The organism is Adlercreutzia caecimuris B7, assembly GCF_000403355.2.
Classification (GTDB): domain Bacteria; phylum Actinomycetota; class Coriobacteriia; order Coriobacteriales; family Eggerthellaceae; genus Adlercreutzia; species Adlercreutzia caecimuris.
The window spans coordinates 1,061,911-1,118,911 of the sequence record NZ_KE159646.1; the positions used below are offsets into that span (position 1 = coordinate 1,061,911).

Annotated in this window: 54 protein-coding genes, 1 tRNA gene and 1 other RNA gene (2 of these 56 running past the window's edge); 7 read left to right on the forward strand and 49 right to left on the reverse strand. The window is 66.7% G+C overall.

From position 1 onward, the window contains the following. The 26 genes from C811_RS08105 to pyrE all read right to left on the reverse strand — a co-directional run. On the reverse strand, positions 1–106 hold the beginning of the coding sequence (locus C811_RS08105; RefSeq protein WP_016309070.1) for a class I tRNA ligase family protein. It extends 1,916 nt beyond the left edge of the window; 106 of the gene's 2,022 nt are visible here — the first part of the coding sequence; it begins with the start codon at positions 104–106; the stop codon falls past the left edge of the window. Further along, on the reverse strand, positions 90–1,205 hold the full coding sequence (gene sppA / locus C811_RS08110; protein ID WP_016309071.1) for a signal peptide peptidase SppA: 1,116 nt from the start codon (positions 1,203–1,205) through the stop codon (positions 90–92). Before sppA ends, C811_RS08105 begins: the two co-directional genes overlap by 17 nt. Before the next feature lie 18 nt (positions 1,206–1,223). Continuing rightward, complete coding sequence (rho, locus tag C811_RS08115; protein WP_016309072.1) at positions 1,224–3,161, reverse strand: transcription termination factor Rho; 1,938 nt, start codon at positions 3,159–3,161, stop codon at positions 1,224–1,226. Continuing rightward, entirely contained in the window at positions 3,158–3,844 is a 687-nt protein-coding gene (locus tag C811_RS08120; protein WP_016309073.1) for a transaldolase family protein, read from the reverse strand. Before C811_RS08120 ends, rho begins: the two co-directional genes overlap by 4 nt. A gap of 290 nt (positions 3,845–4,134) precedes the next feature. Beyond that, a complete protein-coding gene (hisI, locus tag C811_RS08125) occupies positions 4,135–4,458 on the reverse strand; it encodes a phosphoribosyl-AMP cyclohydrolase (protein ID WP_016309074.1) in 324 nt (107 codons plus the stop codon). A 9-nt stretch (positions 4,459–4,467) separates the two neighbouring features. Next, entirely contained in the window at positions 4,468–5,232 is a 765-nt protein-coding gene (gene hisF / locus C811_RS08130) for an imidazole glycerol phosphate synthase subunit HisF (RefSeq protein ID WP_016309075.1), read from the reverse strand. A gap of 217 nt (positions 5,233–5,449) precedes the next feature. Next, positions 5,450–6,241: a 1-(5-phosphoribosyl)-5-[(5-phosphoribosylamino)methylideneamino]imidazole-4-carboxamide isomerase gene (gene hisA / locus C811_RS08135; RefSeq protein ID WP_016309076.1), complete on the reverse strand. Its 792-nt coding sequence runs from the start codon at positions 6,239–6,241 to the stop codon at positions 5,450–5,452. A gap of 2 nt (positions 6,242–6,243) precedes the next feature. Next, the gene (hisH, locus tag C811_RS08140) at positions 6,244–6,945 is read right to left on the reverse strand and encodes an imidazole glycerol phosphate synthase subunit HisH (RefSeq protein ID WP_022926456.1); all 702 of its coding nucleotides are present in this window, start codon (positions 6,943–6,945) and stop codon (positions 6,244–6,246) included. 61 nt (positions 6,946–7,006) lie between these two features. Further along, a complete protein-coding gene (gene hisB, locus C811_RS08145) occupies positions 7,007–7,597 on the reverse strand; it encodes an imidazoleglycerol-phosphate dehydratase HisB (protein ID WP_016309078.1) in 591 nt (196 codons plus the stop codon). A gap of 12 nt (positions 7,598–7,609) precedes the next feature. Further along, a complete protein-coding gene (hisC, locus tag C811_RS08150; protein WP_016309079.1) occupies positions 7,610–8,707 on the reverse strand; it encodes a histidinol-phosphate transaminase in 1,098 nt (365 codons plus the stop codon). After that, a complete protein-coding gene (gene hisD, locus C811_RS08155) occupies positions 8,700–10,082 on the reverse strand; it encodes a histidinol dehydrogenase (protein ID WP_016309080.1) in 1,383 nt (460 codons plus the stop codon). Before hisD ends, hisC begins: the two co-directional genes overlap by 8 nt. A gap of 63 nt (positions 10,083–10,145) precedes the next feature. Further along, positions 10,146–11,864: an ATP phosphoribosyltransferase gene (gene hisG, locus C811_RS08160; RefSeq protein WP_016309081.1), complete on the reverse strand. Its 1,719-nt coding sequence runs from the start codon at positions 11,862–11,864 to the stop codon at positions 10,146–10,148. A 324-nt stretch (positions 11,865–12,188) separates the two neighbouring features. Beyond that, positions 12,189–13,088 (reverse strand): nickel pincer cofactor biosynthesis protein LarC, encoded by a 900-nt coding sequence (gene larC, locus C811_RS08165; protein WP_016309082.1) that lies wholly within the window; start codon positions 13,086–13,088, stop codon positions 12,189–12,191. 1 nt (position 13,089) lies between these two features. Beyond that, positions 13,090–13,854 carry a nickel pincer cofactor biosynthesis protein LarB gene (gene larB, locus C811_RS08170; RefSeq protein ID WP_016309083.1) on the reverse strand — a complete coding sequence of 255 codons (765 nt, stop codon included), beginning with the start codon at positions 13,852–13,854 and terminating at the stop codon, positions 13,090–13,092. A gap of 197 nt (positions 13,855–14,051) precedes the next feature. Then, positions 14,052–14,435, reverse strand: coding sequence for a MerR family transcriptional regulator (locus C811_RS08175; RefSeq protein ID WP_016309084.1), 384 nt, complete (start codon positions 14,433–14,435; stop codon positions 14,052–14,054). Positions 14,436–14,621: 186 nt separating this feature from the next. Then, on the reverse strand, positions 14,622–15,239 hold the full coding sequence (gene rdgB, locus C811_RS08180; protein WP_016309085.1) for an RdgB/HAM1 family non-canonical purine NTP pyrophosphatase: 618 nt from the start codon (positions 15,237–15,239) through the stop codon (positions 14,622–14,624). 11 nt (positions 15,240–15,250) lie between these two features. After that, the gene (gene murI, locus C811_RS08185; protein ID WP_022926458.1) at positions 15,251–16,144 is read right to left on the reverse strand and encodes a glutamate racemase; all 894 of its coding nucleotides are present in this window, start codon (positions 16,142–16,144) and stop codon (positions 15,251–15,253) included. Positions 16,145–16,163: 19 nt separating this feature from the next. Further along, the gene (locus tag C811_RS08190; RefSeq protein ID WP_016309087.1) at positions 16,164–17,684 is read right to left on the reverse strand and encodes a L,D-transpeptidase family protein; all 1,521 of its coding nucleotides are present in this window, start codon (positions 17,682–17,684) and stop codon (positions 16,164–16,166) included. 517 nt (positions 17,685–18,201) lie between these two features. Further along, positions 18,202–18,581: a transfer-messenger RNA gene (ssrA, locus tag C811_RS16200) on the reverse strand. Between the two features lie 122 nt (positions 18,582–18,703). Further along, complete coding sequence (gene bsh, locus C811_RS08195) at positions 18,704–19,657, reverse strand: choloylglycine hydrolase (protein WP_016309089.1); 954 nt, start codon at positions 19,655–19,657, stop codon at positions 18,704–18,706. 133 nt (positions 19,658–19,790) lie between these two features. Further along, complete coding sequence (locus C811_RS08200; protein WP_016309090.1) at positions 19,791–20,414, reverse strand: hypothetical protein; 624 nt, start codon at positions 20,412–20,414, stop codon at positions 19,791–19,793. Positions 20,415–20,526: 112 nt separating this feature from the next. Then, positions 20,527–20,994, reverse strand: a complete 468-nt coding sequence (gene smpB / locus C811_RS08205; RefSeq protein ID WP_016309091.1) for an SsrA-binding protein SmpB — start codon at positions 20,992–20,994, stop codon at positions 20,527–20,529. Between the two features lie 5 nt (positions 20,995–20,999). Then, positions 21,000–22,142: a M42 family metallopeptidase gene (locus tag C811_RS08210; RefSeq protein ID WP_016309092.1), complete on the reverse strand. Its 1,143-nt coding sequence runs from the start codon at positions 22,140–22,142 to the stop codon at positions 21,000–21,002. A gap of 1 nt (position 22,143) precedes the next feature. Beyond that, positions 22,144–22,440 carry a hypothetical protein gene (locus C811_RS08215; RefSeq protein WP_016309093.1) on the reverse strand — a complete coding sequence of 99 codons (297 nt, stop codon included), beginning with the start codon at positions 22,438–22,440 and terminating at the stop codon, positions 22,144–22,146. A gap of 125 nt (positions 22,441–22,565) precedes the next feature. Then, positions 22,566–22,640, reverse strand: a tRNA-Thr gene (locus C811_RS08220). 208 nt (positions 22,641–22,848) lie between these two features. Continuing rightward, positions 22,849–23,532, reverse strand: a complete 684-nt coding sequence (gene pyrE / locus C811_RS08225) for an orotate phosphoribosyltransferase (protein WP_016309094.1) — start codon at positions 23,530–23,532, stop codon at positions 22,849–22,851. A gap of 199 nt (positions 23,533–23,731) precedes the next feature. Between pyrE and C811_RS08230 the strand changes: the two genes are divergently transcribed. Continuing rightward, a complete protein-coding gene (locus tag C811_RS08230) occupies positions 23,732–25,288 on the forward strand; it encodes a putative DNA modification/repair radical SAM protein (RefSeq protein ID WP_016309095.1) in 1,557 nt (518 codons plus the stop codon). Between the two features lie 9 nt (positions 25,289–25,297). Beyond that, positions 25,298–26,242 (forward strand): TIGR03915 family putative DNA repair protein, encoded by a 945-nt coding sequence (locus C811_RS08235; protein WP_016309096.1) that lies wholly within the window; start codon positions 25,298–25,300, stop codon positions 26,240–26,242. On the opposite strand, the gene C811_RS08240 is transcribed toward C811_RS08235, so the two are convergent. Both C811_RS08240 and C811_RS08245 read right to left on the reverse strand, forming a co-directional pair. After that, positions 26,232–27,134: a DegV family protein gene (locus C811_RS08240; RefSeq protein WP_016309097.1), complete on the reverse strand. Its 903-nt coding sequence runs from the start codon at positions 27,132–27,134 to the stop codon at positions 26,232–26,234. The genes C811_RS08235 and C811_RS08240 overlap by 11 nt on opposite strands. Before the next feature lie 319 nt (positions 27,135–27,453). After that, positions 27,454–29,139 (reverse strand): FAD-dependent oxidoreductase, encoded by a 1,686-nt coding sequence (locus C811_RS08245; RefSeq protein WP_016309098.1) that lies wholly within the window; start codon positions 29,137–29,139, stop codon positions 27,454–27,456. Positions 29,140–29,463: 324 nt separating this feature from the next. On the opposite strand from C811_RS08245, the gene C811_RS08250 reads away from it, so the two are divergent. After that, positions 29,464–30,912 carry a helix-turn-helix transcriptional regulator gene (locus C811_RS08250; protein ID WP_016309099.1) on the forward strand — a complete coding sequence of 483 codons (1,449 nt, stop codon included), beginning with the start codon at positions 29,464–29,466 and terminating at the stop codon, positions 30,910–30,912. Between the two features lie 104 nt (positions 30,913–31,016). Here C811_RS08250 and C811_RS08255 read toward each other — a convergent pair whose 3' ends face one another. The 8 genes from C811_RS08255 to C811_RS08285 all read right to left on the reverse strand — a co-directional run bounded on the left by C811_RS08255 (position 31,017) and on the right by C811_RS08285 (position 40,508). Beyond that, positions 31,017–31,985 (reverse strand): radical SAM protein, encoded by a 969-nt coding sequence (locus tag C811_RS08255; RefSeq protein ID WP_016309100.1) that lies wholly within the window; start codon positions 31,983–31,985, stop codon positions 31,017–31,019. Positions 31,986–32,236: 251 nt separating this feature from the next. Further along, positions 32,237–33,202: an NAD(P)-binding domain-containing protein gene (locus C811_RS08260; protein ID WP_016309101.1), complete on the reverse strand. Its 966-nt coding sequence runs from the start codon at positions 33,200–33,202 to the stop codon at positions 32,237–32,239. Then, positions 33,202–34,128, reverse strand: a complete 927-nt coding sequence (locus C811_RS08265) for a DegV family protein (RefSeq protein WP_016309102.1) — start codon at positions 34,126–34,128, stop codon at positions 33,202–33,204. The genes C811_RS08260 and C811_RS08265 overlap by 1 nt, the downstream gene beginning before the upstream one ends. Before the next feature lie 79 nt (positions 34,129–34,207). Further along, positions 34,208–35,662, reverse strand: coding sequence for a nicotinate phosphoribosyltransferase (locus C811_RS08270; RefSeq protein WP_016309103.1), 1,455 nt, complete (start codon positions 35,660–35,662; stop codon positions 34,208–34,210). Next, on the reverse strand, positions 35,663–37,204 hold the full coding sequence (locus C811_RS08275; RefSeq protein ID WP_016309104.1) for a PSP1 domain-containing protein: 1,542 nt from the start codon (positions 37,202–37,204) through the stop codon (positions 35,663–35,665). Further along, the gene (locus tag C811_RS08280) at positions 37,182–38,339 is read right to left on the reverse strand and encodes a DNA polymerase III subunit (RefSeq protein ID WP_016309105.1); all 1,158 of its coding nucleotides are present in this window, start codon (positions 38,337–38,339) and stop codon (positions 37,182–37,184) included. The genes C811_RS08275 and C811_RS08280 overlap by 23 nt, the downstream gene beginning before the upstream one ends. Continuing rightward, positions 38,332–39,333, reverse strand: a complete 1,002-nt coding sequence (gene tmk / locus C811_RS0103190) for a dTMP kinase (protein ID WP_016309106.1) — start codon at positions 39,331–39,333, stop codon at positions 38,332–38,334. Before tmk ends, C811_RS08280 begins: the two co-directional genes overlap by 8 nt. Positions 39,334–39,338: 5 nt before the next feature. Continuing rightward, positions 39,339–40,508, reverse strand: a complete 1,170-nt coding sequence (locus tag C811_RS08285) for an NAD(P)-dependent malic enzyme (protein ID WP_016309107.1) — start codon at positions 40,506–40,508, stop codon at positions 39,339–39,341. A gap of 171 nt (positions 40,509–40,679) precedes the next feature. Between C811_RS08285 and C811_RS08290 the strand changes: the two genes are divergently transcribed. Both C811_RS08290 and C811_RS08295 read left to right on the forward strand, forming a co-directional pair. Beyond that, positions 40,680–41,585 carry a fumarate hydratase gene (locus tag C811_RS08290; protein WP_016309108.1) on the forward strand — a complete coding sequence of 302 codons (906 nt, stop codon included), beginning with the start codon at positions 40,680–40,682 and terminating at the stop codon, positions 41,583–41,585. A gap of 9 nt (positions 41,586–41,594) precedes the next feature. Further along, a complete protein-coding gene (locus C811_RS08295; RefSeq protein ID WP_016309109.1) occupies positions 41,595–42,146 on the forward strand; it encodes a FumA C-terminus/TtdB family hydratase beta subunit in 552 nt (183 codons plus the stop codon). A 384-nt stretch (positions 42,147–42,530) separates the two neighbouring features. Here C811_RS08295 and C811_RS08300 read toward each other — a convergent pair whose 3' ends face one another. After that, positions 42,531–45,038 carry a DNA topoisomerase I gene (locus C811_RS08300; protein WP_016309110.1) on the reverse strand — a complete coding sequence of 836 codons (2,508 nt, stop codon included), beginning with the start codon at positions 45,036–45,038 and terminating at the stop codon, positions 42,531–42,533. A 419-nt stretch (positions 45,039–45,457) separates the two neighbouring features. Here C811_RS08300 and C811_RS08305 point away from each other — a divergent pair, with 419 nt between their 5' ends. Further along, complete coding sequence (locus tag C811_RS08305; RefSeq protein WP_016309111.1) at positions 45,458–45,958, forward strand: hypothetical protein; 501 nt, start codon at positions 45,458–45,460, stop codon at positions 45,956–45,958. Between the two features lie 118 nt (positions 45,959–46,076). On the opposite strand, the gene C811_RS08310 is transcribed toward C811_RS08305, so the two are convergent. The 6 genes from C811_RS08310 to thyX all read right to left on the reverse strand — a co-directional run bounded on the left by C811_RS08310 (position 46,077) and on the right by thyX (position 51,359). Beyond that, complete coding sequence (locus tag C811_RS08310; RefSeq protein ID WP_016309112.1) at positions 46,077–46,733, reverse strand: amino acid ABC transporter permease; 657 nt, start codon at positions 46,731–46,733, stop codon at positions 46,077–46,079. After that, positions 46,730–47,743, reverse strand: a complete 1,014-nt coding sequence (locus tag C811_RS16205) for an amino acid ABC transporter permease (protein WP_016309113.1) — start codon at positions 47,741–47,743, stop codon at positions 46,730–46,732. The genes C811_RS08310 and C811_RS16205 overlap by 4 nt, the downstream gene beginning before the upstream one ends. Then, positions 47,743–48,630 (reverse strand): transporter substrate-binding domain-containing protein, encoded by an 888-nt coding sequence (locus C811_RS08320; RefSeq protein WP_016309114.1) that lies wholly within the window; start codon positions 48,628–48,630, stop codon positions 47,743–47,745. Before C811_RS08320 ends, C811_RS16205 begins: the two co-directional genes overlap by 1 nt. A 12-nt stretch (positions 48,631–48,642) precedes the next feature. Further along, positions 48,643–49,374, reverse strand: a complete 732-nt coding sequence (locus C811_RS08325) for an amino acid ABC transporter ATP-binding protein (protein WP_022926460.1) — start codon at positions 49,372–49,374, stop codon at positions 48,643–48,645. Positions 49,375–49,493: 119 nt separating this feature from the next. After that, positions 49,494–50,591, reverse strand: coding sequence for a DUF1385 domain-containing protein (locus tag C811_RS08330; protein ID WP_016309116.1), 1,098 nt, complete (start codon positions 50,589–50,591; stop codon positions 49,494–49,496). Between the two features lie 75 nt (positions 50,592–50,666). Then, positions 50,667–51,359: an FAD-dependent thymidylate synthase gene (thyX, locus tag C811_RS08335; RefSeq protein ID WP_016309117.1), complete on the reverse strand. Its 693-nt coding sequence runs from the start codon at positions 51,357–51,359 to the stop codon at positions 50,667–50,669. A 249-nt stretch (positions 51,360–51,608) separates the two neighbouring features. On the opposite strand from thyX, the gene C811_RS08340 reads away from it, so the two are divergent. After that, positions 51,609–52,502, forward strand: a complete 894-nt coding sequence (locus tag C811_RS08340; RefSeq protein WP_016309118.1) for a class I SAM-dependent methyltransferase — start codon at positions 51,609–51,611, stop codon at positions 52,500–52,502. Positions 52,503–52,574: 72 nt separating this feature from the next. Here the strand turns inward: C811_RS08340 and C811_RS16520 are convergent, their stop codons facing one another. The 6 genes from C811_RS16520 to ruvC all read right to left on the reverse strand — a co-directional run. Then, positions 52,575–53,903, reverse strand: coding sequence for a hypothetical protein (locus C811_RS16520; RefSeq protein WP_016309119.1), 1,329 nt, complete (start codon positions 53,901–53,903; stop codon positions 52,575–52,577). 255 nt (positions 53,904–54,158) lie between these two features. Beyond that, the gene (locus tag C811_RS08345; protein WP_016309120.1) at positions 54,159–54,362 is read right to left on the reverse strand and encodes a cold-shock protein; all 204 of its coding nucleotides are present in this window, start codon (positions 54,360–54,362) and stop codon (positions 54,159–54,161) included. A gap of 131 nt (positions 54,363–54,493) precedes the next feature. Next, complete coding sequence (locus C811_RS08350) at positions 54,494–54,901, reverse strand: hypothetical protein (RefSeq protein WP_016309121.1); 408 nt, start codon at positions 54,899–54,901, stop codon at positions 54,494–54,496. A gap of 166 nt (positions 54,902–55,067) precedes the next feature. Next, positions 55,068–56,150, reverse strand: a complete 1,083-nt coding sequence (ruvB, locus tag C811_RS08355) for a Holliday junction branch migration DNA helicase RuvB (protein ID WP_016309122.1) — start codon at positions 56,148–56,150, stop codon at positions 55,068–55,070. A 12-nt stretch (positions 56,151–56,162) separates the two neighbouring features. Further along, a complete protein-coding gene (ruvA, locus tag C811_RS08360; protein ID WP_016309123.1) occupies positions 56,163–56,765 on the reverse strand; it encodes a Holliday junction branch migration protein RuvA in 603 nt (200 codons plus the stop codon). Beyond that, positions 56,762–57,001 carry the final stretch of a crossover junction endodeoxyribonuclease RuvC gene (ruvC, locus tag C811_RS08365; protein WP_016309124.1) on the reverse strand. It continues 258 nt past the right edge of the window, so the window shows 240 of its 498 coding nt (coding positions 259–498); the start codon falls outside the window, past its right edge; the stop codon is at positions 56,762–56,764. Before ruvC ends, ruvA begins: the two co-directional genes overlap by 4 nt.

Below are 57,001 nucleotides of genomic sequence, written 5' to 3' on the forward strand. Positions count from 1 at the left end.
CGCCAATATGCCCGAAGTGCAGGGGCTTGTTCCCGTAGGGCATACCCGCCGTCACCACGGCCCGGGCGGGCCATTCGACCCGTTTTCTGCTATTCAAGTCCGACACGGTCTTCCAACTCCTTCAAGGCTCGGGTCGTCGTATCCTCGTTCTGCTCGCCCATGATGTCCAGCAAACGAGACAGATCGCTCGTGGAGGACTGCAGGTACACGGTGTCGGCGTCGGGAATACCGGCCAGCTCGCAGGCCTTGGCCACAGCCTGCTCCAAGGTGCCGATCTCATCGGCCAAACCGTTTTCCACCGCATCGATGCCCGTGTAGGTCAGCCCGTTGGCCAACGCGAGCACCGCGTCCTCGCCCATATTGCGGCCCTCGGCCACGGTCTCGATGAACACGTCGTTGATCTGGTCCACCTGAGCCTGGTACCAGGCACGCTCCTCCTCGGTGAGGGGCCGGTTGCCGCCGCCGGCGTCCTTGGCGTCGGCCGAAGTGATGTTGTCTACCGAAATGCCCAGCTTCTCGTAGAGGCCGGACAGGTCGGTCACCGACATGATGACGCCGATGGAGCCCACCGCCGAGGTCTCGGCCGTGTAGATGTAGTCGGCCTGAGACGAGATCATGTAGGCGGCGCTGGCGTCCAGCGAGGCGCAGGACACCACCACGGGCTTGGAGAAGTCGCGCACGTAGCGGCTCATCTCCTCGCCGGCCGTGGCCACCCCTCCCCCGGAGTTCACCCGCAGCACCACAGCCTTGATATGCGGGTTCTGCTCAGCGGCGTCCAACTGCGCCTTCAAGCCCTCGGGGCTCGAGGTGGTACCGTCGTACTGGATGGTGCCGTCGATGTTGATGATGCCCACCGTGTCGCCCGTCACCGTATCGGCCCAGGACGGCGACTCGTAGGAAAACGCCCCCACCGAGCTTGTCATCACCGCGGTGCACGAGGCGATGGAGGCCGCGCCCAAGATAAAGAACGCGAGCACAGCGGCCAGCCCCACGATCCAGCCGCGCCGCTTGGGGGCCGGAGCCGGGGCGACGGGCGCCGCATAAGCCGGCTGTGGAGCCGCGTAGGTCGGCTGAGCCTGGGGCTGGGACTGAGCTTGCTGCCCTTGGAGCGGGGACGCTGCCGGAGACGCGCCCGGTACCGCGGGAGCGCCCTGGGGCTGGCCGGTGCCCCAGGCCTGGTTCTGCCATTGGTTCTGATCGGTCATGGAGTGATCCCGTGCCTTCTACAGCTCGAAGTTGTCGTCGGAACGCCCTTGCTGGGTCTGGGCCTTCTTCGCCGTGCGGATGAGGAACTCCTGGTTGGAGTTCGTCTGCTTGAGCGACTTGATGAGCATGTCCATGGCGCGCTCGGTGGAGTTCGTGTTCGACAGAATGCGGCGCACGGCCCAAATGAGCGGCGCCTCCTGGGGCTCCAACAGCAGCTCTTCCTTGCGGGTGCCCGAGGAAATGGGGTCGATGGCCGGGAAGATGCGGCGATCCGCCAGGTTGCGATCCAGCTTCAACTCCATGTTGCCGGTGCCCTTGAACTCCTCGAAGATTACCTCGTCCATCTTCGACCCCGTCTCGATGAGCGCCGAGGCCAAAATGGTGAGACTGCCGCCGTTCTCGATATTGCGGGCGGCGCCGAGGAAGCGCTTGGGCGGATAGAGGGCCGTGGAGTCCACGCCGCCCGAGAGGATGCGGCCGCTCGCGGGCTGGGCCAGGTTGTAGGCGCGGGCCAGGCGGGTGATGGAGTCCAGCAGAATGACCACGTCCTTGCCCTGCTCCACGAGGCGCTTCGCCCGCTCGATGACGAGCTCGGCCACCTGGATGTGGTTCTCGGAGGGCATGTCGAAGGTGGAGGACACCACCTCGCCGCGAATGGAGCGCTCCATGTCGGTAGCCTCTTCGGGACGCTCGTCGATGCCCAGGTACATGAGGTGCACCTCGGGATTGTTGGCCGTGATGGCCGCGGCGATGTCCTTGAGCACCGTGGTCTTGCCGGCCTTGGGCGGCGACACGATGAGGCCGCGCTGGCCCTTGCCGATAGGCGCCGTCAGGTCGATGACGCGGGCCGTGGTGGTGGTCCTGCCGTGCTCCATCCACAGGCGCTCGTCGGGGAAGATGGGCGTGAGCTCCGAGAACTTCGGCCGCAGGGCCATCAGCTCCGGCGCATGGCCGTTCACGGCGGTCACCTTCTGCAGGGCGGCGAACTTGTCGTTGGGGCGTGCCGGGCGGGTGACGCCGGACACCATGTCGCCCTTGCGCAGGCCGCTCTTGCGGATGGTGGCGAGGCCCACGTAGATGTCGTTCTCGCCGGGCAGGTAGCCGGAGGTGCGCAGGAAGCCGTAGCCGTCGCCCATGATGTCGAGCACGCCGGTGACCTCGGTGAAGCCCTCGGCCTTGCAAATGGCCTCGTAGACGGCGTCCACCAGCTCGGCCTTCTTCAGGCCGGCACCTTCGACGCCCAGCTCGGCCGCCTTCGCGCGCAGGTCGGCCACCTTGAGCTCGGCCAGCTCCTCCTTGGTCACAGAGGGCTGCGGCTCGCGATTGCGGTTCTCGTGACGCTGGCGGCGGTTGTTGCGGTCGTGGTTGTTCTTCTTGCCGCCCTGGTTGCTCTTGCCCTGGCCGTTCTGGCCGTTCTGGCCGCCGTTGCCGCCCTGGTTGTTCTGGCGGCGCTCGGCACGGTCGCCCTCGCCACGCTCGCCGCGGGTGTGCTTGCGCACCACCGCAGTGCGGGCCGGCTTCTTGGCGGCGTCGGCTTCGGCGCTCTCGTCGGAGACCGCCCCGGCCGGCTTCTCGGCCGCGCCCTCGTCGGCGTCTTCCGCCTTCTTGCGCGGACGGCCGCGGCGGGGCTTCTCGACCGCAGCCTCGACGGCCGGTGCCCCCTCGGCAGCTTCGGCCGGCGCCGCACCGTCGGACTCGGCCTTCTTGCGGGTGCGGCGGGGCTTGGGAGCCTCCTCGGCCGCAGCCTTCCCGGCCGCAGCCTCGCCAGCCTCCTCGGCTGCCTTCGTCGCGCGGCGGCGCACCGGCTTCTTCGCCGGGGCTTCGGCTCCAACGCCTGCGCCCTCGGCGGCCGCATCCTCGGCGGCTTTCTTGCGCGGACGGCCGCGCTTGGGCTTCTCGGGGGCCGTCTCCGGGGCGTCGGCGATGGTCATCTGCTTCTCGTCGGCCTCACTCATGCGTTCTGAACCTTCTCCCAGTCCTTAAGGAACGATTCCAGGCCGCGGTCGGTCAGCGGATGGGACACGCACTTCTTCAGGATGCCGAAGGGCACGGTGGCGATGTCGGCGCCCATGAGAGCGGCCTGGGTCACATGGTTGGCGCTGCGGATGGAGGCGGCGATGATCTCGATCTTCTCGCCGTTCACCGTATCGGCGGAAAAATCGTAATTGCCGATGGCGGTCACCACGTCCTCCAGCTGGGCCAGGCCGTCCTCGGAGATGTCGTCGAAACGGCCCACGAACGGCGAGATGTAGCGGGCGCCGGCGCGAGCGGCCAGAATGGCCTGGGGCACGGTGAAACACAGGGTCATGTTCACCGGGATGCCCTCGTCGGCCAGCTGACGGGTGGCGGCAAGACCCTCCACCATGGTGGGGATCTTCACCACGACGTTGGGGGCGATCTTGGCCAGCTCGCGGCCGTCGCGCACGATCTCGTCGCGGGTCATGGCCACCGACTCGGCCGACACCGGACAGGCGGGCCCCACGATGTCGCAGATGCGCTTGATGTGGTTGTGGAAGTCGTCCAGCTTGCCGCCGATGCGCGAGTACAGCGTCGGGTTAGTGGTCACGCCGGCGAGCGCACCCCAGCTGGCAGCCTCCTCGATCTCGGCGAGATCGGCCGTATCCAGGAAAAACTTCACGTTCATCCTCCTTCTTGAGGTTTACAGGCACGTTGGGATCGGCATCCGAACCGAAGGCGGTACGCACCGAAAAGCCCAGTCCGCGAGAACGTTGAGATGGGGAATACGGAAAAGGGAGAATGGAAACGAGGTGCACGCCTCTGATACAAGTTCAGAGCTTGAATCATAGTAGCGCAACTTCTTTCGCCGCACAAGAAAAACCAGCGAGCGTGCGCAATTCGGGCTCTCCGCGCGAGCCTCGACGGAGCGGACGGCCCGCTAACCGCTCTCTTCTCTTTGAGCGCCTCTCGCTACTCCTCCGTCATCGAGCGGTAGAAGCAAGTGCGCGCACCGGTGTGGCACGCCGGGCCGGCGGGGTTCACCAAGGCCAGCAGCGTGTCGCCGTCGCAGTCGTAGCGCAGATCCACCAGCTTCTGGGTATTGCCGCTCGTGGCGCCCTTATGCCACAGCTCCTGACGGCTGCGACTGAAGAACACCGTCTCGCCGCGCTCTAGCGTGAGCGCCAGCGATTCCGCGCTCATCCACGCCATCATGAGCACCGCGCCCGTATCGGCGTCCTGCACGATGCAGGGGATGAGCCCCGCCTCGTTGTACTTCAGCTCGGGAATATTCATCACGGCCCCCTACAGGCGCACGGAAATGCCGGCGGCGCGCATGGATTCCTTCACCTGGCGCACGGTCAGCTCGCCGAAATGGAAGACGCTCGCGGCCAGCACCGCATCGGCCTCGCCGTCGACGATGCCCTCGGCGAAGTGCTCCAGCTTGCCCACGCCGCCGCTCGCGATGACGGGGATGTCCACGGCCCGGGCCACGGTGCGCGTAAGATGGCAGTCGAAGCCGTCGCGGCTGCCGTCGCGGTCCATGCTCGTGAGCAGGATCTCCCCCGCTCCGCGCCGGGCCGCCTCGCGCGCCCATTCCACGACGTCGATGCCGGTGTTCTTGCGGCCGCCGGCCACATAGACCTCCCACTTGTTGGGGTTGCCGGGCACCGCCTTCGCGTCGATGGCCACCACGACGGCCTGGGTGCCGAAGGCCCGAGCCGCTTGCGCGATGAGGTCGGGGTTCGCCACGGCCGCCGAGTTCACCGATACCTTGTCGGCCCCGGCGGCGATCATCGTCCGAATGTCGGCCACGCTGCGGAAGCCGCCGCCCACGCAATAGGGCAGGTGCAGCTCGGCCGAGGCATGGCTGGCCAACTCCACCGTGGTGGCCCTATCATCGCTCGTGGCCGTGATGTCGAGGAAGATCACCTCGTCGGCCCTCTGCTCGTCATAGGCCCGGGCCAGCTCGATGGGGTCGCCCGCATCCCGCAGGCCCACGAAGTTGACGCCCTTCACGACGCGGCCGTCCTTCACGTCCAGGCAGGGTATTACTCTCTTTGTCAGCATAGTGGTCTCAATCCGTCCGCCGAGCGGGTTCGGCATACCTCGATTCGCTCAGGCAGTCCTCGCTTTGGAGAACAGGACGTTTAGTCCTGTTCTCGTCGCTGCGGAACTCGCTCGGTCGAGGCACGCCGAACCCACTCGGCTCTTTTTCCTTCACTGCTCTACTCTGCAAAACTCGCTCGGTCGCAACACCGGCCGTCTCGCCGACTACGTTTTCTTGCTAGCCTTCCAAATCCTCGATGGTCAGCGGGCGCTCCTCCGCTTCCAAAGCATCGCTCACCTGGTAGGTGCCCGCGCAGGCGGCCACGCCGTCGGCCACCGAGAGCGTTCCCTCGTAAATGGCGCGGCCGGCGATGACGCCCTCCACCGCGTCGGCGATGGGGGCCAGGGCGCGGATGTCGGCCGCGGTGGCTATGCCGCCGGACACGATGACCGGGTTGCGGAAGGCCTCGGCAACGTCCGCATAGGCGTGCGGATCCACGCCGGTCTGCATGCCGTCGCGGGCGATGTCGGTATACACGATGTGCTCGTAGCCCAAGTCGGCCATGCGCGCGGCCAAATCCAGCGCCGACATTCCGGATCCTTCGATCCAGCCGGCCACAGCGGCCTCCCCCGCCTTCGCGTCGATGCCGGCCACGAGCGCGTCGGGACCGAACTTCTCCATGGCGGCCTGGGCGAAATCGGGGTCGCGCACAAGGGCGGTGCCCAAGATGACCCGGGTGGCCCCGGCGTCCAGCAAACGGTCGGCCACCTCCAGCGAGCGCACGCCGCCGCCCACTTCCACCTTCAGCTTCGTGCAGGCCAGAATGCGGCGCACTACCTCGATGTTGTCGGGGTTGCCGGATTTCGCGCCGTCCAGGTCCACCACGTGCAGCCAGGTGGCGCCGTCCTCCTCGAAGAGCTGGGCCTGGGTGGCCGGGTCGTCGTGGTACACGGTGACGGCATCGTAGTCGCCGCGGGCCAGGCGCACGGCGCGGCCGTCCAGGATATCGATGGCGGGCAACAGATACATGGCTACTCCTTTGACAAGACGGTATCTTCCGCCATGGTAGCGGCCGCGCCGCGGCGACCGGCCGCAGCACCGGCAACGGTTACGAAGTTGGCGAGCAGGCGCGCGCCGGCATCCGAGCTCTTCTCGGGGTGGAACTGCACGCCCCACACGGGACGCCCGGGCACCCGCACGGCGCAGGGGAACGTGACCGAGTGGGTGGTGCGCCCGATGGTCGCGGCGCTCTCGGGGGCGGCGAAGGAGTGGGTGAAGTAGAAGTACTCCCCGCTTTCCAGGCCGTCGAACAATGGGTCGGTCTCGTCCCACTCCACGGAGTTCCAGCCCACATGGGGAATCTTATAGGCCGCGCCCGCCTCGTCGGTCTTGGGCATGAGGCCCACCGTGCCGGGGACGAGGCCCAGGCCCGCGGGCAGGGGCCCGGCCCCGGGCGCGTGCTCGGTACCGGCCTCGAACATGAGGTGCATGCCCAGGCAAATGCCGAGAAAGGGCGCCCCGGCCGCCACGGCGTCGGTCACAGCCGCGCCCAGGCCGAGCTCTTCCAAAGACGCGGCGGCATCGGCGAAGGCGCCCACGCCCGGCAGCACCACGGCATCGGCCGCGCGCACCTGAGCCGGATCGTCGGAGACGACGACCTCGGCCCCCGCGCCGCGCAGCCCCCGCTCCACCGAGAGCAGGTTTCCCTTATGGTAATCAACGACAACGATCAACTTCGCAACTCCCCTCACCGCTACGGTCAACAACGCCGGGCCGTCCATGGCGCGCGGCCGGCTACAGCACGCCCTTTGTGGAGGGCACCTCGCCGGCGAGCGCCGGATCGATGGCCACGGCCTGGCGCAGGGCGCGGCCGCAGGCCTTGAAGGCGGCCTCGAAGATATGGTGCACGTTGTCGCCGGCCAGCTGGCGCACGTGCAGGGTGATGCCGGCATTGGCGGCCAGGGCGATGAAGAACTCCCGGGCCAGCTGGGTGTCGAAATCGCCCACCATGCCGAAGGGCACCTCTACGGCCCAGTGCAGCTGCCCGCGCCCGGATATGTCGAGAGCCGCCAGCACCAGGGCCTCGTCCATGGGCACAAAGGCGCTGCCGAAGCGCGCGATGCCCGCCTTGTCGCCCAGGGCGGCACCTAAGGCCTGGCCCAGCACGATGCCGGCATCCTCCACGGAATGGTGGCCGTCCACCTCCAGGTCGCCCTCCACAGACACCGCGAGATCCATGCGGCTGTGGCGCGCGAAGGCGCTCAGCATGTGGTCGAAGAACCCGATGCCCGTGGACAGATCGGCCCGTCCCGCGCCGTCCAGATTCACCGTGACCGCGATAGCGGTCTCGGCCGTGGTGCGGGTGATGGTCGCCTCTCTCGCCATGATGCTCCTCCTTTAGTCCCGCGCCGCTTGGGCGCGGCGGCTCCCCCGCTCGGCCACGAAGGCCCGCAGCAGGCTGATGAACCGGTCGTTCTGCTCCGGCGTGCCCATGGTCACGCGCAGGCAGCCCTCCAAAAGCGGCGTTGCCGAGAAGTCGCGCACGAGCACCCCGTGCTCGTAGAGGTACTCCCAGGCCTCGCCGGCGTCTTCCATGCGCAGCAGAATCCAGTTGGAGTCCGATGGGAACGGCACGATGCCGGGAGTTGCCCGCAGCGCCTCTGCGACCCGGCCGCGCTCCTCGATGATCTCGCGGATGCCCGGCTCGAAGCGGGCCCGGTGCTCGAAGACCACCTCGCCCACAGCCTGGGACACCGCATCCACCGAATAGGGCTGGCGCACCTTGACGAACTCGCGGATGACCGCCGGGTTCGCCAGAATATAGCCGAGCCGCACCCCCGCAAGCGAGAACGCCTTGGAGAACGTGCGCAGGATGACGAGGTTCTCGTGGGTCGCGAGCAAAGGGCGCGCGGTCTGGCGCGAGAACTCGAAGTAGGCCTCGTCCACCATAACCAGGGCGTCGGTGGCGTCCAGCAGGCGCTCGATGAAGGCCTGGGGGCAGCGCAGGCCCGTGGGGTTGTTCGGGCTCGCCACGATAACGTAGTCGATGTCGCCGACGGCCAAACGCTCGAAGGCGGCCTCCTCGTCGATGGAGAAGTCCTCGGTGCGCGCGATGTCCACCACCGCGGTGTTCGTGAGCCGGGCATTGGCCGCGTACACCGAGAAGGTGGGCGGGAAGTTCAGACAGGTGCGCCCCGGGCCGCCCCAGGCCAGCGCCAGGTTGAACAGCAGCTCATCACCGCCGTTGCCGATGAGCACATGATCGCGGTCGAGGCCGTTGGCCTCGGCGATCATGTCGCGCAGACCGCCCGCGAGCGGATCGGGGTAGCGGTTGAGGGGCACCTTCGCGATGCGGCGGCCGATGAGCTCGCGCAGCTCGCCGTCCACGTCCCGCGGGTTCTCGTTGGCCGACAGGAACGCCTCGGCCGGCAGGTATTTCGGATCGTAGGGCACAAGGCCCGCCAGCTGCGGGGCCGCCGCGCGCACCCTATTCATCGGCCGAGCCCGTCGCAGCCGCGCCCGCGCCGGCATCCACCCCGGCCGTCGCCCCGGCCCCGGCCACGCCCGCCTGCTCGGCGGAAAGCAGGCTCTGCAGGCGCAGGGCCACGGACTGGGCATGGGCCCACAGCCCCTCGTGGGTGGCGATCTGCACCACGGAGCGGGCGTCGTTTCTCAGGGCGGCAGCCGTGTACTGGATGACGGAGGACTTCTTCACGAAATCGTCCACCGAAAGGGGCGAGGAGTAGCGGGCCGTGCCGCCTGTGGGCAGGGTGTGGTTGGGGCCGGCCACGTAGTCGCCCACGGCCTCGGGGGTCCACTCCCCCAGGAAGATGGCGCCGGCGTTGTGGATGGCGCCGAGGTGCTCCATGGCGTTCGCCACGTGCATCTCCAAGTGCTCCGGCGCGATGACGTTCACCGCTTCCAGGGCCTGCTCCATAGTGGGGCACACCACGATGAGGCCGTGGTCGTCCAGGGAAGCGCGGGTGATGTCGGCGCGAGTGGAGCGCTCCATGTGGTCGGCGATGGCCGCCTCCACGGCATTGGCGTAGGCATCCGAGAAGGTAACCAGGTAGCAGGCGGCCAGAGGGTCGTGCTCGGCCTGGGCCATGAGGTCGATGGCCACCATGGACGGATCGGCGGTCTCGTCGGCCACGACGCACACCTCCGAAGGGCCGGCGATCATATCGATGCCCACATCCCCTGAGACGAGCTTCTTCGCCGCGGCCACAAAGGCGTTGCCCGGGCCGGTGATCTTGGCCACGGGGCGGATGGTCTCGGTGCCGTAGGCGAGCGCCGCCACGGCCTGGGCGCCGCCCACGGTGTAGATCTCGGTAACACCGGCGATCTTGCAGGCGGCCAGCACCGTGGCGTCGAGCGTGCCGTCCTTGGTCGGCGGCGTCACGCACACGATGCGCTCCACGCCGGCCACCTGGGCCGGCAGGGCGTTCATGAGCACCGTGGAGGGGTACAGGGCCCGCCCTCCCGGCACGTAGATGCCCACGGAATCGAGCGGTGTCACCTTCGACCCCACGATGGCCCCGTCCTGACGCGCGAAGAACCAGCTCTGCTGGCGCTGGCGCTCGTGGAAGTCGCGGATCTGGGCCGCGGCCTGGTTCAGGGCGTCGATAGTGTCGGGGTCAACTGCGGCCAGGGCCTCCTCGATGGCGCTCTCGGGCACACGGAAGTCGTCGATGGCCACGCCGTCGAACTTCTCGGTGTAGGCCCGCAGGGCCGCGTCGCCCTTCGCGCGCACCTCCTCGATGATGGCCGTGGCCGCCTCCAGGGCGCCGGGGTTGAAGGCCCCCGCCCGATCGATGAAGTCGGCGGTGAAGGGCTCGGTGGGTTGCAGGTCTACGCGTCGCATGGTCATGGGTCTCTCCTTAGGGGTCGTCGGAAACGGATACGCGCCGCCGAGGCGCGGGGGACAAGCGGTCTAGCCGGCCGGATTCGATGCGCCGGCGATGGGCGCGTAGCTATGATGGGGGGCGTGGGCCGCCAGCGTGCGGGCCAGGCCCACGATGCGCTCGTCGGTGCGCAGGGCGCAGCCGTTGGCGAAGAAGCGGGCCGTGGAGGCCAGCACCTCTTCCACGATTTCCAAGTTGTTCTCGGCCAGGGTGGTGCCTGTGGCCGTGATGTCCACGATGCGCTCGGCGAGCCCCACCATGGGGGCCAGCTCCACGTTGCCGTGCAGGTACACGATCTCCACCTGGGTGCCGGTCCGTGCGAAGTGCGCCCGGGTGATAGCGGGGTACTTCGTGGCGATGCGCATGGAGCCGAGCTTGCGGTAGCGCTCCTCGATGGCCGCGGTGGTACCGGCGGCCTCGGCCACCACGAAGCGGCAGCCGCCGAAGCGCAGATCCACGAGCTCCACCACATCGGCCCCCACCTCTTGCAGGGAATCCTTGCCGCAGATGCCGCAGTCGGCCGCTCCCAGGGCCACGAACACCGGCGCATCGGAGGGGCGCACGATGATGTAGTCGACCCCCGGGTTGGAGATGACGAGCGAGCGGCCCGGGCTCGCGAGACCGGTCACATCGAGCCCCGCCTCTTCCAGACAGGCGATGGCCTCGGCGTTGAGCGAGCCTTTGGGCACGGCGATGCGCAACGGACGGGCGGCTCGGCCGCCCGTTGCTGCCGCCTCGGCCGATGCGGCGGCCATGGTCTGCTCCAAATGGAAGGCGAAACCCGCCGCGGGCCGGTCGATGCCGTAGGCGCCGATCATGCGATCGTAGCGGCCACCAGATCCCAAAGGCGCCCCCAGGTGGGGCGAGGCCGCCTCGAACACGATGCCCGTATAGTAGTTGAAGGAGCTGACCACCGAGAAATCCACCAGCAGCCGCTCGGCAAGCCCCGCCGCGGCCAGGCGGTCGCACGTATCTTGGAAGTCGTCCAGATCGGCCACGCATCCCAGCGGTGCCACCAGGGCCCGCACCTCCTCGATGGCCTCGCGGCCGCCGCGGATGCGGGCGAGACGGCCAATGGCGTCGGCGTAGGCCGGGGCGGCCGCACCCGGATCGGGCAGCTCGGCCCCGTCCTCGGGACGCCGGCCGGCCACGGCGCCGCATAGACGGTCCAAGGCCACGAAGTCGGAGTCGTGGTAGGCATCGAGCACCGCGAGCTTCCACAGCTCGGCGGCGCCGGAGCGCTCGAGAAGGGCCCGCAGCACCCCCACCGTGGCAATGCCCAGCACGAAATCGGTCGCGCCGGCCAAACGCAGGGCCTCGGCGAACAGGGCCACGATCTCGGCATCCACCGCCGGCCCGCGCTCGCCGATGCACTCCACACCGCATTGGGTGAGCTCACGGGCCACGACCTGGTTGTCGGTCTCGGCCTCGCGGAACACCCGCTGGGTATAGCGGAAGCGCAGCGGGCCCTCCTCGGCCGCCATGCGCGTGGCGCAGGCCCGGGCGATCTGCAGGGTGACGTCCGGACGCATGGCCAGCAGATCGTCGTGGGAGTCGAAGAACTTGAAGGGGGATGCGGGCATACGGCCGCCGGCCCGCATGACGTCCATGACTTCCAGAGTGGGAGTCTCGATGGGCACATAGCCGCGAGCGGCGAACAAGTCGGCCACCGCCCGGGTGATGGCCTCGCGGGCGAGCGCCTCTTCGGCGAGCACGTCGCGGAAACCCGATGGCGTTACTGCGTTCACGAACCGGTCCCTCCTCGCGCCGATATGGAATCGGCCGCGCTGCGTTCCTTACGAAATCCCTCACATTATCCGCTTTCGCGGCGCGCCTGCGCACCGCAGCGGGTGAAAGGCGAATTATCGACAGAGACACGCCGGAAAGAGTCCCGAAGACGCGACGAGCGAGATGCGCGGTGCCCGGCGCACGGCCCTTCGGGGCCGCGCCGATGGACCCGGCCTCCGAGGAGACGCGCGGGCTGCGCCCTACGCGCGACAACGCGCGACCCGTCGGCATAGCTCTACCGATGCCAATACTTTATCACAGTAGAGTACTAAAGCAATGGTTGTTTACGCGAGCGGCTCGATGATCATGGCGCGCAGGATGCCGGGGGTGTCGTAGGCCCGCTTGCCCGCGCCCATGCCGATACGGCGGATGGCGAAGCGCTCGGGCAGCGCGTCGGCGGTGCGCAGCGCACCGGCCACGGCGGCGCCGGTAGGCGTGACGAGCTCGCCCTCCACCGCCACCGGAGTCAAGGGCAGTCCGCAGATCTCGGCGATGAGCGCCGTGGCGGGCGCCGGCACGGGAATGAGGCCGTGCTGGCAGCGCACCGTGCCGGTGCCGCAGGGCAGGTCGGCCACGACGACGCCGTCGGGCGCCAGATCGTCCACCGCCGCCGCGATGGCCACGATATCGGCGATGGAGTCCACAGCGCCCACCTCGTGGAAATGTACCTGATCTACAGGCACGCCGTGGGCCCGGGCCTCGGCGTCGGCCACGAGCGCGAAGATGCGCCGGGCGATGGCCTTGGCGCCCTCGGTCATGGCCGCGCCCTCGATGATCGCCTCGATCTCCCGGGGACCCCGATGGCGATGCCCCCCGTCGGGCACAGGGCCGTGTCCGTGCCCGTGCTCGTGGCCGTGCGCGTGGTCGTGGCCGTGCTCGTGCGCGTGGTCGTGCCCGTGCGCGTGGTCGTGGTCGCAATCGCCGCCTCCTCCCTGCCCGTGGCCGTGGAGATAGGCCATGTCGTGGTCATGGTTCTCATGGGCCGCATCGAGCACCACGTTGAAGTCGCACACGTCCAGGCCCGACTTCACCACTCGTGCGATGTCAACGGAAAACCCCTCCACATCCAAGCTTTCGAGCGCCGCGCGCACCACCTCTTCCCGCGCGCCGACGTCCAGCAGAGCTGCCGCGCACATGTCGCCGCTGATGCCCGAAGTGCATTCCAGATACAGAAGCCTGGTCATGTCAGCTCCTTCGCAAGTTCAAATGGTTGATGGCGCTTGCCTGGAAGGCGGCGCCGAAGCCGTTGTCGATATTTACCACCGAGACGCCGCTCGCACACGAGTTCAGCATGGCCAGAAGCGCGGCGATGCCCCCGAAGGAGGCTCCGTAGCCCACCGAGGTGGGCACCGCGATAACGGGGCACGACACCAGGCCGCCCACCACGCTGGCAAGCGCCCCCTCCATGCCGGCCACCGTTACCACCACGCGCGCGGCGGCGAGTACGTCGGCGCAGTCGAGCAGGCGATGAATGCCGGCCACGCCCACGTCGTAGAGACGATCCACCTCGTTGCCGAGGAACTCGGCCGTAAGCGCAGCCTCCTCGGCCACGGGCATGTCGCTCGTGCCGGCGGCAGCCACCACCACGCGCCCGTCGCCGTCGGGTGCGGGCATGCCGCCGAAGACGAGCAGGCGCGCCGTCTCGTAGTACGCAAGCGGCACCGGCCGAGCCGCCAGTGCCGCCGCCAGCGAGGACGAGCCTTGGGGCGCAACTCGCCGTTGCGCCTCGTGCCTTTCCCAAGCCGTCGCCACCACTTGGGCCTTCTCAGCACTCACCCGCGTGGCCAGCACCCGCTCCTGGCCGCCCTCGATGAGCGCCGCGGCAATGGCGGCAATCTGCTCAGCCGTCTTCCCCTCGCCGAAAATCACCTCGCCTGCGCCCTGGCGGGCCGCCCGATCGAGATCGGGTCGGGCGAAGTCGAGGGCAGGGCCGTTGCAATCGGTATCCACAAAGCGCGCCTTTCTTCCCGGCAAATCACATCGGCCGCCCCGGGCCGAATCTTCAACGTCTATGATAAATGTTTGAGCTGACTCCATGTCTAGAGAAGAACAGGCAATCGGAGATGCGAATCGAAAGAACAGGGAAGAAAAACGCCCCGGGAAGCCGGGGCGAGCAAATGCGCGTCGTGCGTCTCGGGAAGAACGCCCTATTCCTCGGGGCGCAGGGCGCGCTCGCTGTCGGCCATGATGTCATCGTAGTGATCGATCTTGTACTGCAAGCGCTCTAAGGCGCGCTCCAGATCGGCTATGCGCTCGCGAATGGCGATGCTCTGGCGGGCGAGCAGCTCCTTGCGGGCCTCCCGCGTGCTGTCGCCTTGGTCAATGAGCTCCATGTACTCCACGAGCGACTCGATGGACATGCCGGCATCCCGCATGCACTTGACGAACTCCACCGCGTTGCAGCTGGCCTCATCGTAGTCGCGGATGCCGCTGCCGTTACGGGGCACATGGCGCAACAGGCCGATGCGCTCGTAATAGCGCAGCGTATCGGTGGAGACACCGTAGCGCTTGCTGACTTCCGCGATCTTCATTCGGTCCCTTTCAACGCAGGAGCTGCATTCAGCCACTCTCGCAGACTGCATGTCAATTAGACCATATGGAGTAGGCTACAAGTCAAGACCGCATCGCCAGATTCCTCCGAATGACTCCCCGCCTGCGCCTCTCGCGCACAGGCGGAGCGCATCCGCGCAAGACCGAGCCCCGCGCCGTTGGTGCCCCTACGCCGAAGGGGTCGCCAACCTGTCGCGCAAGACGCGCAGAGCGCATCCCCGGTGCGAGATGGCGTTCTTCTCCTCCTGGCTCACCTCGGCCAAAGTGCGCTCGCCGCCGAAGGCATCGGGGAAGAACAGCGGGTCGTAGCCGAAACCCTCCTCGCCGCGCGGTTCGTGGCCGATGGCCCCCTCCACGGTACCGCGAGCCACCGTCTCGGTTCCATCTTCGTCGATGAACACGAGAGTGCACGCGAAGCGCGCCGCGCGCTCGCCATCGGGAACCCCCGCTAGCTCCGCGAGCAACTTCGCATTGTTAGCCGCATCATCGCCGTCGGCGCCCGCATAGCGCGACGAGTACACCCCGGGTGCTCCGTCAAGCGCGTCCACCTCGAGCCCCGAGTCATCGGCAAGCACCGCGCAGGCAAGACCCGCCGCCTGAGCCGCCGCCCGGGCCGCCTCGGCCTTGATGCGCCCGTTGCCCTCGAAACTGTCGGCGTCTTCCACGGGGTCGGAGGCAAGCCCCGCCTCGGCAAGCGTGCGAAACTCCCAGCCCTCGAAGTCGAGCGCCGAGCGGATCTCGGACACCTTGTGAGCGTTGTTGGTGGCGATGACGACGGTCTTCATGGAAGGTCCTCCTAGTTCACGGAAACGGTGGGCAGTTCCACATGCCCCGCCACGTCCATGGGACGGGCGAGCACGCGGCTGCCGAAACGGCGGAACTCCTCGACATCGGGGCCCGTCGTGAAAAACGCGTGCGCCGGCACGTTGCCCGGGCACGCGAGGCTGTGTCGCCGCCGCAGAATATGGTCCACGTCGCGCGCAGTCTCGTCAGCCGACGAGACCAAGGTAACGGGGCGCCCCACAACCCCGCCGATGAGCGCCTTCAGGAGCGGGTAGTGGGTGCAGCCCAGCACGAGAGTGTCTATCTCGCAACGGCGCAAAGGCTCCAGGTACTCGCGGGCGATCTCCTCGAACTCGGGACGGATGTAGACTTTCGAGGCGTCGGAGAGGTAGTCCTCGATGGGGCCTTCCGCCATTTTCAGCCCCAGCTCGGCAATCTCCACGAAACGCGGCGTGGCCGTCGAGAACACGGTGATGCCCGCGTCGATATGGCGGATGGCATCGGAGTAGGCGTTGGATTCCACCGTGCCCTTGGTGGCGATGACGCCCACGCGCCGGTTCAGAGTAGCGTGGGCCGCAGCCCGCGCGCCCGGCTCCACCACGCCCACCACCGGCACCGGGAAGACGCGCTGGGCATGGGCGAGGCCGGCGGCGGTAGCCGTGTTGCAGGCGATGACGATCATCTTCACATCGTGGCCCAGAAGCCATGTGCAGATCTGCTGGACGAAACGGTCTACCTCGGCCTGGTCGCGCGGGCCGTAGGGGCAGCGAGCGGAGTCGCCGAAGTACACGAGGCTCTCCTCGGGCAGGCGCTTCTGGAGCGCCCGGGCCACCGTGAGGCCGCCGTAGCCCGAATCGAAGACCCCGATGGGCCGGTTGTCGTAGCCGTCGAGGCCGTCGGCGCGCATCTGCTCCACGACAACTGCCCTACTTGTGAACGACGACCACGTCGCCGACTTCCAGCACCTCGTGGAGTTCCTTGGCCTTATCGGGCGGTAGGTTCACGCACCCGTGGCTGCCGTGCTCCTTGTACCACTTGCCGCCGAACTTTGCCTGCCAGCCGGCATCGTGGAAGCCGATGGAATTGTCCTTAAAGGGCATCCAGTACTCCACCTCGGTCTCGTAGTCCTTCGTGCCGTCGGGCTTGTAGCCGCGCAGCACCGACTTGCCGTCGTTGGTCTTGATGTAGTAGGTGCCCTCGGGGGTGTCGCGGCCGTCCTTGGGAAGACCGCTCACGATATCGCTCTCCCACAGCACCTTGCCGTCCTCGTCGAAGAGCGTGGCGTGCTGCTTTTTCAGATCCACATCGATGTAGCGGCTGCCGAAGTCGCGCCCGTGCTCGTCGGGAGCGGTCGCGGCATTCTGCTTCATCACGATCTCGATGGTGCCGCCCTCGCCCGCTTCCAGGGCCTCCTTCACCTTCTCGGCCGTGGCCTGGCTGTCGGTGATCCAGCCGTAGTCGCCGCCCTTTACGGTGAATTTCTTGCCGTCGGGACGCGTATAGGTGCGCGTGGCGCCCACCGTGTCCATGGCGTTCACCTTCTCCTGAACCATGGACACCAAAGGCGTCGCATCGAAGGACACCGTCAGGTCGTCGGCCACCTTCACCTGCTCGGCGATGGCCTCCTTGTCGATGGCCAGCACCTCCTTGCCCGCCATGGTCAGCGTAAGCGCGCCGTCCATGTAGGTGTTGGCCTGCTCGCGGGCCGCGGCCAAGGCCGGATCGTCCTCGGTGACGGACGGCTTGGCGAGCACGGCATCGGTAAGTTTCACCTTCGGGGCGAAGTTCACCGTGCCCTTGGTCACCTGATCGAGCACTACGTCGGCCAAAAGGGTGTTACCCTCCTCCTCGGGCTCGATCTTGAAGGCCTGGGCGGCATCGTCGAAAGCCAAGCTTGCGTTCTTCGGCGCCTGGCCCTTGCTGTTGACGGCGTCTACCGCCGCCTGAATGGTGTCGGCCAACGCCGTCTCCTCGAAGGTGGAGACCAGATCCTGGGTATCGTCGTGGTTCTGGAACACCTCGTAGGGCCATGCCCACGGATCCATCTGCGAGAGCAGGTTGTCGGCAATGGCCTGGGAATCCAAGGTCATGCCCATGTCCTTGGCGGCCAAGGTCAGATCGAGCCCGTGGCCCTCCACTTTGAAGGTGTAGTCTCCCAGCACCCCGTCGAGCATCTCATGCACCTCGTCGGGCGTCATGCCCGAGATGTCCATGTCGAGGATGGAGGTATGGGGGAAGAAGCGCCCCATGAAGACGAAGACCCCCGCGAAGTAGATGATGGCGACGACGCCGACGAGGGACGCGACGGCAATGCCGAAGATCTTGAGGCCCCGGCGCTTGCCGGAGCCGGGGGGATTGGGGTTCACCTGATAGCCGGGCACATAGCCGCCCTCGCCCGCGGGCGCCAGATGCGGGGCCTGGTACGGAGCAGGCGGCGCAGGCGGCACGGGGGTTCCTCCCGCCGCACGCTTTGGCGCGGTGGGCTGCGCGGGCATCGCCGCGGTCGGCTGCACCGCAGGCGCGCCAGAGGGGCGACCGCGCGGCACCTCTATCTTCCCGCTGCGCCCCGCAGGACGCGCAGGCGCGGGCGCCTGGGCCCCGGAGGGCTGCTGCTCATTCGATTTTCCGTGTCTTCCCTGGTTATGCTTGGCCATATCGTGCTTTCGTGGAATCGCTCGTCAGGACGGGGCCGCAACGCCCCTCTCTTTGGGAAAGAATTATACGACACTCCCCCGCATGCGAGAACGGGCATCCTCGGCCTCGGCGTTACTTTCACACACGCGCGGCCGCCCGCGCCCCGGCGCGGGCCATTTACCACGGCCTGTCCACGAAACTTACGCGAGTTTCAGAAGTATTCCCAGAACATGACTGGTTTTCTTAAGATTTGGAAGGCGTCTGCGACGGCTGGGAAAAGAGAAGCCCCTCTGACCAGGCAGGTTTCCAGTCAGAGGGGCCGAACGGTTCTGGTGGAGGCGCGGAGAATCGAACTCCGGTCCATACTAAATCGTCCACGAGGCTCTACAAGCTTAGTTGGCGATCGGGCTTCGGAGCGGATCGGTTCGCCAACCAACGTGGCCGCTCCTAGTCGGTTCAATCTTTCCCGCGGCCATACCGACTACGTGCCGCGGGGCATTCCCCTCAAATGACGCCTTGCCCGGTTCGGGGAAACACCGGGGTCGGCGATCACCAAAAACTGCGGTTAGGCAGCCATGGCGGCCGGCATGTAGTAGCCGGTCTTAGAAGTGTTTTTGCCAATTAACTTGACGTTACCCCTGTTTAACGTGGCGAGGAGACCACGACCTGCTCCTCGTTTCGGACTTACCATGTCGAAACCAGTCGCCCCCAAAGGGTTGCCGTCCCATTCTAGCGGCCGCGCCTTTCCTGTCAAGGGCAGCACAGCCGCCTGCGGTGCGGGTGCGGGCGAGCGCGCGGCCGCCCGCATCCGCGCCAGGCAGCTGGTGGCCGTCTACTGGGCCACGGTCACCAGCTCGGTGCCGTCCAGATCGTAGTCGTCCAGGCACAGGCTGTGGCGCGCCGGCTCGTCGTAGGTGCACCAGTAGTAGGTGCGGCTCGCCGCGGAGTAGCAGTCGCTGAACATGGTGTACTCGTAGCGGCCGTCGCCCATCTTGCCGGCGCCCTTGCACATCGAGCAGCCCTCCAAGGTGCGGAACAGGCGCGTCACGTTCGCGGCCTCGCCCTCCTCGGTCGGGTAGTTCGCGTTCAGGTAGGCGGCGCGCACGAAGCGGCTGGCCGGGTCATAGCCGCCCGGGAAGCCCACCATGCCCGCGCCGGTGCCGAAGGCCTTCAGGGTATCGCGGGTCCAGGTGACCGGCTCCGGGTGCTCGTTGCTCACGTGCAGGTAGTTGCGCACGTTCTCGGCATGCCACGGGAAGGGCGGCTGGTTGGTCAGCACGTCAAGATCGTCGTCGTACACGTGCATGCCGTCGGCCTGGCACTCGATGACGATGGACTCCTTCGCGTCACCCACGATCCAGTGCAGCTGGGCCACGGCGTAGCCCTCGTTGGGGGCCTTGGCCACGAGCGTGACCTTCTTAAGCGCGGAGCGCACCTCGGCCACGGTGGAGAACTGCGAGGCGATCCACAGCGGGAACTCATAGACGGCCAGGTTCACGCCGCCCTCGGCCGGGCCCTCGGCGAACTGGGCATAGCCGGGGAAGTTCAGGCCGCCCACGGCGAGTCCCGCCTCGTTGCCGCAGTCGAAGTAGCACGGAGCGCCGTTCACCACGATGGCAGTGCCCACGCAGGCGTACTTCGGCTCGATGGCGCCGAGGAAGGGCGACGGGATGCGCGCGCCGCGGGGCGTGACCACGACCCTCTCGCCGTAGGACTCGCACCAATCCAGATTGCGACCGAAGTACATATTGCCCTTGCTGTCAGAGAAGCGGACACCTGTGCACATGATGATCTCCTAAGTCTCGGAAACGAAAACGGGAGCGATCGGCCCGATCGCTCCCGCCCATGGTAGGCCCGCACCTCATGCGACCGCCGTGGCGGCCCGGCTCGGTTGCCGTTTTGACAGCGACGCGTCGCCGTTACTTTTTCTTCTTCAAGAAGCTGAGCGAATCGGCGATCTCATCGAAAGTGCCCTTCAGCTCTGCGGCCACGGCGGCACCGTCCTTGTAGATGGCGTTCACATCCTTAGTGGCCGCCGCCACGCCCTCGCGGCTGATGCCCAGATCGAACTCGTCGCCGTCGGAGGTGCGCTCCACGCGCACGCCATCGTCGTCATTGTCCTCGTCGACGTAGTAGTACTCCACCTCGTTGCCGTCCTCGTCCAGCAGGATAAAGCCGATCTCGTTGTCGAACTCGTCCACGATGACCGCGTGCACGTCGCCGTCCTCGATCTCCATCTCGATGATCTCGCTCTCCTCTTCGGGCTCCTCTTCGATATGATAGCCCTCAAAGTTCAGAACGTCGGCCTCCTCATCGGCGGCCACGGCCTCTTCCACCTCTTCGGCGTCCCAGCCGTCGTAGTCGGCCTCGTTATCGGCCATGAAGCTGTCGTAGGCATGCTCCACGTCGCTTTCCGCGGCGTCCTCGCCGAAGATCTCGTCCTCGTCGTCCTCCGCGTCCTGAAGCTCGGTCTCCTGGTCGGTCCACTCGGCCTCGGTCTCGCCGGTCTCCTCCATGCTCTCAAGCTCTTCGTCCAGGCCCATGGCGTCGCTCCTTTTGTCGTGTCCGTCCTTCAGCGGCAGCGCGCAGACGCGCCCGCGATTTCATGATGCCACCCGTCGGCGTTGGGCGCGCGCGGGCGGCGCTTTCGTTTCCCTACCGTGAACGCTCTTTCATGGCGCGGTCGATCTCGCGCTTCATGTCGCGCTCCCTCATGGAGGCGCGCTTGTCGAAGAGCTTCTTGCCGCGGGCCAGCGCCAGCTCCACCTTCACGCGGCCGTCGGTGTTGAAGTACATCTTCAAGGGCACGATGGCCAGGCCCTTCTCGGCCACCTTCGCCTCCAGGTAGCGGATCTGCTTCTTGTGCAGCAGAAGCCGGCGCTTGCGGTCGGGGTCGGGATTGAAGATGGACCCGTTGGCGTAGGGCGGGATGTGCACGTTGTTCAGCCACACCTCGCCGCCGCGGATGAGCGCGAAGCAGTCGGTGAGCTGGCAGTGGTTGTCGCGCAGCGAGCGCACCTCGGTGCCCGTCAGCTCGATGCCGGCCTCGTAGGTCTCGAGCACCTCGTAGTCGTGCAGGGCCCGGCGGTTCTTCGCGATGACCGTCTCGTCGCGCTTCGCCACGGCCCCTACGCCTCCTCGGACGGGCAGGCGGCCTCGGCGTCGTCGCCAGCTTCGGCCGCCCCCGCGCTCGCCGCGCCGCCCATGCCGGGCACGAAGCTCGCATCGGCGGACAGGTCGCGGGCGAAGCGCACGATGAGGCGCACCGTGGCCTGAAGGTCGGCCAGGCACACCACCTCAGTGGGCGTGTGCATGTAGCGCAGCGGCACCGAGATGAGGCCCGTGGGAATGCCGTCGCGGGCCACCTGGATGGCGCGGGCGTCGGTGCCGGTCACGGAAGGCTCGGCCTCCAGCTGGTACGGAATGCCCTCGGCCTTCGCCGCCGCCACCAAGCGCTCGAAGACGACGGGGTTGATATTCGGGCCGCGGGCGATGACCGGGCCCTCGCCGCAGACGATCTTGCCGTACTTGGTCTTGTCGATACCGGGGTAGTCGGTGGCATGGGTCACGTCGAAGGCGAGCGCCACGTCCGGGTTCACAGCATGGGCGCTCGTCATGGCACCGCGGGTGCCGATCTCCTCCTGGGTGGTGGCCGCGACGATGAAGTCGCCCGGGGCGCCGCCGGCCTTCGCCAGCTCCTCCATCACACGGCAGGCGATCCACACGCCGCACTTGTCGTCGAAGCACTTGGATACGGCCATGCCGTCTCCGAAGCGCTCGAAGCCCACGCCGAAGGTGATGGGGTCGCCCACCGACACGAGCTTCTTCACGCGCTTGGGCTTCAGGCCCAGATCGATCACGAGGCCCGAGAGGGGCGTGACATTCTTGCGCTCGTCGGGCTCGATGAGGTGGATGGGCTTGCGGCCCACCACACCGCGCAGCACGCCGCTTGCCGTATGCACGTCCACGCGCATGCCGGGCAGAATGGCCGCGTCGACCCCGCCGAGCGAGGCCACCGACAAGAAGCCCTCGTCGGAAATGTAGGTGACCATGAGGCCGATCTCGTCCATATGCGCCGCCAGCATGAGCGTGGGCGCGCCTTCCTCGGTGCCCGCGAGCAGCGCCCGCACCGAGCCCATGGTGTCGGTGGTAATCTCGTCGGCCACATCGGCCAGGCGCTCGCGCACGAGCGCGGCGGCCGGCTCCTCGAACCCGGTCGGCGAGGGCGTCTCCAAAAGCTGCTTCAGAAACTTCACGTGCTTCTTCTTCATATCACCAGTATCCTTTCGAATGCTTCCGCTTGCGCTCGGGCTTGGGCGGACGGAAATCGAGCGCCAGCTGGCCGTCGGTGGTCTTCTCCTGCTTCTCGGCAGGGGCCGCGCCCTTGCGCTCCACCTTCTCGATGGTCCACGACACCGCGCCCGCGCCGAACAGCTCCAGCATCTTCAGGCGCGCGTCGTGGGCGTTGGCCTTGGTGTTGGCGCGCGCGTCGCTCTCGAACTCGAACAGGCCGCGCTCGCGGTCGTGGGAGCCTTTGGGCGACTGGTAGTGGGCGATGTAGGTTGCCATAGACGCTCGGATTCCTTCCTTTCAATAGCTCGCCCGCCATTCTAGCACGAGGGATGCGCGCCCGTGCCGCCGCGGGGCCGACAACGCAAAAGCGGACCGGAATGATTCCGATCCGCTTGGAATGCTGGAGCCGGTGACAGGAATCGAACCCGCAACCCACTGATTACAAATCAGTTGCTCTACCGTTGAGCCACACCGGCGAGGTGTTCCGCGGCCGCGCGGCCGCGTCTGCGAGCAGAGCTTTCGTCCGCACCCGCGAGCGCTCATTGTACGACAACAAACTCGTTTAGGGAAGGTCGCGCACCGCATGCCCACAGGCCGACGGTCCATCCCCGGCAGCCTCCCGCCCCGCGTGCGCCGCGGCCCTGCGGCACGAGTGCGCCCCGGAGGACATCCGCGTCCGAGACGCTACTCCTTGGCGCCCCACTGCTCGTAGTAGGCGTCGATGGCCGCCGCGATATCGTCGTCGATGACCACGCGGCCGGCCACCTCGTGGTTGTGCAGGCACTCCTTCACCTCGGCCATGGACACGATGGAGGCCACCGGGAAGCCGTACTTCGCCTCGATCTCCTTCTGGGCCGTGGTCACGCCGCCCTTCCCCACCTCCATGCGGTTCAAGGACACGATGAGCCCGCGCACCTCCACGTCGGCGGCGCCCTTCAGGATGGGATAGGTCTCGTCGATGGACTTGCCCGAGGTGGTCACGTCCTCCACCATGATGACCCTGTCGCCATCGGCGAGCTCGGCACCCAAGAGGTTGCCTGCATCGGCCCCGTGGTCCTTCGCTTCCTTGCGGTTGCAGCAGTACTTCACTTCCTTGCCGTAGAGCTCCTGCAACGCCATGGCGGTGACCACGGCCAGGGGGATGCCCTTGTAGGCCGGCCCGAACACCACGTCGAAGTCGAGCCCGAAGTTGTCGTTGATGGCCTGGGCGTAGTACAGGCCCAGACGGTGCAGCTGCTCGCCGGTCACGTAGGCGCCCGCGTTCATGAAGAACGGCGACTTGCGCCCGCTCTTCAACGTGAAGTCGCCGAACTTCAGCACGTCGCTTTGAACCATGAACTCGATGAACTCGCGCTTATAAGCCTCCATGGCCGTCCTTTCGCTCCAGGGACCCTCTCATTTTCCATGGGGAACATGATACCCGATTCGACAGGGGGTGCGACCGCGCGGCGACAGTTTCGCGGTTAGTTGACACCCGAACATATATTCGGTTATTATAGCGTACATCCATTCGGGCGAACAGGTGTGCATGTTTAGGAGCGATCAATCACAGGGAAGGAGGCCGGCCGTGAATGTTATCGAGAAGCTGGAAGTGCTGGCCGATGCGGCGAAGTACGATGTGGCCTGCACCTCCTCCGGCGTACAGCGTTCGGGGAAGAAAGGGCAGCTGGGCGCGGCGCACCAGGCGGGCTGCTGCCATTCCTTCACGCCCGACGGGCGCTGCGTCACGCTGCTGAAGGTGCTCATGACCAACGCCTGCGTCTACGACTGCGCCTACTGCGTGAACCGCGCCAGCAACGCCGCGGTCCCGCGCACGGCCTTCACCCCGCGGGAGCTGGCCGACCTTACCATCGGGTTCTACCGTCGCAACTACATCGAGGGGCTCTTCCTCTCCTCGGGGGTGGCCGGCTGCCCCGACCGCACCACCGAGCTCATGGTGCAGGCCCTGCGCATCCTGCGGGAGGAGTACGGCTTTCGCGGCTACATCCACACCAAGACCATCCCCGGCACGTCCCTGGAACTCATCGACGAGCTGGGCCGCCTGTCCGATCGCCTCTCGGTGAACCTGGAATTGCCGAGCAAGCAGAGCCTGGGGCTTCTGGCCCCCAACAAGTCGCGCCACTCCATCCTAACCCCCATGCGCCACATCTTCGAGTCGGTGGCCGAAGACAAGGAGTCCCGCGCCCTCGCCCAGCGCCGCACCACGGTGTACCGGGAAAAGAGAATGGCCCGCAAGACGCGGGCCTTCGCCCCGGCGGGCCAGTCCACCCAGATGATCATCGGCGCCACCCCGGAAAGCGATTACCAGATCCTGAACCTGTCGGCGGCGCTCTACACCCAGCTGTCCTTGAAGCGCGTGTTCTTCAGCGCCTATCTGCCCGTGGTGGCCGACCCGCTCCTGCCCGCCACCGATGCCGTGCAGCTGAACCGCGAGCACCGCCTGTACCAGGCCGATTGGCTTCTGCGCTACTACGGTTTCAACGTGAGCGAGATCATCGACGAGAAGAACCCCTTCCTCGCCCCCGATGTGGATCCGAAGGCCAACTGGGCCTTAAACCACCTGGATTTCTTCCCCGTAGAGGTAAACACCGCACCCCTCGAGGCACTGCTGCGCGTGCCCGGCATCGGCGTGCGCGGGGCGCGGCTCATCCTGCGGGCCCGGCGCCAGTCCACCCTGGGCGAGGCGGAGCTGCGCCGCCTCGGCATCGCCTACAAGCGCGCCCGCTACTTCATCACCATGAACGGTGCCTACGGGGGCTCCGGCATCGACTTCTCCCGCGATGCGCTGCACGCGCGCCTTTCCGCCCCCATCGAGGGCGGCCGCCACGGACGGCGGGCCGACCGGGCCGTGCAGGGCCAGATGAGCCTCTTCGAGGCGGTGGACGCGCCGCCGGTGCTCCCCGAGGCGAGCCCAGCCAATCGCGCCGCCCTCGATGTCGCCTTCGAGGCCCAGCGCCGCGCCTTGGCCCAGCCGGCCGCCATCGGGGCGCCAGCCCGTGCCGGCGAAAGCGAGCGGCCGCCTATCCTCGGCGCAGACACATCCCCTGCCGAATGCGGGGGCGCGTCGCAGGAGGGCGCCCCGCACGGCGATGCCGTCTGCGAGCCGCTGCTCTCGGTGGCCTAGGAGAGCGCCGTGCACCGTGCAGACCCCGACACGCCCTTCTCCGAGCCCGAAATCTACGACGAGGTGGCCTACGCCTACGACGGCACCCTGGAAGGACTGCTCTCGGCCATCTTCGCCGCCTACGAGCGCCATGAGAACCCCACCGACGTAGTGCCCGAAAGCCATCTGCAGCCTCGCCTGGGCCAGCGGGTGGCGGCCATTCCCACGAACATGAACCATGCGGCCCGGGTGCTGCGCGGCGTGAAGCGGGCCTGCGGCTGGCGAGCGGCCCATGCCGTGAAGCAGGCCAGTTGCTCCGACGAGCCCGATGCGGGCACCGCCGCCTACCGCTTCGTGCGCTACGCCATGGACGAGCAGAAGCTCCGCGCCTGCGACCGGTGCCGCAAACGGGCCTCCTGCAAAGGACGCGGCGGCACAGGCCCCTGCCCCAAGATGCGGGGCCGCGCCCTCTCGGACATCACCCATCCGGCCGTGGAGCGGCTCTTCCGCATCTCCCGCTCCATCAGCCAGGAATGCGAGCATATGCGTCAGTTCGTCCGTTTCCAGCATCTGCGAGGCGAGAGCGAGGGCGGCGGGACCAGCACCGAGGTGTGGTTCGCCCGGGTGAGCCCCAAGGCATCGGTGGTGCCCCTGGTCATGGATCACTTCGTGGAGCGGCTCGGCGTGCAGCCCTTCATCATCTACGATGAGGTGCACGAGTTGGCCGGAGTCTACGACGGAGGCGACTGGCACCTCGTGGCCACCGCCGGCCAAGGCGATCTCGCCGGGGCCCTCCCCGACCCCACGGCCGACGAGGCGCTGCTCAGCGAGGCATGGCGCGCCTTCTACCGCTCGGTATCAGTGGGTGCCCGCTACCATCCCGAACTGCGCCGCCAGTTCATGCCCAAGCGCTTCTGGAAGAGCCTCACCGAGCTCCAGGAGAGCCCCGCATCCCTGCGCCGGCCTACAAGCTGAACAGAAGCTCGCTTGCCGGCGCGGTCAGCTTGCCGGGTACGGCACGCTCGCACTCGTAGGCCAGCCCCACGGCCGGACCCACGTGCACCCCGATCACAGGGCTCACCGGCAGCACCTCCACCGCGTGCCCCACTACCGGCTCCACCGCCTCGCGCGCCCATCGCACCGCCGGAGCCGCGGCGCCGATGTAGTGCACCACCACGCGCCTGAGGCCGCAGGCGGAGATATCCTCCTTAAAGGTGTCCGCCATGCGGGCGAGCGTCTTCTTCCACGTGCGCACCTTCGCGAGCGTCGCCGTCTCCCAGTCGGCCACGGTGAGCACCGGGGAGATCTGCAACAGGCCGCCGAGCAGGGCCGAGGCGCCCCCGATGCGGCCGCCGGCCTTCAGAAACGCCAGGCTCTCCGGCGCGAAGATGAACCGCGAGGCCGCCACCGCGTCCGTAGCTGCCCGGGCGCACTCCTCCAGGGAGGCCCCCGCATCGCGCGCATCGGCCGCATCCAGCACGGCGAACATCTCATCGCCGCAGTTCGACGTGGAATCTACCAGCGTGCAGCGGAACTGTCCGAACCGCTCCCGACAGGCGCGGGCCGCCCGCACCGCGCCCTCGAAGGTGCCCGACATCTTCGACGACATGAAGATGCCCAGCACCTCGTCTCTGGCCTCGGCGGCGCGGTCGAAGAGCTCCTCCAACGCATGCTGCGAGGGCTGGCTCGAGGTCGGCGGGTTGTCGATCATATCTGCGATATCCTCGTAGAAGGCCGCCACATCCATGTCAGCCTCGCGGTGCTCCACCCCATCGCGGTTCACGTACAGCGACACCACCTCGATATCGCGCGCCCGCACCACCTCAGACGGGATGGATGCCACCGAGTCGGTAACGATCTTGACCACAACGTCTCCTCTCGCACATCAGGTCTGCCCGCAACGCTCGCGAGCGAAAGCTTTCCGCCTATGCTACCTCATATGGGTCCGCGAGCATTCCGCGAGCGCGTTTGTTCACCCAGCGGTCAACCGAGGCCGACGGGCGCGCCATCCGCAACCGCCCCCCCGCGCCCTCTCGCAACCTCGCGTGTGCCGTGAAGCCCGCACGCGTCGCGGCGCCTTTGCCGCCCGCATTCCGCCCCGCCTTCCACGCGCCTCTCCGCACGGCAAAGCGCCCCGCCGGGGAGGGTGGCGGGGCGCGTGCAAGAGGGAGGGCGAGAGAGCCTGTCTACTTGGCCGCGAGAGCCTTGGCCATCATGCGGGCGAAGGTGACCGAACGGCCGCAGCAGTTGCCCGTGGACATATTCGGGTAGGTGCCGGCATAGTACGAGCCGGAGTCCACGCCCGCCACGTAGAGCCCCTCGATGGGCTCTCCGGCGTCGTTGACCGCCTGGAACTGCTCGTTGATGGTGATGCCGTCAAGGGTGCAGAGCATATAGCCCGACGTGCGCACACCGTAGAAGGGAGCCTTGCGCACCGGGGAGAGGCGGAAGGCCTCTTTGCCGAAATCGGGATCTACCTGGTTGTCGTAGTTCTCATTCTGACGCTCCACCGTCTTCTTCAGGTTATCAGCAGGGATGCCCAGGCCCTCGGCCAGCTCCTCGATGGTGTCGGCTTTCACAATGTAGCCCTCGGCCAGAAGCCCCTCGTTCATGCCCTGCACCACCTCGAGCGTCATGTTCGTGGGCGCTCCGTTCTCGAAGGGGAACACGCGGGCACAGCCGTGAATGTCGAACTGCTCCATATAGGCGGCGTAATCCGAATCCCAGATATCCACGATGGTGTGATGAGGCTGGGTAAGCGCCGCGTTCAGCACATAATCGTAGGGCGCTGACTCGTTGATGAAGCGCTCTCCGTTCAGATTCACCTTCAGCCACGGGTTCGAGCCCATCCAGAACAGCGATCCCACCGTCTGCGACCCGCCGTACTCGTCGGGCTTGATGGCAATGCGGTCGAACACCATAGCCGTATGAGCCTCATCCATGTGCGCGCCGGCCCACAAGCATGCCTTGATGCCGTCTCCGGTGGTGCCGTCGATGGCGATGGACAGCGAGTACTTGTTCAGCGTCTCGGGCTGCAGCGCCGCAAGCATGTCCTCGTTGCGGGCATAGCCGCCCGTGCACACGATGACGCCCTTGCTCGCATTGATGCGGATATAGCCGTCGGATCCCTTCGCGATGGCACCGACCACCTTGCCCTCTTCGCAGACGAGCTTCACGAGCGGCGTGGTGAAGCGGAAATCGACGCCCTTCTCCTTGGCGTAGTCGCCGAGCACGATCTTGCCGTTCACCACATCGGACAGGCCGGCGAACTCGGCGTCAGCCGGCCAGCTGGGAATATGCCCGGTGGCCCAGTGCTTGTACAGCGACGGCTTCGCATCGTTGGCAGCTTCATAGAACAGCTCGAAGCCTGCTTCCTTCAGGCGATCCTCGTACCAGTCGATGGCCTCGCCAGAGTTCTGCGCCCAAATGTGGTACAGACGCGGGTTCGCATACCCGTTGGCGTAGCGCGTCAGATCGTTGCAGATCTCGTTCTCGTCGATGACGCAGCCAGCCTCCTTTTGCAGGCGGCTGTTCAGCGAGCCCAGGTTGTCGCGCACGCCGCCCCCGATGGCTCCCTTCTCCAGGCACACCACTCGCGCGCCCTCCTCAGCAGCCGCGCAGGCCGCGAACAGGCCCGAGGTGCCGGCGCCGCATACGAGAATCTCGGTATCCACGGTCTCGACGATCTCGTCTTCAGCGACCTCGGGCTCGGGGCCGAGCCAGTCGACCGCCGCACCCGTGCCCGCCAGCCCATCGGAGCCCGATGACGCCTGGGGTGCGCAGCCCGAAAGCCCCGCGCCCACCAATGCCGCTGCGGCAGCGCCCATGCCCAGAAACGCCCGACGACTCACATCCATCTGCTTCATGATCATTCCCCTTCCTTGAGATGATTCTCCTTGCAAGCGCCCAACGGCGCATTGCGTTTCCGACACAGAGGACAGCCGGCGTCCGACACGAAACCGAAGCGGAGCCGATGCGGTGCCTGCCCTCGTGGCGAGCCCCAGTTTAGGATCCGAACCGGGGCCAAATCATCATGTGGGTCGAGTGAAAAACCGCTCCCAGCATCTCATACGACTCGGGTGATTTTCGATGAAAGACGAGGTGAGGCCCTTCGCGGCCCTCTTCTTCCAACGCGATCTTTGCTACAATGTCACCCTTGAAATGACCGATGCCCATCCGAGGGAGGCGGAGGCATCATGGCCCTCTCTTTCACCGCACCGCATACCGGCCTTTGCGATAAGGCTCGCTTCACCGCGTGTCTCATCGCGCTCGCCCTGTCCATTGCGGCCTATTGGCTCTTGAATTGGTGCGCCTTCCCGCTTTTCGACGACGTGTGGCGCTGGACGCGGGAAGCCAGCGCCATCGCAAGCGGCATCACGCTCACCGCCGTGGCGCTTCTGTCCTATTGGCGCCCGCACTGGTTCCAAAGTCGCTTCATGATGGGGGCCATCGGCGCCACGGCCCTGGCGGGGGCCGCCTCGTGCGGGGCGGGCATCCTGCTCTCCCAGTCGGCCATCCTCATCGTGGGAGCCTCGGCGGCCACCGTCGCCGCAGGGCTCTCGAACATCGTCGTCGGCATCTCGTGCATCGGCCTGTCCATGCGCCAGCTCGGCCTGTGCGCCACCGGGGCCTACGGACTCGCCTACGCCTCGCGCGGCATGTTCGCGCTTCTTCCAGGATCGATCAACTTCGCCCTGTTCTGCATCGCCCCGGTGGCGGCGGCCGTCCTCGTCGCCCGTTTCGCCCGACCCGTGCTGAACCAGCAATATGCCCACGGAACGCCAGCCGAGGTAGCGCTCACCGCACCGGCCTCGGTTCTCCCCTTCGGGCATCAGTTCTTTCTGGCGCTGCTCCTGTTCCGCTTCATCTACGGCTTCACCCTCACCTTCGGCGAGACAGACCGCACACCGGTATTGGCTGTCGGGGCGCTTCTCCCCTTCGCGGTCGTGCTGGCCATCGCAGCCGCACGCCGCAAGGCGCTCTCCCCCGAGTCGCTGTTCCAGCTATCCATCCTCTTCTCAGTAGCAGGATTCCTCATCGTGTCCATCGGCGAAGACGGCCACCGCGCAGCCAGCGTTCTCCTCTCCTGCGGTACGGGCTTCTTCGAGATGTTCATGTACTACATGCTCATCGCCCTGGGCACGAAAAACCCCGTCGCCGCCCTGCCGATGCTCGCCTGGGGTAACGCCATGGCCTCATGGGGAACGCTTCTCGGCGCCAACTTCGGACGCCTGGCAAACTCCTTCGCCAGCCGGCCCGCGCTGCTCGCGGCCACGGTAGCCCTCGTGATCTTCTGCATCGTCGCCTACATTCTGCTCGCCCGCAAGGAACTCGACTTCACCGCCACGCTCCGAGGCATCACCCCCGTTTCGCCGCTCGTCACCGTGCAGGGAACCGACGGCAGCGCGCTCTCGCTCGAGGAGCGCTGTCGAGACATGAGCGAGGCCTGCGGCCTCACGGCACGCGAAGCCGAAGTGTTCGGATATCTGGCGCGAGGACGCAATGTGCGCTTCATCGAAGAGGAGCTCGTGGTGTCGTACAACACGGTAAAGACCCACGTGAGCCATATCTACGCGAAGTTGGGCGTGCACTCCCATCAGGAGCTCATCGATTTGGTGGAGCAAGGCGACGCGTCACGAACCTGACAATGCCGGCGAGCTCATTCCGATACGCCCGCGCGAATCAGTCAGCCCGTCGGCAGCCGCAAAGCACCCGAACGGAAACCGGGGCCCGTCCGCGGCCGCTCGCCCTACACCCCCGTGAAGTCGAAGGCGGGGATGAAGCTCTCCTCGGCCGCGCCGCCTTCCTGCCAGAAGTAGTCCTGCACGCCCAGGGCGTCCGCGTAGTCGAGGAGCTCCTCGTATTCGGCATCAGACACCGTGTTCGCTAGCTCGGGAGCCATCGCGAGAGCCGATGCGGCCCGCGCGTTCCCCCCGGCAGCGCTGCGGGCGAGCACGGGGGTGTACTGATTCATGAGGGACAGTCGCAGGGCATTTCCGAAACGCTCGTGCAACAGCCGCACGACCGCCTTCGAGTTCTCCAGGGCCCCGGGCAGCATGAGATGGCGCACTACCACACCGCCGACCAGGCGCTCCTGGCCGCGATACTCGTCGTAGCGCGGCTCGCCCGCCTCCTCCACCATGGCGGCAAGGGCCGCCAGCGCCACCTCGGGGTAGTCGGCCGCACGGGAGTAGCGGCGCGCGAGCGCGGCATCGGCGTACTTGAAGTCGGTGAGATAAGCGTCTACGAGGCCCCTGTTCGCACGCACGGCCTCCACCGTCTCGTAGCCGCCCGTATTCCACAGCACGGGCAGCTCCATACCGGCCTCTCGCGCCAGCGCCACGGCCGCGCGAATCTGCGGCCCATAGTGCGTGGGGGTCACGCAGTTGATGTTCAGGGCCCCGGCTCCCTCGAGCTCGCCCATGATGGCCGCCAAGCGTTCCACGGTGATCGCGCGGGCGTGCTCGCCGAGGGCGATGTCGGCGTTCTGGCAGTACGCGCAGCGCAAGGGACAGCCGGCGAAGAACACCGTGCCGCTGCCGTCCTCGCCGGAAATCGGCGGCTCCTCCCAAAAGTGCAGCGCCGCCCGCGCCACCATCAGGCGCCCGTCGGCCCCGCAGAGTCCGCACTCCCCCGCTGCGCGGTTCGCCCCGCAGCCCCGGGGGCACTCATGGCAGGAATGCGGCAGCTCGTAGCCGACCGATTTCAGTTCTTGCATCTCAAACCCCTCGATTTGAGCAGTAAACGCCGCGAGATAGACATCCTCGAATCCTCCGCTTGACCCTTGGACTACTCGAGCGGTGAATTGCCACCATAGCACCTGCTCACGGTTTCCTCAAGCAAACTTTCCGCAAGCTCTTTCCGGCAAGACAATCTATCTCGCGGAGTTTGCTGCGCAAAACCGCGACTTATAGAGACAAAGCCGCTGAATCGGGAGCGCCCATCGCCCCCGATTCGAAAGAGTCACAGCTAGTTGGAGCTGTAGTCGAAGCCGTCGTAGTCGGCCGGGTCGTTCCAGTCGGCATCGTCGAAGGCATCCCAGTCCTCGTCGTCCCCATGGTCGTGATCGTGGCCGCCACCGTAGGCTTGCTCGGCACGGGTCCAGTCGAGGCCCGCCTCGGCCCCGGCCGCCTCGTCGCGGTACACGAGTGCCAGTGCCGCCGGCGCCATGTCGGCGCCCCCGATGACCGCCAGAAGCTCCAGCAGGTGCATGGTCGCCTCCACGCCCGGCAGGATCACCTCGGCGTCGTCGGCTGCCATAAGCGCCGCGGACAGCTCAGCCAGGAGCATCTCGGCGGTGTAGTCGCCCGTAAAGCGCTTCTGGCGCACCGCGCGTACCACCGGGTCGGCGCTCACGGGACTGAACAGCGGCACCTGGTCGGCGTCGAGCGCGCCCACGGACCGGGCCGCCGCGTCGTCGAGCGCCGTCGCCTCGATAGCGCTCACCAGGGCCGCGGCCAGAGGCAGCGTGTGGGTGTTGCGCATCAGCTGGGCCCGACCTGGCGCGCCCACTTCCACCACCTCGCCGAAGAGGGCCTCCAGGAGGGCGCGCACCGCCGGCGGAATCTCGGCCTCGGAGGCCACCGGCCCCAGCAGATTGTCGCACGCGAAGGCATCCTCGGCCACCAGCGAGCGCACCGTCACCGGTGCCTCCACCATGACCAGATCGTTCACCGTGGCCACGGCGTTGATCTCGCGGGCGAAGTTGGGGGTCGTAGCCGACAGATCAACGAGCGCCGAGCCCGGCGCCACGCTCGTCACCAGGCCGTCGTCGCCGAAGTACAGATCCTCCAGCGCCGAGGCGGAGGTGCAGTACGTGAGCACGATGTCGGCCGAGGCGGAATCGGCCGCGCGGACGAAACCCGCTTCGGCCAGACGCTCCTCGACAGCCGCGATGAACGTGCGCGCGCCCACATATGCATACGACGTTGCCATTACCGCTCTCCCTTCACCTTGCGCGCGATGCGATCGGCCACCGACAGGTTATCGCGCTTGTCATGGCCCCAGAACACCACGGCCAACATCTCGGGTCCCACATGGCTGCCGATGACAGGCCCGATGCTGCATTCCAGGATGAGCAGGTTCGGATCTTCCTTCAGCAGGGCCTCCCTCAAGCGGCCCGCGTCCTTCGGGCAGTCGGCGTGCCCGATAATCGCCGTGTGGGTGGGGCCAGCCGGATCAACGTTCTTCTTGTAATACTCCACGAGCTGCTTGATGCCCTTCTTGCGCCCGCGGGCAACGCCGGTGAGCGCCAGCTTGCCGTCCTCGCCGATGAGCAGCAGCGGCTTCACGTCGAGCGCCGCGCCGGCCACCGCCACCGACGCGGGGATGCGGCCGCCGCGGCGCAGGGCCTCCAGGTCGTCCACCATGAACTCCTCGTTCACGAAGCAGCGCGCCTCCTCGGCCCAGGCGGCCAGCTCGGCGGCGGTCATGCCCTGCTCGTGCTGCACGAGGGCCCCGTAGACGAGCAGGCCCTCGGCCACACTGGCCAGACGGGTATCCACCAGGTAGAACTCGAAGTCGGGGTACTCGGCCAGCACCTGGTCGCGCACGACGCAGGCCGCATCGTAGGTGGCCGACAGACCGCTCGAGAACGCCAAGTACACGCAGGGCGTACCCTCCCGGGCGGCCGCGGCGAACGTCTCGGTCAGCGTCTGCAGGGTCACCTGGGCCGTGCTCGGCTCGGCGCCCTTGCGCATGGCGTTGTAGAAGTCCTCGGCCGAGGAGCTCTCGAACAGATCGTCCTCGAAGGTGCCCCCATCCATCATGTAGGGGAACTTCATGAGCGTGACCCCCTCGCGCTGCACGAGGCGCGCGGGCAGATCGCAGCACGAGTCGACGATCAGGTGACATTGAGCCATAGCAGGGCCCCTTTCCGACGGCGGTACCATTGCCGTCTGTCGGCGAGAGGTGGCGCAGCACGGCACCCCTCCCGCAACTCTACACGATGCCGCGCAGCTCGGCCACGAGAGCGCGGCGCCGATCGTTCAATCCCAGTTCCAGCCCCACCGGGTAGGTGTGGGGGTTCAGCATGCGCAGCTGGGTCTCGTCCAGCGTATCCAATCCGGCCACGGCCCGCGTCCGCGCGGCCATGGCGTTGCGGAACCGAGGGGCGAGCACCACCGCTCCCCCACGGGCCAAAGGCTCGAGCAGCGTCTCGAAGCGCAGGCCCGCCAGGTTCTTCTGGCGCAGGTCGTCCATGGGATCCACGATGACCTCGCGCGCGTCGGGCTCGACGTTCACGTCGAACACCATGTCCCCGGCCACACGGCCGTCGGCGTGGTAGTAGCGGCGCACGTCGAGCACGCCCGGCGTGGTCAGCTTCGCCGCCGACTCCGATATCTTCAGGCGCATCTCCCACGGCGCGCCCGCCCTCGAACGCACGGCGGCCAGCTTGTACACACCGCCCAGCGTCGGCTGGTCGTAGGCACTTGCGAGCTTCGTGCCCACCCCGAACGACGTCACGCAGGCGCCCTCGTCGAGCATCGACTGGATGGTGTACTCGTCCAGATCGTTCGACAGCACGATGCCGCAGTCGGAAAGACCGGCCGCGTCCAGCATGCGCCGGGCCATCTTGGAGAGCCACGACAGGTCGCCCGAGTCGATGCGGATGCCCGCCAATCGCTCGCCCCGCTCGCGCATCTCCAGACCCACCGTGATGGCGTTCTCAATGCCGCGCTCCACATCGTAAGTATCTACGAGCAGCACGCAGTTGTTCGGGAACGCCTGCGCGTAGGCGCGGAAGGCCTCCAGCTCGTCGTCGAAGGACATTACCCAGGAGTGCGCGTGGGTACCCGAGACGGGGATGTCGAACAGGCGACCGGCGAGCACGTCGGAGGTGGAGGCGCAGCCCCCCACCACCGCGGCCCGACTCGCCCACACCCCGCCGAGCCCCTGGGCGCGGCGCAGCCCGAACTCGGCCACGGGGCGCCCTTTGGCGGCCCGGCAGACCCGGGCGGCCTTGGTGGCGATGAGCGTCTGGAAGTTCACCATGTTCAGAAGCGCCGTCTCGATGAGCTGGCACTGCAGGATGGGTCCGGTCACGCGCACGATGGGCTCGTGGGGGAACACGATGGTGCCCTCCGGCACCGCGTCGATGTCCACCGTCAGGCGCAAATCGGCCAGGTAGGAGAGGAAGTCGCCGGAGAAGAGCCTGCCGCCGCCCGGGGCATCGAGGCCCGCGAGGTAGGCGATATCCTCCTCGGTGAAGCGGAACTGCTCCACCATATCGGCCAGCTGCGCCATGCCGCAGGCCACCGCGTAGCCCCCCTTGAAGGGGTAGTCGCGGAAGTACATGGTGAAGCAGGCCTCCTCGTCGGTCTTGCCCGCATCCCAGTAGCCCTGGGCCATGGTGATCTGGTACAGATCGGTCAGAAGCGCGTAGTCCACGTTCATCTACTCGGCCCCTCCCTGGCTCGGCGCGCCCGCGCCGCCCGCGCCGCCGGCACCCGCGCCGGTATCCTTGGGCTTGCGGCTGCGCCGACGACGGCGCGGCTTGCGCGTGCTGTCGGCCGCCTCGCCCGATGCGCCCTCGGCCCGCTCGGGGCGGGTCGCCGACAAGCCCGACGACTTCTGCCCGGGCCGGGCACCTCCGCGGGACTTGCCGGCACCCGAGCCGCCCTTGGCGCCGCTACTGGAGCCACCGCCCTTGCCGCCCCGCGAGCGGCCCTGCCCCTGGGAGGCGCGACCCTCGTCGGGGCGCCCAGCGGCGTCCTTCGCACGGCGCGGCCGGCGCGGCTTGGGCGCGCTACCCTCGGGCACGCCCTCCTCCCGCGAGGTGGACACGCGCTCCAAGGCACGCCCGTCCTCGGCTGAGGAGAGCTTCGTGGAGCGGCGGCGCTTGCGGGGCGCCGGCGTCGCGACCGCACCCGAGCTGTCGCCGCGGCCGCCGGAGCGCTTGCTCCGCCCCCGGCCGCCCTCGCCGCCGCGGGTGCGGCCCGAGCCGCCACCCGACCCCTTGCGCGACGATCCGCCGCCGGTATGGCGTACCTTCCCGCCTTCGGCTAGCTTGTCGGAGCCGGTGAACTGGCTCGTCGAGAAGATGAGCGCCTCGCCCAGGCCGCTGCCGTGCTCGGCCGTAGCCTCTTCCCAGGCCTCCTCGCCCACGGAGTTGGGGCGGTTGGCGCCCTCGGGCGCCGGGTCGAAAGCGGCAAGCGGCACCTTCACCGGCTTCTCGCCCTCCACCTTCAGCGTGATGATCTCCTGGGGCACATCGTGGTCGATCACCTTGGCCGGCCCTAAGGGAGTCTGTACCGTGCCGTTGAGCTTGGGTGCGCGGCCCTTGAAGTCCTTGTAGGCGTCGAACTCGTAGCGCAAACAGCACATAAGACGCCCGCACAGCCCCGAGATCTTCTGGGGGTTCAGCGAGAGCCCCTGCTCCTTGGCCATGCGGATGGACACCGGGCAGAACTCGCCGCCGAGGCGCTTGCAGCACAGCTCCTGGCCGCAGTGGCCGATGCCGCCCACCATGCGGGCCTCGTCGCGCACGCCGATCTGGCGCATGTCGATGCGCACGTGGAAGCGGCTGGCCAGCTTGCGCACCAGCTCGCGGAAGTCGATGCGCTCCTCGGCCTCGAAGTAGAAGACGGCCTTGTCGCCGTCGAGCAGAAACTCCACCGACACCGGATGCATGTCCTCATGGGCCTCCCGCGCCATCTCCTTGAAGATGGGCAGAGCATCCCGGGACTTCTCCTCCATCTCGCGCGCCCGCTCCACATCCTCCTCGGTGGCGATGCGCTCCACCGGGCGCAGGGCGCTCTTCAAGGCGCGCACCTGCTCCTCGGGCACCTCGATCGTCTCGCTCGCGGCGATGCCGAACTCGGTGCCGCGGGCGGTGCGCACCACCACGGGCATATCTTTTTCTATCTCCAACTCGCCGGGATCGAACCACAGCGTCTTGGGGTTGAAGGTCAAGTTAATCGGTGCGACCCGAACCATGGACAACCTCTCTTACGTCGAACAGCAACGCGTCGATGCACGTTTCCGGGGATACATTATAGGCAAGGGCACGCTCGCACTCGTCCACCTTGGCGGCGGCTGCGGCCAAGCGGCCCGCATCGGCACCCGAGAACAGGCTGACGAGGGTATCGCGCACATCGGCGTTCACCACTAAATCGGGCGTGCCGGAGGCCACCATCATGCCGTCGCGCAGCCACGAGCGCACGATGGAGGTGGTCTGGCGCAGATACTCGGTGGTCTTCGCCGACAGCGCCCGCTTGTTGCGGGCCTCGATCTGACGGATGGCCGACTTCGCGAGGAAATCCGCGTTCTCGGCCAGCTCCGCTTCCTGGGAGGCGCGCACCTCGTCGAGGGGCGCTTGGGAGGCCTTCAGAATATCGCGGGCCATCTCCACCACGTCCCAGTCGTCGGCCTGGCCGAGCCGCGCGAGAGCGGCCAGAAGCCGGCTGCGGAAGGACAGCCGCTCGTTGCCCGGCGCCTGCAGGAAGGCCACGGCCGCCGTGATGGATCCGCCGCAGGCCTCGATGGCCATGCGCGCCTGATCGGGGGCGGCGCCGGTGTTCTGCACCACGATGCCCGCAGCCTCCGAGGCCGGGATATGGCGGAAAGGAACCACCTGGCAGCGAGACACGATGGTGGGCAGCACCGACTCCCGGGTGCGCCCGAGCAGGATCATCACCACGTCGGACTCGGGCTCCTCCAGCGTCTTCAAGAAGGCGTTGGCGGCACTCGCGCCCAGCTGGTCCACGCGATCCAGGATGTAGATCTTCTTATCGGCCTGGATAGGCGCGAGCGACACGTCGGCCACGATCTCGCGCACCTGCTCCACCAAATACCCGGTGGCGCCCTCGGGGGCGAAATAGCGCACGTCGGGGTGCTTGCGGCGCATCACGCGGTCGCAGCGGTTGCAGTCGCCGCACATGCCGCCGCGCGGACCCTTGGGGCCCTTGGGGCACAGAAGCGCCTGGGCGAGCGCATAGGCTGCGAGCGTCTTGTTGGAGCCCGCGGGCCCCACGAACAGGTAGGCCTGGGTCACCCGCTCGGACACCACCGACGCGCGCAAAAACTCGCGCACCTTCGGCTGGCCCAGAATGTTCTCGAAGGCGTCAGCCACGGCGCGCCCCCTTCTTGCCGTCCTTGGGGCCGCCGCCCTTGCGAGAGCCGCCCTTGCGGGAACCGTCCTTGCGGCGGTCGCCGTCCTTGCGGAATGCAACCGCCCCATCCGCGCAGGGGCGGCTCCTATCGCCCGGATGGGCGTTCCCGGAAGCCGCACCGCCCCTGTGCGAGCGCGAGCGCGCACGGCGCTTCTTGCGCGCCTGCTCGCACCGCTCGCGGTGCTTCTCCTCCATCACCCGATCGACGAGGGCTTCCAAGGCCGCGCCGTCGCCCTGCAGGGCCGCAGCCGCCTCGGGCAGAAGCGGCGCCACAGCGGCGAGCACGGCGCGGAAGGTGGCAACCCGCTGCCGCTCGGAGCGCACCGTGCGCACCCGCTCAGGCTCGGCGGCGGCCACCGCCGCGAACCCGTCGGCCACCCGTCGATGGAATGCCTCGCCGGCCTGTTCCAGGCGATCGGTTCCGGCGCGGCGCTCCATACGCGAGCGCACCGTCGCCTCGGGTGCCGCCAGCAGCAGCGTGACGTCGGGCGCGAGACCATCGCAGGCGAAGCGGTTGGCCGCCTCGATGAAGGCACCATCGAGCCCGCGGCCAGCTCCCTGGTAGGCTACCGTGGAGTCGTAGAACCGGTCGCACAGCACGATGGCGCCCCGGCTGAGCGCGGGTTTGATCACCTCGTCGACAATCTGGGCGCGGGCCGCCTCGTAGATGAGCAGCTCGGCCCGGTCGCTCATGGTGCCGTGGGCCGGATCGAGCACCACGCGCCGCAGCGCCTCGCCCACTGCCGTGCCGCCCGGCTCGCGCAGACGCAGCACCGTGCGCCCATGCTCTTCCAAAAACCGCGCGAGGAAGCGGATCTGGGTGGACTTGCCCACCCCGTCGCCCCCCTCGAAGGTGATGAAGACGCCGCGCGCCGGTGCGGCCGGGGCGGAAACCTCCTCGGCGCAGGCCGGCGCGCCGGAGAGCCCGCCTTTGGTTTCTTCCCGCTTCGCCACGGCGCCTAGGCCTCGCTGCGCGCGCCCTCGGCGCTCGCGCGCACGGCGGCGGCCACGGCATCGGCCACGCGCGGATCGAAGGGGTTGGGCATGATGAAGTCCTCGGAAAGTTCCTCGTCGGACACGAGATCGGCCAGGGCCCGGGCGGCGGCCAGCTTCATGGGCTCGGTGATGCGCTCGGCGCGGGCCTCAAGGGCGCCCTTGAAGATGCCCGGGAAGGCGACGACGTTGTTCACCTGGTTCGGGAAGTCGGAACGGCCCGTGCCCACCACGCGGGCTCCGGCGGCCTTTGCCTCGTCGGGGAAGATCTCGGGCGTGGGGTTTGCCATGGCGAACACGATGGCGTCGTCGGCCATGGAGGCCACCATCTCGCCGGTGATGGCCCCGGGGGCCGACACGCCCACGACGATGTCGGCGCCGGCCATGGCATCGGCGAGCGTGCCCTGCATATCGTCCATATTCGTCACCGCGAGCATGGCGCGCTGGGCGTCGTTCAAGCCCTCGTAAGCCGAGCTCACGATGCCGAAGCGGTCGCACAGCGTGACGTTCTCGAAGCCGTAGGCCAGCATGAGCTTCGCGATGGCGATGCCCGCCGAGCCCGCGCCGTTCACCACCGCGCGCACATCGGCGGCGTCCTTGCCCGTGAGGCGCAGGGCGTTGATGAGCCCCGACAGCACCACGATGGCCGTGCCGTGCTGGTCGTCGTGGAACACCGGGATGTCGAGCGCGTCGTTTAAGCGCTCCTCGATCTCGAAGCAGCGCGGCGCGGCGATGTCCTCCAGGTTGATGCCGCCGAAGCCGGGCGCGATGCGGATAACCGTCTCGATGATCTCCTCGGTATCCTGGGTATCCAGGCAGATGGGGAACGCATCCACTCCGCCGAACCGCTTGAACAGCACGGCCTTGCCCTCCATGACGGGCATGGCGGCCGCAGGCCCGATGTTGCCGAGGCCGAGCACGGCGCTGCCGTCGGTGACCACGGCCACGGTGTTGCCCTTCAGCGTACAGTCGTAAGCCGCCTCGGGGTTCTCGGCAATCACCTTGCAGGGCTCGGCCACGCCGGGCGTATAGGCCACGGCCAGGTCATGGCGCGTATCGATGTCCATCTTCGGATCGAAGGCGATCTTGCCCTTCCAGTCCGTATGTTTCTGCAGCGCTTCAGCGGCGATATCCATGGGTTCCGAATCCTTAGAACGTTTTCTCCCGTCTAACCTGCCCATTGTACCCGAACCACCCGCGCGCCGCCCCTCCTGCGCACAAGTTCCACCTAAGAGGGCTCGCACGCCGGCGCCGAGGCCCTCCCCCACGTCGGCGTGCGCTACACTGTTCCCGTCGAAAGGATTTCCATGAACGCAGACAACCCGAACGGAGCCGCCCGGCACTCGAGCGGCGGCGTGAAGGCCGCCGGCCCGCTTGCCGCCGATACCGTCGCCGGCGCCGTCTACGACGCCGTCCGCACCTGCGCCGTCACGCTGCGGCCCGACTTCCGGCGCGCCATCGAGGACGCTCGCGCCCAGGCCGCACCGGCAGGCCGCACCGCCGGCGTGCTCGACCGCATCCTGAAAAACGCCCGCATCGGCGCGGAAGATGCCGTGCCCATCTGCCAGGACACCGGCAGCGTGTGGGTGTGCCTGGAAGTCGGCGAGGAGCTGGCCGTGCCGGGAAACATCTTCAGCGGCGTGAACGACGCGGTGGCCCGGGCCTACACCGACGGGGCCCTGCGCATGTCCCTCGTGCGCGACGCGCTCTTCGACCGCGCCAATACCCGGAACAACACCCCGGCCTTCTGCGAGCTGAAGCTCGTGCCCGGCGCCCATGCCACCCTGCACGTGCTTTTGAAGGGCGGCGGCTCGGACAACGCCTCCCGCGTGGTCATGCTGCCGCCGGGGGCCGGAGCCGCCGGCGTGCGTAAGGTCGTGCTCGACTGCGTGCGCGAAAAGGCCGCCAACGCCTGCCCGCCCCTCGTCATCGGCCTGGGCGTGGGCGCCACCTTCGACAAGGTGGCGGGGCTTGCCAAGCACGCCCTGCTGCGCGAGGTGGGAAGCCCTGCCGCCAGCGCCGAGGCCGCGGCCTTCGAGGAGGAGCTGCTCGCCGAGGTGAACGCCCTCGGCATCGGGCCGGCAGCCTTAGGCGGCTCGCCCACGGCCGTGGCCGTGCACCTGGAGACGGCCCCCTGCCATATCGCCGCGCTGCCCGTGGCCGTGAACATGGGCTGCTGCGCCATGCGCAGCGCCTCCGTCCGACTCGTCTAAGGAGCACCCATGGCGAAAACCGTATCCCTCACCCTGCCGCTTTCCCGGAAAGACGTCGCGAACCTGGAAGCCGGCGACGAGGTGCTGCTCTCGGGCCCCGTGTACACCATGCGCGACGCGGGCCACGAACGCGCCCTGCAATGTCTGGAAGACACCGGGCAGCTGCCCTTTAACCTGGAGGGCGCTACGCTCTTCTACGCCGGCCCCACGCCGGCCGCCGCCGGCCGCCCCTTAGGGTCGGTGGGCCCCACCACCGCCAGCCGCATGGACTTCGCCACCCCGCAGCTGTTCGCCGCCGGCATCGTGGCCGCCATCGGCAAGGGCAAGCGCAGCCCCGAAGTGGTGCAGGCCTGCAAGGACACCGGCAGCGTGTACCTCTGCACCGTCGGAGGCATCGCGGCGCTTCTGGCCAAAGCCGTCACCGCAAGCGAGATCGTGGGCTGGGACGACCTCGGCACCGAGGCCCTGCGGAAACTCACGCTGAAAGACTTCCCCACCTATGTCGCCGTCGATACAAAGGGAAACGATCTCTATCGCGAAATAGAGACCGCCGCCCAATAGAACCCAGCAAAGATCACCATGCGCGAAGCGCTCGGAGGTGCCCGCTCGCAGACCTCTGAGCGCCCCGCGGAGAACGCCGTTATTAAAAGAAACAGCCCCACGCCAGCATCAACGATGCCGGGATGGGGCCATCATGCGTGCGTTCCTCCCGCTGTTTCCTTTAACGGCGTTCGCAGCGGGACAGAGCGCTCAGCGGGCTGCGAGCGGGCACCTCCGAGCGCTTCCCAACAATTTCCTTAATCGCGTTCGCAGCGGAAACAGCGCCCAGCGGGCTGCGAGCATCCACCGCCGGGCGCTTCCCAACAATTTCCTTAACGGCATCCGCAGCGGGACAGAGCGCTCGGTGGGCTGCGAGCGGGCACCTCCGAGCGCTTCCCGGAAACGTTACTTCTTCTTAGCCGGAGCCTTCTTGCCGCCCTTCTTGGCCGCCTTCGCCTTCTCCTCTTCCTCCTTGCCGGGGCAGTCGAAGTTGGGGCAGAGCTTCCAGGGCCCGCGGGCGGTCTTCACCACCACCATGGGCGCGCCGCAGTGCTCGCACACCTCCTCGGTGGGGATGATGTCGCCGTACTGGGGCAGCGGGTAGCGCGTGGCGCACTCGTCGAAGTTCTCGCAGGTGATGGAGCGCTTCAGCGTGCGCGGGTTGCGCCGGGCGATGAGCTGCTTGTCCAGGCCGCGCTCGGCGCAGACGGGGCACTTGCCCACCACCACCTCAGGCTCCTGGTTCGTGGGGCAGTTCGGGTCGATGCACTGGACGCGGGGCTTCGCGCGGAAGGCCGTCACCTTCACCTGGGGCATGCCGCAGGTGGGACACTTCTCGGGCACCGCCTCGATCTTGCCTTTGGGAAGCGGGTAGGTCACGTCGCAGTCGGGCCAGCCGGCGCATCCGATGAACATCGACTTGGTCTTGTGGCTCGCCCGCAGCTGCAAGTCCTTGCCGCACTTGGGACACGGCCCCACGTAGGCGTCGGCGGCCACGGCATCCGACAGGGCCTCGGCCACTTCCTCGGAGTGGGGCATGAGGCTTTCCAGCTGCTCGGACAGAAGCTCGCGCGACTTCTCCACCACCTCGGCCTTGGTCACCTCGCCCTCGGCGATGCGGTCCATGGAGTGCTCCAGCTCGGCAGTCATCTCGGCGTGGGTGATGTGCGGCGCGAACTTGTCGAGAGCCTCAATGACGGCGATGCCGAGCTGCGAGGGCTCGATGGGGTCGTTCTGCACGTACTTCACCTGGTAGAGGCGCTCGATGATGGAGGCGCGGGTGGACTTGGTGCCCAGCCCCAGCTTCTCCATCTCCTGCACGAGCTTGCCCTGGGAATAGCGGGCCGGCGGCTCGGTCTGCTTCTTCGTGCAGGTAGCGCCGTTGAAGGCGATGGTGTCGCCCTCGGCCATGGCGGGAAGCTGCTCGTCCTTCTTCAGGCCGTAGGGGTAGATGGCGCGGAAGCCGGGCACCGCCAGCACGTCGCCTTTGGCCACGAAGGGCTCGCCGGCCACGTCCAGCGTCACCTTCGTGCCCTCCACCGTGGCTGGGCCCGACAGCGTGGCCAGAAAGCGGCGCGCGATGAGGTTGTACAGCTTGTAGTCGGCCGGCGCCAGATCGTCGGGCGTGGCCGCTGCCGTGGGGTACACCGGCGGGTGGTCGGTGGTCTCGGTCTTGCCGCGGGTGGCCTTCAAGGGGCCGGCGGCCAGAAGCTCGCGGCAGTAGGGGCCGTAAGCCGGGTTCGCGGCGATGGCGTTCACCACTTCGGCCAGGTCGAGCGAGTCGGGGTAGACCGTGTTGTCCACACGGGGGTAGGAGATGTAGCCGTCCATGTACAGGCTCTCGGCGATGCGCATGCAGCGCGCGGGGCTTATGCCCTCGGCCGAGGCGGCCGCCATGAGCGAGGTGGTGTTGAAGGGCACGGGCGGGGCCACGGTGCGCTTCTTCTTCTCCACCGAGGCCACACGCGCGCTTACCGCGCCCGCGACGTGCTCCATGGCCGCGTTGGCCTCGGCCTCCACCTTGAAGCGGGCCGTGGCGTGCGGGGCCTCGAAGGCCTCGGTGCCATCGCCGACAGTGGGACCGGCCGTCGCGCCGGCATCGAAGGCGCCGCGGATGACCCAGTAGTCCTCGGGCACAAACGCCATGCGCTCGCGCTCGCGCTCGACGATAATGGCCAGCGTGGGCGTCTGCACGCGGCCCGACGAGCGCACGTTGCCGTAGCCGGCGAACTTCACCAGGGTGAGGTAGCGGGTGAGCACCGCGCCCCAGATAAGGTCGATGTCGCGGCGCGACCCGCCGGCCGCGGCCAAGTCGTCGTCCATGGGCACCAGATTCGCGAAGGCGTGGGTGATCTCGGGCTTGGTGAAGGCCGAGTAGCGGGCGCGGGATACGGGAGCTGTGGTGTTCACCTCGCGGCAGCACGACAGCGCGTCGGACCCGATAAGCTCGCCCTCGCGGTCGAAGTCGGTGGCGATCACGATGGAATCGGCCTTCTTCGCCAGGTTCTTCAGCGAGCGGATAATGTCCTTCTCCTTGGGCAGCTTCTCGATGGGCGCGTAGATGAGATAGGGCAGCGCCTCCATCTTCCAGCCCTTGAGCTCCACGCCATCGGCGGTGAAGGGCTTCTTTTTCTTGAAGGGCGGGGTGGGCAGGTTCGCGGGCAGCTCGGCCGGCAGCGCCTCGCCCTCGGCGGTCACGCCGGACCAGCCGCCGCGCTTCTTATATATGAGGGACGGCGTGAAATCGGGCTCCAGGATGTGGCCGCGCAGGCCGATGGTCACCCACTCCTCCCCGTCCACATCGAATCGGTAGACCGGGGTGTTGAACACCTTGTCGGCCGTCGGTTTCGCGGCCCCCAGCAGATCGGCGATCTTCACCGCCGCGTCGTTCTTCTCGGTGACAACCAGCTTCACGGGCTTATCTCCTCCTTCGTGGCCGCGCGGGCCTTCAGCATTCGCACGATGCCCCATTCAAGTTTTACGTGCGCGGGGTTTGTATGGGCGCGGGGCGGCCCGAATGGTGGCCGCGTTTTTGCGCGGGGCCTAGGATACACGATTTCGCCGTCACGGCAAGGGGTGCCCCGGCGCGGCTTCAGGTTCCGTTCAGACCCGTGGGCGTTTACTGTGGGTCTGATCGGCAACCTTTGAAGATGCTGCGGGGGATTTGTGAAGCGCCGCCGCGCAGGGTACCATGGGCCTACGGCACCGTCGAATCGCACGACAGATTCGCCGAAACCGAGCAGACACGCATCACCGACGGCGCCCTTTCACGAGAGACGAGAACCCCCGGCCACCGTTCGCGCCGGGTAGCGGGAATGCCGGGGAGGACTTCCATGACCAAAGCCATCAAGGGCCTTCTGGCCCTCATCTTCGCCTTCATTGTCATCGTCGCCGTCTTCGGCATTCTGCCCCAGCTGGGCATCGGCTCGCCCTTCGCAGGCCTCGGCAACCTGGAGAATCCCCTGGCCGGCCTCATGGAGGGCGGGAAGAACGCCGCCGCCAACGCGGCGCTCGACGCCACGGGTCTGAAAAGCAAGGCCAAGGCCGCCCTCGAGAACAACCGCGACAAGATCGCCGCGGCCACGGGCATGTCGGATGCGGAGGTGGACGCCGCCATCGCCGGACTCGACATCGACAGCTGGGAGGTGACGAGCCTGCCCGATGGCGCCACCGAGACTGGCACCTCCTCCATCAGCTACGGCGGCACCGACGCCACCGTGACCACCTACGACGACCCGAGCGTGGTCACGGTGGACGCCTACGGGCAGAAGGTCACCCTCGCCGTGCCCGCCTCCGCCCAAGACTACCTGCCCTATCTGGGATACTTGGGCTAGACCACCGCATCGGGGATATCCGGGCCGGCTGCCGGCTGCAACCCGCAACGCGCGCGATGCGCCTGAAAGAACACGGGGCGTCTTGATCGGCAAGGTGCCCCGTTTTTTTGCAGCCGATCTACCGCGCGCCCGTGAGGCGCTTCTGGTAGGCGCGCACGAACTGCGAGAGGGTGAAGCACACCGCGAAGTAGATAAGCGCCAGAAGCCCGAAGATGGCGAAGATCTGCACCGTGGAGTTGAAACTGTTCATGAGGATCATGCCGCGGCCCATCAGTTCCTGCAGCGCCATGGCGCCCCACAGATACGACGTGTCCTTGATGGTGGTCACGAACTGAGACAGCAGCGCCGGCACCATGTTGCGCAGCGCCTGGGGCAGGATGATGAGCACGTACATCTGCGGGGCCGAGAAGCCCTGGGAACGGGCCGCCTCGTACTGGCCCGCGGGCACGCTGGCCAAACCCCCGCGCACGATCTCGGCCACCGAGGCCGCTGTGAACAGGGTGAACGCTACCACGGCTGCGGGCAGGGGCGGCAGCTGGGCCACGAAGAACGTGAACATGATCCACAGCAAAAGCGGTGTGTTCTTGAACAGCTCCACGTAGGCGATGGAGATGCCGCGCATCACGCGCAGCCGCGAGCCGCGCATGATGGAGATGACCGCGCCGAGCACCACCGAGCAGGCGATGGACAGCGCCGAGATGACGAGCGTGAGCCCCAGGCCCTCCAGAAGGAATCGCAGGTTCGTCCAGGTGAGCAGCGCTATGATATCGCTCATTTCCGGCCTCCTCTCCCGCGACGCGCGCCGCCGGCCTGACGCCGCCGATCCCGCGAGGCGAAGCGCTTCGCGTGGCCCTTGCGGGGCTTGCGGGGGCGTGGATAACTGCCGTGGGCCGGGTCGGGCCACGCCCCGCGGTCAACCCCGTACAGCTCGGCGTAGGTGAGGTAGCGTCCCTTGTCGCTCACCGGCGGCACGAGCGAGGTCGTGCCCTCCATCATCGTCGTCACGCCGCCGGCCAGAGCCGCCGCGGCCGCCCGCCCGGTCAGGTCGTGGGTGCCCGGGGTCACCTCGGCGCCGTCGGCCTCCAACACCTTGGTGGCGTCGCCCGTCACCACGTGGCGGTGGCTGCGCATACGGTGCTCCAGGTACACCGCCGCCCGCGACAGGGGGAAGCAGATGGCGAAGTACAGCACCGCGGCCGCCACGTAGGCCGGCCCGTAGTAGCTCGTGTCGCCGGCGAAGGAGTTGGAGAAGTACATAAGCTCGCCGCCGGCGATAAGGGCCAGCACGCTCGTGTTCTTCACCAAATTCGCCGCCTGCACGGCCAAAGGAGGCAGGATAATGCGCATGGCCTGGGGCAGAATGACGAGCATCATGGTCTGCAGGTAGGTAAAGCCCTGGCTCTTTGCCGCCTCGAACTGCCCGCGGTGGATGGACCCGATGCCGCTGCGCACCACTTCGGACATGTAGGCGCCGTGGTACACCCCGATGGCCAGCACGCCGATCCAGAACGACGCGAGCGAGAGCCCCAGCAGCGGAAACACCGCGTACAGCACGAACACCTGCAAAAGCAGCGGCACGTTCTGCACCACCTCCACGTACAAGCGGGCCACACCGCGCAGGGGCTTGAAGCGCGACACCGACAGCATGCTGAAGGCAAACCCCAGCGCCAGCGCCAGCACGAGGGCGCCGGCCGAGATACCCACGGTGGTACCGAAGGCGGCGAGGATGTCGGGCCAGCGCACGAAGAGCGCCTCCCATTTGTAGGGCGCGAAGATCTCCCCCATCACGCACCTCCCCCGCGCACCGGCGCATCGTCGGCCGCATCCCCCGCGCCGAGGCCCACGCTGCCGGCCGCCTGCTCCGCCTCCATGTCGGCCTCGGTCACAAGCGACAGCCCCCAGCGTTCCTTCAGCGAGGCCAGCGTGCCGTCGGCCTCCATGGCCGCGATGGCGGCGTCCACCTGGCCTGTCAGCTCGCTGCCCTTGGCTGTGGCCACGCCGTACTCCTGGGGCGCGAACTGCGTGTCCAGAAGACGGGTCGTGTCGTCCTGATAGCCCAGCAGAATGGAGCGGTCCACCGAGAAGGCGTCCACCCGTCCCACCACGAGCGCGATCTTGATCTCGGGATAGGTGGCGTACTCGGCGAAGTTCAGCGCAATGCCGAGCGCATCGGCCGCCTCGCGCAGCTTGTCCTTCGTGGTGGCCGACAGCGCCACGCCCACGGTCTTGCCGTCAAGGCCGGCCAAATCCGAAATACCGGAGTCTTTCTTCACGAGAATGCCGATGGTGTCGATGTAGTAGGGCCGCGAGAAATCGTAGCTGCGGCAACGGTCATCGGTGATGGTGAAGGTGGCCAGCGCAGCGTCGAGCGCCCCGTTGTCCAGCATGGCACCGCGGGTGGTGGCGTTCACGCCGGTGAGCTCGAGCGCGTTCGCATCGCCCTTGATGCGGGCGGCGAGCTCCCGGGCCACATCCACCTCCAGGCCCTCCACGTTGCCGGTCTCGGGGTTCTGGAAACCGAAGCCGGGCACGTCTACCTTGGTGCCCACCCGCAGCACGTCGCCGGCCGACGCGCAGCCGGCCATAGGCAGTGCGGCGCCCAGGGCCACCGCACCGGCCGCCGCAGCCGCCGAGCGCACGAAGGCGCGGCGCGTGAGAAGTCGTTTTCCCATGGCAGCCGCCCCCTACAGTATCTTTGAGAGGAAGGCCTGCACGCGCTCGTTGGAGTCGGGCCCGAACAGGTACTCCGGCGTGCCGGCATCTACCACGAGGCCGTTTTCCATGAACACCACCTTGTCGGCGGCATCGCGGGCAAGGCCCATCTCGTGGGTTACCATCACGATGGTCATGTTCGTCTCGGCAAGCGACTTGATGACGTCGAGCACCTCGTTCACCATCTCCGGGTCCAGCGCGCTCGTCGGCTCGTCCAACAGCATGATCTTCGGGTGCATGTTCAGCGCCCGGGCGATGGCCACGCGCTGCTGCTGGCCTCCCGAGAGCTGGTCGGGGTACTTGTCCAGCTTGCTCGTGAGCCCTACGCGCTCCAAGTACTCCAGCGCCCGCGCCTTCGCCTCGGCGGCGGGCACCTTCAGTACCTTCTCGGGCGCGAAGGTGACGTTTTCCAGCACGGTCTTGTGCGGGTACAGGTTGTAGCCCTGGAACACCATGGCCACCCGGCTTGCCAGGGCGCGGCTGTCCGCCTTGCGGGCCATAAGGTCCATCCCGTCCACGGTAAGCTCGCCGGAATCGGGGCGCTCCAGCGCGTTCATGCAGCGGATGAGCACGCTTTTGCCCGAGCCCGATGGCCCGATGACGACCACCTTCTCGCCCTCGGCCACATCGAGGGACACGCCCTTCAAGGCCTCCACGTGGCCGAAGTTCTTTTTGAGATCTTTCGCGGAGATAAGAGGCTCCATCACATCCCACGCTCCTATCTAGCACGTTGCACCGAATAGATTAGTGGGATTGTAACGTTCAGCTTGCAGGTCGTGGTTTCGCCGCTGCAACGGCTTTTTCACGGCTCATTGACAGGCCGTCACGACGCGGCGATCGCCTCCGTCGCATCAGTTGCCCGGGCCGCCTCGGCCTCCTCGCGGGCGAGCACGGTCTGCATGGCGGCGATGGCGCACTCCATCTGGGCGTCGTCGGGCTCGTGGGTGGTCAGGTACTGCATCTGCATGCCGGGCCACAGGATCACCTTCACAAGCGGGTTGTCCGGATGGCTTCCCGCCCACTTCACTGTGATCTCGTAGGAGATGCCGGCGATCACGGGCATGAGCACGATGCGCGCCACGATGACGAGCAGAAGCTTCGGCAGCCCGTCGGGCACCCCGAAGCCGGCGATGATGGCGTTGAGGGGGAAGATGGTGTACACCAGAATGGCGATGACCATCACCATGATGAGAAAGGCGGTGCCGCAGCGCACGTGCAGGCGCGGGAACTGCCGGGCGTTCTCGGGCGTCATGGGCAGCCCGTGCTCGAAGCAGTGTATGGCTTTGTGCTCGGCGCCGTGGTACATGAACATGCGCTTGATGTCCTCCATGCGCCCGATGAGCCAGATATAGAACACGAACACCGCCACACGCAGAAGGCCGTCCACGATGTTCCAGGCAAGCGTGTGATCGTCGTACTCCCCCACGATGAGGTTCGTCACGGCCGCCGGCGCCACGATGAACAGCACCACACCCAGCACGAGCCCCACGATCATGGAGATCATCATCTCGCGGTGCCCGAACTCCTCTTCTTCCTCGCGCGTCTCGGCATCTTCGGTCAGCGTCGTCTCGTAGTCCACGGCCTCGGCCGAAGCCTCGGCGGCGGCCTTCTGCTCGCCCTCCGCATCGCCGAAGGCGTGCAGTGCGGCGATCTCCAAGGCCTTGAAGCCCAGCATGAGTGACTCCACAAGCGCCCGGCAGCCGCGCACGAGCGGCCAGTACATCCAGCCGTTCTTGTCCTGACCGCTCTTCAGGTCGTGCTCTTCCACGTAGATGGCGCCGCTCGGCTCGCGCACGGCCACGGCCCAGTTGTACTTGCCGCGCATCATCACGCCCTCGATGAGGGCCTGGCCGCCCACGTGGGTCTTAATAGCCCCGTCCTCGGAAAAGGCGCGGGACAGGTCGCTCTTCTGCTTTGCCATGGGTCCTTCGTATCCCTTTTCGTTCTCGAATACCTCGCTTGACACGCCCCGACAAGCGGGGCGGTGCCGAACCGCCTACTGGTCCAACGTCGCGCGATCCACGCGCGGGAAGGGGTTGCCGCAGGTCATCTTCCCCTCGGGGCAGGTACCGTGCACGCAGGGCGCACCGGCATCGGCGAAGATGTAGGGGGCCGTGGGACGCGCCAGCTCCAGCATCTTCCACGCCAGATCGCGAATCTCCCACTGAGCGCGGTTGCAGCAGCGCAGCTCGAAGAAGTGCAGCAGCTCGCGCACGTTCATGGTGATGACGATCTTCGTCTCGGCGGCGTTGGGCAGAAGGTAGCGTGCGTCCTCGGCGGGCACCCCGGCCTCCACAAGCATGCGGTAGGCGCGCGTCACGCACTCGATGGCCTCGTCGAACAGCGCGCTCGTCTCGGCGTTGTCGGCCACGGTGGCCGGTTTCACCACGGGAATCTCGCCCTTGAACTTCACGTAGCGCTGGGACTGCTGGTTGAAACTGGCGATGCGGTGGCGCACCAGCTGGTGGGTGAGCGCCCGGGACACACCGTCCACGGCGAAGGTGTAGCTCGCGTGCTCCAAGGTGGAGAAGTGCCCCGAGCCCATGATGGCGGACAGCACCGACCGCACCCGCTCGGGCGGCATGGTCTCCATGAGCTCGCTCGCGCCCACGGGCGCGTAGCATAAACGGGCCGCCGTGGCGATGGCGCGCTCGGGGTCGGGCGTATGGTACAGAAGCTCTACCTGCATGAGGCTCTCCTTGAAGTCGTTCGCTGAGAGTTTTCGCCTGTCGGAGACGGCCGGCATCCTGATTCGCTCAGACAGTCCTCACTTGGGAGAACAGCCCGCTGGGCTGTTCTCGTCGCTGCGGAACTCGCTCGGTCAGGACGCCGGCCGCCTCCTCCGCACTCCTCCTTGCTCGGGAGCCGCTATCAGCGATTCTTTTCATTCCGGAGAAGTATAATGGCTGGACGACCGACGATATAGCTGGGAGGCCCCATGCACGACGAATTTACACCCCTGCTCGGCTCAACGGATTGGAACGAGGAGTGGAAAGAGCTCCAGAAGCTGCGCCGCCATGCCGACGACGCCTCGTTCTGGGACAAGCGCTCGGCCACTTTCACCACCAAAGACGCCCCGAACCGCTACGTGGAGCAGTTCCTGGCCTATGCCGCCATCCGCCCCGGCGAGACGGTATTCGATATGGGCTGCGGCACCGGCGCTTTGGCCGTACCCCTCGGCGAGGCCGGGCACAAGGTGGTGGCCGCCGATTTCTCCCAGGGCATGCTCGACCAAATGCAGGCCCGGCTCGATGCCGCGGGCGTGCGCACGGTCTTCCCCAAACTCATGAGCTGGGAGGACGATTGGCCCGCCTTCGGCGTGCGCGCGGGCATGACCGACGTGGCCATCGCCTCGCGCTCCATTGCCACCGCCGATCTGCGCGAATCCCTGCTGCGCCTTTCCGAAGTGGCGCGCCGGCGCGTGTGCATCACGCTCGCCACCGGCTCCTCCCCGCGCGTGGACGAGCGCATCCTGGCCGCCGTGGGACTCCCCTGCCTGCTCGGGCGCGACTACCTCTATGCTTTCAACATCTTGGCGGCCGAGGGCATCAAGGCCGAGGTGCGCTACATCGCGAGCACCCGCGAGGACACGTTTGCATCCCCCGAGGATGCTTTCGAGAAGCTGGCCGCCATGATCGACGATTCCTCGGCCGTCCAGGCCTCTGCTGCCGAGCGGGAGCGCGCCCGCGCCAGCTTGCGCGAATGGCTTGCCGTCAACCTGGTGCCCAACGAGCACGCCGGCGAACCCGATTGCAAGGGCGTGGCCCAAGGCGCCTGGCACCTCGCCGAGCCCCGCACCGTCACCTGGGCCTTCCTTTCCTGGAATAAGTAGAGAACAAGAATGCGGGCCGGAGTTCCGACCCGCCGATAAAACCAACTACGCGATGGATACTGGTTGAATACACTACACCAGAGGGGTTTTGAATACTACTTTCACTTTAACGCTTGCAGGTAAACCATAGGAGCGGAGAACTTTCTTGCACTTCGCAGCAATCCTGCTCTTTGACATTTTCTTTTTGTTGTAATACTGAATTTCAATGGTAGCGCGCTTGCTTACCCCGGAAAACGCCTTCTTGCTCATTTCGCTCCCGGCCTTTGATTTGACAGCACTACCATTGCAATAGAGAAAGCTCGATTTCGGCCCGCACGGAATTATAATCTTCTTGAGCTTCTTCAACGGCTTGAAGGCCTGCTTGCCTATCGCATTTACCTTGTTGCTCAGCAAGACCGTTTTTACTTTGGCCGCCTTTGAACCTATCTTAAACGCATTGGATGTGCAACCCGTGATGTACGGAGTGTAGGTCGTGCAAGTCAGCCTAGATATATACTGAAAACCAGTCATTTCTGCGCCCGTTTCTCGGACCGCCCTTATGCTATAAGCCTCACCCGGTTTGGTACTTACCTGAAAGATTCCACAATTCAGCTTGTATCCCATGGCATCCACTCTCACCGCCTTGAATGTGGCACCATAGCAGAGCGTACCCCACAACTTCTTAAAAGACGTATAGCTGTTTGTACACTTCTTTGCATCAATGAGCTCGTCTCCGCCCTCTTTGTCAGCACCGATCAGGTAAAGTTTTGCCGCCTTAGAGATAGAGACATTGCCGTTTTCCGCCAAAAGTGCTCCACCCCACGTGCCGCATTGATTGATGCGCAGCGTACCTGACTTGATCGAGATATTCTTGGCTGAGGCGATACCATTGCATTTGGATGTTTTGAGCGTGCCCCCTTTCACCACAAGGTTGCAGTCGCTACCGATAAAGTACGGCTTATCTACTTGAGTTCTTTTATAGGAGTCAGTCAAAGTATTGGTTCCCTTCAAAAGAACCGTTACTTTGGCATTACCATCTCCTCCAATATATATATGACAGTCCTTAAAAACTTGATCGGAATCCTGCACAGGGTACGACTCAGAAGTCCGAGCTTTATAATTGGCTAAAGTAAGAGTGTTGGTTTTCGGATCAAAGCTCACCCCTGAAGGAGCCTTTGAAACATATCCATTATTTGGAACTCCACTATCATCGTCAACCCACGAAAACCAAGGGTAATCCTGGTTGATGTAGATATAACTTGCACCAACCCGCACATACGACACAACGCCAGAGGACCCAGTAGGGGTTTCAGCCAACGCCGGAGTTGGGCACATCATCATAACAAAAAAACTGGCCATTGCGACAAGCAAGCCAATGGCAGCGAATCTTAGTTTAACCTCAAGAAAGTTCCGAACTCTCATGAAAAATCCTCCTTTGCCGTATGTCCCTTGGACTCCTATGCGCAGAGGATAGCAGGCTCGCTCATTTAAATGCTTACCCCCCCATTTTCGTTTATAGGCTCAGTGATATCCGTAAGCGGCTCTCCCAATCCTACTTACAATTTCGTCAGCGAGAAAACGGACATCGAAAGGGCAGCTCTATGCTCTCGACTCGCACGCAAAAAGAGGGGCTCCGGAAATTCCGGAGCCCCTCGGCGTTGATGGAGTATCTAAAGCTTAGAGACGTTCCACGTTGCTCGCCTGCAGCTTGCCGTTCTGGCCCTCGGTCACCTCGAAGGTAACGGCGTCGCCCTCGTTGAGGGTCTTGAAGCCCGACATCTTGATCTCAGAGAAATGAACGAACAGATCCTCGCCGTCGTTCTGAGAAATGAAGCCGTAGCCCTTCTCGGGGTTGAACCACTTGACAGTGCCTTCCGCCATGATGCTTTCCTCTTTCCTCCCTCCCGTCCTCCGAGAGGGGATAGTAACACGGGCCCTGAGGCCCCAGCTCCCCATTTAGGAGCGCCCCATCACTATACGCTAAGTTGCGCGGTTTTTCGCGGGGAATTCGCTTATTCGGCGGCTTCCTCAAGAAAAGCCTCAAGTTCCTCGTCGCCGACCGCATCGTCGGAAAGCTCGTGGCCGTAGGCCTCGGCGAGGGCCCGGGCCTGGCTCGAGCGCAAGTCGGCCATCTCGCTGTTGCCGGCCTCGCCGTAGTAGCGCGACGACAGAAGGAGGCTGCGCGCAATATGCTCGGTCAGGTGCGGGTCCACCCCCGACACCTGCAGGATCGTCGCCATGGACTCGGGCGCGAGCGAGAGCAGCGCCTCGCCGTCCAGGTCGGTGGCGTCGCCTATGGCCATATCCAGCATACGAGCCGCACCATCGGGATCCTCCTCGCCAGCGGCGCGCTCCATGGAGCGGCGAATGCCGCCCAAAAGCTGGGCGATAATGCGCATCAGATAATCTTGCTCGAACACAGTTGCTCCTCCAATAACTCCGCAGGGGCGCCTTTCGGGGCTCCTGCCTTCCTCCTCCAAATGGAACAAGCCTCTTTCGCGCCTTCGTAGGGGCGGGCCTTCAGGCCGGCCGCCCGACAACGTCAGTGCCCGCAGGGAGGGGCGGCCGAAATCGACTCGAACCGAGCTAACAACCCTCGGGCGCCATAAGGCCCAAGTGCTCCCAGGCGCCGGGGGTGGCCTGGCGGCCTTTGGGCGTGCGCATCATCAGGCCCTGCTGCATGAGGTAGGGCTCGTACACGTCTTCCACCGTGTCGGGGTCTTCCGCCAGGGCACTCGCCAGGGTGGTGAGCCCCACCGGGCGCCCCGAGAACTGCACGCAGAGCACTTCCAACAGGCGGTTGTCCACCGCATCGAGCCCCAAGTGGTCCACTTCGAAGAACGTGAGGGCCTCGGCGGCCACGTCTTCGGTGATGGCGCCGTCGCCGCGCACCTGGGCCCAGTCGCGCACGCGCTTCAGCAGGCGGTTCGCCAGACGGGGCGTGCCCCGCGAGCGCCGCGCGATTTCCAGCGCGCCCTCCTCGTCGATAGACACGTTCAGAATAGCAGCCGACCGGCACACGATGAGCGCCAGCTCCTCGGGCGTGTAGTACTGCAAACGGAAGGCCACGCCGAAGCGGTCGCGCAAAGGGCCGGTGAGCAGGCCCGTGCGCGTGGTGGCTCCGATGAGCGTGAAGCGCGGCAGGTCGAGCCGGATGGAGCGGGCCGCGGGGCCCTTGCCCACCACGATGTCCAACTCGAAATCCTCCAGCGCCGGGTACAGCACCTCCTCCACCATGCGGTTCAGGCGGTGAATCTCGTCGATGAACAGCACGTCGCCCTCTTCGAGGTTCGTGAGGATGGCGGCCAGGTCCCCCGTGCGGGCGATAGCCGGCCCCGAGGTGGTGCGGATGGAAGCGCCCAGCTCGTTGGCCACCACCGTGGCGAGCGTGGTCTTGCCCAGGCCCGGAGGCCCCGAGAACAAAATGTGGTCGGCCACATCCCCCCGGGCCCGGGCCGCGTCGATCATTATGCCGAGCGATTCCTTCACCTTGCTCTGGCCCAGATAGTCGTCCAGCCGCTTCGGGCGCAGCGAGAAATCCAACTCCAAGTCGTCTTCAGTGAAGGTGGGCGCCACGGCCCGCTCACGACCCTCGGCCGTCGCGCGCCCCGAAGACGCGCCGCCCTCGGCCACGTACCCGATGCCCTCTATGTCCAGATCAAATGCCATGGCTGCCTATCGCTATCGGTTTCCCAAACGTTTCAGCCCGTATTGTAGCAGCGCGCCCTCACCAGCGCCCTCGGGAGCGCCCTTCAAGGCCACCTCGGCCTCGGCGGAGGTGAAGCCCATGGAGAGCAGCGCCTCGGTGGCGCCGGTGAGCGCCACGCTGGCCGCCGACGGGCCGCCGGACTCCGCGCCGCTGTCAAACAGCGTCTCCAGGCCGCGCTCCAGCGTGCCCTTCAGCTCCAAAATGATGCGCTCGGCCGTCTTCTTGCCCACACCGGGAATGTGGGACACCCGCGCGATGTCCTGGGCGGCGATGGCGTCGGCCAGCTCGCGCGGGGTGTAGGTGGAAAGGGCCGCCAGGGCCATCTTCGGCCCCACTTTCGACACGCCGATAAGCTTCTCGAATAGGGCCTTCTCCTCGTCGGAGAGGAACCCGTAGAGCCCCAGGCCGTTGTCGCTCACCGACAGGTAGGTGAGCACGCGCGCGGGCTTGCCCACTTCCAGCTTGCCCAAATCTCCCTGGGGCATGGACACGGCATAGCCCACCCCGGCCACATCGATGTAGGCCGTATTCGGCGGCAGCACCGCCGCCACTTCCCCGCTCAGAAACGCTATCATGCGAACCTCCCCGTCTCGTGGGTCGTATAGCAAATGGCCGCGGCCAGGGCGTCGGCCGCATGGTCGGGCGCCGGATCGCGCTCGAGTTTCAGCAGATGGCGCACCATGTACTGCACCTGCTCCTTCTCGGCCGTGCCCTCGCCCACCACAGCGAGCTTTATCTGGCTCGGCGAGTACTCGCCCACGGCAAGCCCCATCTCGGCGCAGGCCACCAGCGCCGCACCGCGGGCCTGGCC

Excerpts from the sequence above, each read along its gene's own strand:
- sppA (WP_016309071.1), bottom strand. The coding sequence starts at position 1,205 with ATGACCGATCAGAACCAATGGCAGAACCAGGCCTGGGGCACCGGCCAG.
- rho (WP_016309072.1), bottom strand. The coding sequence starts at position 3,161 with ATGAGTGAGGCCGACGAGAAGCAGATGACCATCGCCGACGCCCCGGAG.
- hisI (WP_016309074.1), bottom strand. The coding sequence starts at position 4,458 with ATGAATATTCCCGAGCTGAAGTACAACGAGGCGGGGCTCATCCCCTGC.
- hisF (WP_016309075.1), bottom strand. The coding sequence starts at position 5,232 with ATGCTGACAAAGAGAGTAATACCCTGCCTGGACGTGAAGGACGGCCGC.
- hisA (WP_016309076.1), bottom strand. The coding sequence starts at position 6,241 with ATGTATCTGTTGCCCGCCATCGATATCCTGGACGGCCGCGCCGTGCGC.
- hisB (WP_016309078.1), bottom strand. The coding sequence starts at position 7,597 with ATGGCGAGAGAGGCGACCATCACCCGCACCACGGCCGAGACCGCTATC.
- hisC (WP_016309079.1), bottom strand. The coding sequence starts at position 8,707 with ATGAATAGGGTGCGCGCGGCGGCCCCGCAGCTGGCGGGCCTTGTGCCC.
- hisD (WP_016309080.1), bottom strand. The coding sequence starts at position 10,082 with ATGACCATGCGACGCGTAGACCTGCAACCCACCGAGCCCTTCACCGCC.
- larC (WP_016309082.1), bottom strand. The coding sequence starts at position 13,088 with ATGACCAGGCTTCTGTATCTGGAATGCACTTCGGGCATCAGCGGCGAC.
- C811_RS08175 (WP_016309084.1), bottom strand. The coding sequence starts at position 14,435 with ATGAAGATCGCGGAAGTCAGCAAGCGCTACGGTGTCTCCACCGATACG.
- rdgB (WP_016309085.1), bottom strand. The coding sequence starts at position 15,239 with ATGAAGACCGTCGTCATCGCCACCAACAACGCTCACAAGGTGTCCGAG.
- murI (WP_022926458.1), bottom strand. The coding sequence starts at position 16,144 with ATGCGCGCCGACGGCCTCGACGGCTACGACAACCGGCCCATCGGGGTC.
- bsh (WP_016309089.1), bottom strand. The coding sequence starts at position 19,657 with ATGTGCACAGGTGTCCGCTTCTCTGACAGCAAGGGCAATATGTACTTC.
- C811_RS08200 (WP_016309090.1), bottom strand. The coding sequence starts at position 20,414 with ATGGGCCTGGACGAAGAGCTTGAGAGCATGGAGGAGACCGGCGAGACC.
- C811_RS08210 (WP_016309092.1), bottom strand. The coding sequence starts at position 22,142 with ATGAAGAAGAAGCACGTGAAGTTTCTGAAGCAGCTTTTGGAGACGCCC.
- C811_RS08215 (WP_016309093.1), bottom strand. The coding sequence starts at position 22,440 with ATGGCAACCTACATCGCCCACTACCAGTCGCCCAAAGGCTCCCACGAC.
- pyrE (WP_016309094.1), bottom strand. The coding sequence starts at position 23,532 with ATGGAGGCTTATAAGCGCGAGTTCATCGAGTTCATGGTTCAAAGCGAC.
- C811_RS08245 (WP_016309098.1), bottom strand. The coding sequence starts at position 29,139 with ATGATCATGAAGCAGATGGATGTGAGTCGTCGGGCGTTTCTGGGCATG.
- C811_RS08250 (WP_016309099.1), top strand. The coding sequence starts at position 29,464 with ATGGCCCTCTCTTTCACCGCACCGCATACCGGCCTTTGCGATAAGGCT.
- C811_RS08255 (WP_016309100.1), bottom strand. The coding sequence starts at position 31,985 with ATGCAAGAACTGAAATCGGTCGGCTACGAGCTGCCGCATTCCTGCCAT.
- C811_RS08260 (WP_016309101.1), bottom strand. The coding sequence starts at position 33,202 with ATGGCAACGTCGTATGCATATGTGGGCGCGCGCACGTTCATCGCGGCT.
- C811_RS08265 (WP_016309102.1), bottom strand. The coding sequence starts at position 34,128 with ATGGCTCAATGTCACCTGATCGTCGACTCGTGCTGCGATCTGCCCGCG.
- C811_RS08270 (WP_016309103.1), bottom strand. The coding sequence starts at position 35,662 with ATGAACGTGGACTACGCGCTTCTGACCGATCTGTACCAGATCACCATG.
- C811_RS08275 (WP_016309104.1), bottom strand. The coding sequence starts at position 37,204 with ATGGTTCGGGTCGCACCGATTAACTTGACCTTCAACCCCAAGACGCTG.
- C811_RS08285 (WP_016309107.1), bottom strand. The coding sequence starts at position 40,508 with ATGGATATCGCCGCTGAAGCGCTGCAGAAACATACGGACTGGAAGGGC.
- C811_RS08290 (WP_016309108.1), top strand. The coding sequence starts at position 40,680 with ATGAACGCAGACAACCCGAACGGAGCCGCCCGGCACTCGAGCGGCGGC.
- C811_RS08295 (WP_016309109.1), top strand. The coding sequence starts at position 41,595 with ATGGCGAAAACCGTATCCCTCACCCTGCCGCTTTCCCGGAAAGACGTC.
- C811_RS08305 (WP_016309111.1), top strand. The coding sequence starts at position 45,458 with ATGACCAAAGCCATCAAGGGCCTTCTGGCCCTCATCTTCGCCTTCATT.
- C811_RS08310 (WP_016309112.1), bottom strand. The coding sequence starts at position 46,733 with ATGAGCGATATCATAGCGCTGCTCACCTGGACGAACCTGCGATTCCTT.
- C811_RS16205 (WP_016309113.1), bottom strand. The coding sequence starts at position 47,743 with ATGGGGGAGATCTTCGCGCCCTACAAATGGGAGGCGCTCTTCGTGCGC.
- C811_RS08320 (WP_016309114.1), bottom strand. The coding sequence starts at position 48,630 with ATGGGAAAACGACTTCTCACGCGCCGCGCCTTCGTGCGCTCGGCGGCT.
- C811_RS08325 (WP_022926460.1), bottom strand. The coding sequence starts at position 49,374 with ATGGAGCCTCTTATCTCCGCGAAAGATCTCAAAAAGAACTTCGGCCAC.
- C811_RS08330 (WP_016309116.1), bottom strand. The coding sequence starts at position 50,591 with ATGGCAAAGCAGAAGAGCGACCTGTCCCGCGCCTTTTCCGAGGACGGG.
- thyX (WP_016309117.1), bottom strand. The coding sequence starts at position 51,359 with ATGCAGGTAGAGCTTCTGTACCATACGCCCGACCCCGAGCGCGCCATC.
- C811_RS08340 (WP_016309118.1), top strand. The coding sequence starts at position 51,609 with ATGCACGACGAATTTACACCCCTGCTCGGCTCAACGGATTGGAACGAG.
- C811_RS16520 (WP_016309119.1), bottom strand. The coding sequence starts at position 53,903 with ATGAGAGTTCGGAACTTTCTTGAGGTTAAACTAAGATTCGCTGCCATT.
- C811_RS08345 (WP_016309120.1), bottom strand. The coding sequence starts at position 54,362 with ATGGCGGAAGGCACTGTCAAGTGGTTCAACCCCGAGAAGGGCTACGGC.
- ruvB (WP_016309122.1), bottom strand. The coding sequence starts at position 56,150 with ATGGCATTTGATCTGGACATAGAGGGCATCGGGTACGTGGCCGAGGGC.
- ruvA (WP_016309123.1), bottom strand. The coding sequence starts at position 56,765 with ATGATAGCGTTTCTGAGCGGGGAAGTGGCGGCGGTGCTGCCGCCGAAT.